Origin of the sequence: Veillonella tobetsuensis (assembly GCF_001078375.1) — a bacterium.
In the GTDB taxonomy this organism is placed as follows: Bacteria; Bacillota; Negativicutes; order Veillonellales; family Veillonellaceae; genus Veillonella; species Veillonella tobetsuensis.
In genome coordinates this window covers 1-57,671 of record NZ_BBXI01000013.1, presented here as the reverse complement: position 1 = coordinate 57,671, position 57,671 = coordinate 1, and the positions used below count along the sequence as shown (strand labels likewise).

The 57,671-nt window shown below is 36.8% G+C and carries 54 protein-coding genes, 1 other RNA gene, 1 pseudogene and 1 other annotated feature (1 of these 57 running past the window's edge); of the genes and pseudogenes, 55 read left to right on the top strand and 1 reads right to left on the bottom strand.

What is annotated here, in order from left to right; all coding sequences use genetic code 11:
- From VEI_RS05260 to VEI_RS05230, 7 genes are all read left to right on the top strand, one after another.
- Nucleotides 1-154: the 3' end of a diaminopimelate decarboxylase family protein gene (locus tag VEI_RS05260; RefSeq protein ID WP_059362836.1), read on the top strand. Its footprint begins 1,103 nt before the window's first position; 154 of the gene's 1,257 nt are visible here — the last part of the coding sequence; the start codon falls outside the window, past its left edge; its stop codon occupies nucleotides 152-154.
- Between the two features lie 277 nt (nucleotides 155-431).
- A complete protein-coding gene (gene sufC / locus VEI_RS05255) occupies nucleotides 432-1,175 on the top strand; it encodes a Fe-S cluster assembly ATPase SufC (protein WP_059362833.1) in 744 nt (247 codons plus the stop codon).
- A gap of 8 nt (nucleotides 1,176-1,183) precedes the next feature.
- Complete coding sequence (gene sufB / locus VEI_RS05250; RefSeq protein ID WP_059362830.1) at nucleotides 1,184-2,593, top strand: Fe-S cluster assembly protein SufB; 1,410 nt, start codon at nucleotides 1,184-1,186, stop codon at nucleotides 2,591-2,593.
- Between the two features lie 9 nt (nucleotides 2,594-2,602).
- A complete protein-coding gene (locus VEI_RS05245; RefSeq protein ID WP_059362827.1) occupies nucleotides 2,603-3,649 on the top strand; it encodes a SufD family Fe-S cluster assembly protein in 1,047 nt (348 codons plus the stop codon).
- Between the two features lie 12 nt (nucleotides 3,650-3,661).
- Nucleotides 3,662-4,891 (top strand): SufS family cysteine desulfurase, encoded by a 1,230-nt coding sequence (locus VEI_RS05240; RefSeq protein WP_059362824.1) that lies wholly within the window; start codon nucleotides 3,662-3,664, stop codon nucleotides 4,889-4,891.
- An 11-nt stretch (nucleotides 4,892-4,902) separates the two neighbouring features.
- A complete protein-coding gene (gene sufU / locus VEI_RS05235; protein WP_059362820.1) occupies nucleotides 4,903-5,328 on the top strand; it encodes a Fe-S cluster assembly sulfur transfer protein SufU in 426 nt (141 codons plus the stop codon).
- 2 nt (nucleotides 5,329-5,330) lie between these two features.
- Nucleotides 5,331-6,014 carry an HAD hydrolase-like protein gene (locus VEI_RS05230; protein WP_059362817.1) on the top strand — a complete coding sequence of 228 codons (684 nt, stop codon included), beginning with the start codon at nucleotides 5,331-5,333 and terminating at the stop codon, nucleotides 6,012-6,014.
- Nucleotides 6,015-6,130: 116 nt separating this feature from the next.
- On the opposite strand, the gene VEI_RS05225 is transcribed toward VEI_RS05230, so the two are convergent.
- On the bottom strand, nucleotides 6,131-6,637 hold the full coding sequence (locus VEI_RS05225; protein WP_059362809.1) for an S-adenosylmethionine decarboxylase family protein: 507 nt from the start codon (nucleotides 6,635-6,637) through the stop codon (nucleotides 6,131-6,133).
- 253 nt (nucleotides 6,638-6,890) lie between these two features.
- Between VEI_RS05225 and VEI_RS05220 the strand changes: the two genes are divergently transcribed.
- The 48 genes and pseudogenes from VEI_RS05220 (at nucleotide 6,891) to VEI_RS04985 (ending at nucleotide 57,507) form a co-directional block, all read left to right on the top strand.
- A complete protein-coding gene (locus VEI_RS05220) occupies nucleotides 6,891-7,370 on the top strand; it encodes a CtsR family transcriptional regulator (RefSeq protein WP_059362804.1) in 480 nt (159 codons plus the stop codon).
- Nucleotides 7,371-7,689: 319 nt separating this feature from the next.
- The gene (gene radA, locus VEI_RS05215) at nucleotides 7,690-9,066 is read left to right on the top strand and encodes a DNA repair protein RadA (RefSeq protein ID WP_059362801.1); all 1,377 of its coding nucleotides are present in this window, start codon (nucleotides 7,690-7,692) and stop codon (nucleotides 9,064-9,066) included.
- Between the two features lie 76 nt (nucleotides 9,067-9,142).
- Entirely contained in the window at nucleotides 9,143-10,291 is a 1,149-nt protein-coding gene (locus VEI_RS05210; RefSeq protein ID WP_059362798.1) for a PIN/TRAM domain-containing protein, read from the top strand.
- The gene (gene ispD / locus VEI_RS05205) at nucleotides 10,284-11,456 is read left to right on the top strand and encodes a 2-C-methyl-D-erythritol 4-phosphate cytidylyltransferase (RefSeq protein WP_059362795.1); all 1,173 of its coding nucleotides are present in this window, start codon (nucleotides 10,284-10,286) and stop codon (nucleotides 11,454-11,456) included. The genes VEI_RS05210 and ispD overlap by 8 nt, the downstream gene beginning before the upstream one ends.
- Before the next feature lie 2 nt (nucleotides 11,457-11,458).
- A complete protein-coding gene (gltX, locus tag VEI_RS05200; protein WP_059362793.1) occupies nucleotides 11,459-12,919 on the top strand; it encodes a glutamate--tRNA ligase in 1,461 nt (486 codons plus the stop codon).
- A gap of 361 nt (nucleotides 12,920-13,280) precedes the next feature.
- Nucleotides 13,281-13,486: a binding site (T-box leader), on the top strand.
- A 50-nt stretch (nucleotides 13,487-13,536) separates the two neighbouring features.
- Entirely contained in the window at nucleotides 13,537-14,985 is a 1,449-nt protein-coding gene (gene cysS / locus VEI_RS05195) for a cysteine--tRNA ligase (protein WP_059362790.1), read from the top strand.
- Nucleotides 14,975-15,460, top strand: a complete 486-nt coding sequence (locus VEI_RS05190; protein ID WP_059362788.1) for a Mini-ribonuclease 3 — start codon at nucleotides 14,975-14,977, stop codon at nucleotides 15,458-15,460. The genes cysS and VEI_RS05190 overlap by 11 nt, the downstream gene beginning before the upstream one ends.
- Nucleotides 15,453-16,190: a 23S rRNA (guanosine(2251)-2'-O)-methyltransferase RlmB gene (rlmB, locus tag VEI_RS05185; RefSeq protein ID WP_059362785.1), complete on the top strand. Its 738-nt coding sequence runs from the start codon at nucleotides 15,453-15,455 to the stop codon at nucleotides 16,188-16,190. The genes VEI_RS05190 and rlmB overlap by 8 nt, the downstream gene beginning before the upstream one ends.
- Nucleotides 16,191-16,199: 9 nt before the next feature.
- Nucleotides 16,200-16,736 (top strand): NYN domain-containing protein, encoded by a 537-nt coding sequence (locus tag VEI_RS05180; RefSeq protein ID WP_059362779.1) that lies wholly within the window; start codon nucleotides 16,200-16,202, stop codon nucleotides 16,734-16,736.
- A 128-nt stretch (nucleotides 16,737-16,864) separates the two neighbouring features.
- Complete coding sequence (gene sigH / locus VEI_RS05175) at nucleotides 16,865-17,533, top strand: RNA polymerase sporulation sigma factor SigH (RefSeq protein ID WP_059362776.1); 669 nt, start codon at nucleotides 16,865-16,867, stop codon at nucleotides 17,531-17,533.
- A gap of 5 nt (nucleotides 17,534-17,538) precedes the next feature.
- The gene (secG, locus tag VEI_RS05170; protein ID WP_059362925.1) at nucleotides 17,539-17,775 is read left to right on the top strand and encodes a preprotein translocase subunit SecG; all 237 of its coding nucleotides are present in this window, start codon (nucleotides 17,539-17,541) and stop codon (nucleotides 17,773-17,775) included.
- Nucleotides 17,776-17,852: 77 nt separating this feature from the next.
- Nucleotides 17,853-20,183 carry a ribonuclease R gene (gene rnr, locus VEI_RS05165; RefSeq protein WP_059362774.1) on the top strand — a complete coding sequence of 777 codons (2,331 nt, stop codon included), beginning with the start codon at nucleotides 17,853-17,855 and terminating at the stop codon, nucleotides 20,181-20,183.
- A 31-nt stretch (nucleotides 20,184-20,214) separates the two neighbouring features.
- On the top strand, nucleotides 20,215-20,685 hold the full coding sequence (gene smpB, locus VEI_RS05160; RefSeq protein WP_059362771.1) for an SsrA-binding protein SmpB: 471 nt from the start codon (nucleotides 20,215-20,217) through the stop codon (nucleotides 20,683-20,685).
- Nucleotides 20,686-20,706: 21 nt separating this feature from the next.
- Nucleotides 20,707-21,087, top strand: coding sequence for a glucosaminidase domain-containing protein (locus VEI_RS05155; RefSeq protein ID WP_059362768.1), 381 nt, complete (start codon nucleotides 20,707-20,709; stop codon nucleotides 21,085-21,087).
- Nucleotides 21,088-21,243: 156 nt separating this feature from the next.
- Complete coding sequence (locus VEI_RS05150) at nucleotides 21,244-21,738, top strand: hypothetical protein (protein ID WP_059362764.1); 495 nt, start codon at nucleotides 21,244-21,246, stop codon at nucleotides 21,736-21,738.
- A complete protein-coding gene (locus VEI_RS05145) occupies nucleotides 21,735-22,463 on the top strand; it encodes a 6-carboxyhexanoate--CoA ligase (protein WP_059362761.1) in 729 nt (242 codons plus the stop codon). Before VEI_RS05150 ends, VEI_RS05145 begins: the two co-directional genes overlap by 4 nt.
- Before the next feature lies 1 nt (nucleotide 22,464).
- Nucleotides 22,465-23,625 (top strand): 8-amino-7-oxononanoate synthase, encoded by a 1,161-nt coding sequence (gene bioF / locus VEI_RS05140; RefSeq protein ID WP_059362758.1) that lies wholly within the window; start codon nucleotides 22,465-22,467, stop codon nucleotides 23,623-23,625.
- A 54-nt stretch (nucleotides 23,626-23,679) separates the two neighbouring features.
- Nucleotides 23,680-24,021, top strand: a transfer-messenger RNA (tmRNA) gene (gene ssrA / locus VEI_RS05135).
- A 275-nt stretch (nucleotides 24,022-24,296) separates the two neighbouring features.
- On the top strand, nucleotides 24,297-25,430 hold the full coding sequence (locus VEI_RS05130; protein WP_059362756.1) for an efflux RND transporter periplasmic adaptor subunit: 1,134 nt from the start codon (nucleotides 24,297-24,299) through the stop codon (nucleotides 25,428-25,430).
- 10 nt (nucleotides 25,431-25,440) lie between these two features.
- The gene (locus VEI_RS05125) at nucleotides 25,441-28,650 is read left to right on the top strand and encodes an efflux RND transporter permease subunit (protein WP_059362753.1); all 3,210 of its coding nucleotides are present in this window, start codon (nucleotides 25,441-25,443) and stop codon (nucleotides 28,648-28,650) included.
- Between the two features lie 150 nt (nucleotides 28,651-28,800).
- Nucleotides 28,801-29,742, top strand: a complete 942-nt coding sequence (locus tag VEI_RS05120; protein WP_059362750.1) for a manganese-dependent inorganic pyrophosphatase — start codon at nucleotides 28,801-28,803, stop codon at nucleotides 29,740-29,742.
- Nucleotides 29,743-29,848: 106 nt separating this feature from the next.
- Entirely contained in the window at nucleotides 29,849-32,038 is a 2,190-nt protein-coding gene (pcrA, locus tag VEI_RS05115; protein WP_059362746.1) for a DNA helicase PcrA, read from the top strand.
- Between the two features lie 40 nt (nucleotides 32,039-32,078).
- Nucleotides 32,079-34,079 carry an NAD-dependent DNA ligase LigA gene (gene ligA / locus VEI_RS05110; RefSeq protein WP_059362743.1) on the top strand — a complete coding sequence of 667 codons (2,001 nt, stop codon included), beginning with the start codon at nucleotides 32,079-32,081 and terminating at the stop codon, nucleotides 34,077-34,079.
- A gap of 64 nt (nucleotides 34,080-34,143) precedes the next feature.
- Nucleotides 34,144-34,434, top strand: a complete 291-nt coding sequence (gatC, locus tag VEI_RS05105) for an Asp-tRNA(Asn)/Glu-tRNA(Gln) amidotransferase subunit GatC (RefSeq protein WP_059362740.1) — start codon at nucleotides 34,144-34,146, stop codon at nucleotides 34,432-34,434.
- 11 nt (nucleotides 34,435-34,445) lie between these two features.
- Nucleotides 34,446-35,906 carry an Asp-tRNA(Asn)/Glu-tRNA(Gln) amidotransferase subunit GatA gene (gatA, locus tag VEI_RS05100; protein WP_059362737.1) on the top strand — a complete coding sequence of 487 codons (1,461 nt, stop codon included), beginning with the start codon at nucleotides 34,446-34,448 and terminating at the stop codon, nucleotides 35,904-35,906.
- Nucleotides 35,903-37,351, top strand: a complete 1,449-nt coding sequence (gene gatB, locus VEI_RS05095; RefSeq protein ID WP_059362734.1) for an Asp-tRNA(Asn)/Glu-tRNA(Gln) amidotransferase subunit GatB — start codon at nucleotides 35,903-35,905, stop codon at nucleotides 37,349-37,351. The genes gatA and gatB overlap by 4 nt, the downstream gene beginning before the upstream one ends.
- Before the next feature lie 154 nt (nucleotides 37,352-37,505).
- Nucleotides 37,506-37,871, top strand: a complete 366-nt coding sequence (locus VEI_RS05090) for a DUF4229 domain-containing protein (protein WP_059362731.1) — start codon at nucleotides 37,506-37,508, stop codon at nucleotides 37,869-37,871.
- Nucleotides 37,872-37,935: 64 nt separating this feature from the next.
- A complete protein-coding gene (locus VEI_RS05085; RefSeq protein ID WP_059362729.1) occupies nucleotides 37,936-39,681 on the top strand; it encodes a B12-binding domain-containing radical SAM protein in 1,746 nt (581 codons plus the stop codon).
- A gap of 14 nt (nucleotides 39,682-39,695) precedes the next feature.
- Entirely contained in the window at nucleotides 39,696-40,673 is a 978-nt protein-coding gene (locus VEI_RS05080) for a TIGR01212 family radical SAM protein (protein ID WP_059362726.1), read from the top strand.
- Nucleotides 40,670-41,638, top strand: a complete 969-nt coding sequence (locus tag VEI_RS05075; RefSeq protein WP_059362723.1) for a PhoH family protein — start codon at nucleotides 40,670-40,672, stop codon at nucleotides 41,636-41,638. Before VEI_RS05080 ends, VEI_RS05075 begins: the two co-directional genes overlap by 4 nt.
- Before the next feature lie 5 nt (nucleotides 41,639-41,643).
- Entirely contained in the window at nucleotides 41,644-42,120 is a 477-nt protein-coding gene (gene ybeY / locus VEI_RS05070; protein ID WP_059362720.1) for an rRNA maturation RNase YbeY, read from the top strand.
- Nucleotides 42,113-43,009, top strand: coding sequence for a GTPase Era (era, locus tag VEI_RS05065; RefSeq protein WP_059362717.1), 897 nt, complete (start codon nucleotides 42,113-42,115; stop codon nucleotides 43,007-43,009). The genes ybeY and era overlap by 8 nt, the downstream gene beginning before the upstream one ends.
- A gap of 54 nt (nucleotides 43,010-43,063) precedes the next feature.
- On the top strand, nucleotides 43,064-44,398 hold the full coding sequence (locus tag VEI_RS05060; RefSeq protein WP_059362714.1) for a hemolysin family protein: 1,335 nt from the start codon (nucleotides 43,064-43,066) through the stop codon (nucleotides 44,396-44,398).
- Complete coding sequence (recO, locus tag VEI_RS05055) at nucleotides 44,385-45,086, top strand: DNA repair protein RecO (RefSeq protein ID WP_059362711.1); 702 nt, start codon at nucleotides 44,385-44,387, stop codon at nucleotides 45,084-45,086. The genes VEI_RS05060 and recO overlap by 14 nt, the downstream gene beginning before the upstream one ends.
- 325 nt (nucleotides 45,087-45,411) lie before the next feature.
- Nucleotides 45,412-46,158 (top strand): ATP-dependent sacrificial sulfur transferase LarE, encoded by a 747-nt coding sequence (larE, locus tag VEI_RS05050; protein ID WP_059362707.1) that lies wholly within the window; start codon nucleotides 45,412-45,414, stop codon nucleotides 46,156-46,158.
- A complete protein-coding gene (larB, locus tag VEI_RS05045) occupies nucleotides 46,155-46,910 on the top strand; it encodes a nickel pincer cofactor biosynthesis protein LarB (protein WP_059362704.1) in 756 nt (251 codons plus the stop codon). The genes larE and larB overlap by 4 nt, the downstream gene beginning before the upstream one ends.
- On the top strand, nucleotides 46,907-48,196 hold the full coding sequence (gene larC / locus VEI_RS05040) for a nickel pincer cofactor biosynthesis protein LarC (protein WP_059362702.1): 1,290 nt from the start codon (nucleotides 46,907-46,909) through the stop codon (nucleotides 48,194-48,196). The genes larB and larC overlap by 4 nt, the downstream gene beginning before the upstream one ends.
- A 55-nt stretch (nucleotides 48,197-48,251) precedes the next feature.
- Complete coding sequence (gene larA / locus VEI_RS05035; RefSeq protein ID WP_059362699.1) at nucleotides 48,252-49,529, top strand: nickel-dependent lactate racemase; 1,278 nt, start codon at nucleotides 48,252-48,254, stop codon at nucleotides 49,527-49,529.
- A 225-nt stretch (nucleotides 49,530-49,754) separates the two neighbouring features.
- Nucleotides 49,755-50,339, top strand: a complete 585-nt coding sequence (locus VEI_RS05030; protein WP_059362695.1) for a hypothetical protein — start codon at nucleotides 49,755-49,757, stop codon at nucleotides 50,337-50,339.
- Nucleotides 50,340-50,435: 96 nt separating this feature from the next.
- Entirely contained in the window at nucleotides 50,436-50,786 is a 351-nt protein-coding gene (locus VEI_RS05025; protein WP_174874282.1) for a hypothetical protein, read from the top strand.
- Between the two features lie 385 nt (nucleotides 50,787-51,171).
- Nucleotides 51,172-51,630: a hypothetical protein gene (locus tag VEI_RS05020; RefSeq protein WP_223209326.1), complete on the top strand. Its 459-nt coding sequence runs from the start codon at nucleotides 51,172-51,174 to the stop codon at nucleotides 51,628-51,630.
- A 47-nt stretch (nucleotides 51,631-51,677) separates the two neighbouring features.
- The gene (locus VEI_RS05015) at nucleotides 51,678-52,130 is read left to right on the top strand and encodes a hypothetical protein (protein WP_059362689.1); all 453 of its coding nucleotides are present in this window, start codon (nucleotides 51,678-51,680) and stop codon (nucleotides 52,128-52,130) included.
- A gap of 195 nt (nucleotides 52,131-52,325) precedes the next feature.
- Nucleotides 52,326-52,907 (top strand): hypothetical protein, encoded by a 582-nt coding sequence (locus VEI_RS05010; RefSeq protein WP_059362686.1) that lies wholly within the window; start codon nucleotides 52,326-52,328, stop codon nucleotides 52,905-52,907.
- Between the two features lie 198 nt (nucleotides 52,908-53,105).
- A complete protein-coding gene (locus VEI_RS05005; RefSeq protein ID WP_059362683.1) occupies nucleotides 53,106-53,492 on the top strand; it encodes a hypothetical protein in 387 nt (128 codons plus the stop codon).
- 296 nt (nucleotides 53,493-53,788) lie between these two features.
- A complete protein-coding gene (locus tag VEI_RS05000; protein WP_059362680.1) occupies nucleotides 53,789-54,592 on the top strand; it encodes a DUF3100 domain-containing protein in 804 nt (267 codons plus the stop codon).
- Entirely contained in the window at nucleotides 54,585-55,046 is a 462-nt protein-coding gene (locus tag VEI_RS04995) for a hypothetical protein (protein ID WP_059362677.1), read from the top strand. Before VEI_RS05000 ends, VEI_RS04995 begins: the two co-directional genes overlap by 8 nt.
- Before the next feature lie 96 nt (nucleotides 55,047-55,142).
- The gene (locus VEI_RS04990; protein WP_082161458.1) at nucleotides 55,143-56,462 is read left to right on the top strand and encodes an amidohydrolase; all 1,320 of its coding nucleotides are present in this window, start codon (nucleotides 55,143-55,145) and stop codon (nucleotides 56,460-56,462) included.
- A 115-nt stretch (nucleotides 56,463-56,577) separates the two neighbouring features.
- Nucleotides 56,578-57,507, top strand: a pseudogene (locus VEI_RS04985) (DDE-type integrase/transposase/recombinase).
- Nucleotides 57,508-57,671: the final 164 nt, after the last annotated feature.

Here is a 57,671-nt window from a genome sequence, read left to right as displayed (position 1 = left end):
TACGGGCGCACATGGTCATTCCATGGGCTTCAATTATAATGGTAAATTACGATCAGCAGAGTTGCTATTACACAAAGATGGTTCTGTGACTCAAATTCGTCGTGCTGAAACATATGATGATTTGTTTAGTACCTTAGATTTTTCTAATCTGTAATTTAATATTGAGAATTAAAATAGATGAGAATGAATACCAATAAAAATGTATCAATATATGTAATACTTGATATTCTTTTAATTCCTGTATATTTTAGTAGGAATATCTTGCTATCATTTAGAGAAGAATGTATAATGAGTGTAGATTGTTATGCACATACTTGCTAAAGTGGCGAGATAATACGGCGGTGTCAGCTTTGTGCGTACCGCCGTTTTTCTATGTGAATATAAAGTTTTAATCTTAAATCAGTATTGCTGATACGAAGGAGTGAAATATTTTGGCTGAATTACTTCAGATAAAAGATTTAGAGGTGTCCGTAGAAGATAAAAAAATCCTTAAGGGCATTGATTTGACAATAAATAAAGGTGAAGTTCACGTTGTAATGGGTACAAATGGTGCTGGTAAGTCTACATTGGCAAATGCTATCATGGGTAACCCATTGTATACAGTTGATAAAGGTTCTATTGTATTTGACGGAAATGATATTACGGAAGATGCTGTAAATGATCGTGCAAAAGCGGGTATTTTCATGTCTTTCCAACATCCAATTTCTGTACCTGGTATTACAGTAGAAAACTTTATTCGTACGGCTAAATCCACTATTACAGGTGAAAATGTACGTGCCTTAGCTTTCAAAAAAGAATTGAAAGAAAAAATGGATGAATTATCCTTTGATACATCTTACGCACAACGTTATGTAAATGAAGGTTTCTCCGGTGGTGAACGCAAGAAAAATGAAATTCTTCAAATGGCCATTTTGAATCCTAAATTGGCAATTCTTGACGAAACTGACTCTGGTCTTGATGTCGATGCAGTTCGTATCGTTTCCGAAGGTGTTAATCGATTCCACAATGAAGACAACGCAGTATTAATCATTACTCACCACAATCAAATTTTACAAAAATTAAAACCTGATTTTGTACATGTTTTGATTAACGGTAAAATCGTTAAGACTGGTGATGCTTCTTTGGTTCGTGAAATTGAAGAAAAAGGTTACGACGCATACAAAGCATTAGCATAGGAGGCAACATGGAAGAAAGAAAGAAAACCCAAGTTGCGGATATGGACCGTGGCGTCTATGATATAAAGAATAATTTTGAATATTCCTATATTGCTGATGCTGGTTTAACAGAAGAAATTATCCGTGAAATTTGGGCTAATAAAAATGAACCTGAATGGATGCTTGACTTCCGTTTGAAATCCTTAGAGATTTATAATCGCATGGAAATTCCTAATTGGATTCCAGATATTTCTGGCTTAGATATGGAAAATATTTATACCTATGTTAAGCCAAAAGTAGATATGAAAGAAAATTGGGACGAAGTTCCTGAGGATATTAAGAGTACTTTTGATCGTCTTGGTATTCCTGAAGCAGAGAAAACATCTCTTGCTGGTGTAGGCGCTCAATACGACTCTGAAGTTGTATATCACAGTATACAAGAAGACCTTGTAAAACAAGGTGTTATTTATACAGATATCGAAACAGCTCTTCATGAGCATGAAGAAATTGTAAAAAAATATTGGATGACATTGATTCCACCTACTGATCACAAATGGGCTGCTCTTCATGGCGCCGTATGGTCTGGTGGTTCCTTTGTATATGTTCCGGCAGGTGTACAAGTGGATATTCCTTTGCAATCCTATTTCCGTTTGAATGCACCAGGTGCTGGCCAGTTCGAACACACTATGATCATTGTAGAAGAAGGTGCAAAGGTTCACTTTATCGAAGGTTGTTCTGCTCCTAAATATGATGTATCTAATCTTCATGCAGGCGCAGTTGAATTGTTCGTTAAAGATAATGCTACATTGCGTTATTCTACAATTGAAAACTGGTCTAAGAACATGTATAACCTCAATACAAAACGTTGTGTTGTAGGTAAGGGTGGTACTATCGAGTGGGTATCTGGTTCCTTTGGTTCTCGTGTATCTTGCTTGTATCCAATGAGTATTCTTAATGGTGAGGGCGCTCATGCTGAATTTACAGGCGTAACTTTCGCTGGGGAAGGTCAGTTCCTTGATACGGGCTGTAAGGTGGTTCATAATGCACCATATACAACAAGTAATGTAAATTCTAAATCTATCTCCAAATCTGGTGGTGCTGCTATTTACCGTGGCCTTTTGAAAATTGGTCCTAAAGCAGAACATGCAAAAGCGACTGTATCTTGTGAATCTTTGATGTTAGATGAGATTTCTCAATCCGATACAATTCCAGCTATCATTGTAGAAAATGATAATGTCGATTTAGGTCATGAAGCTAAAATTGGTCGCATTTCCGATGAAGCTATTTTCTACCTTATGACGCGTGGTATTAGTGAAGAAGAAGCTCGTGCTATGCTTGTTCGCGGCTTCGTAGAACCAATTTCTAAAGAATTGCCATTGGAATACGCAGTAGAAATGAATAATCTAATCAATCTTGAATTAGAAGGTTCTATCGGTTAAGGAGGTACTATGAGCGAATTATTATTTAATGAACTTCCTAGACCTACCTTTAGATGGTTGCGTGTAAACCATACTCCAGCAAGTCTTTTGGGAGAATCTGAAGAAACTAAATCTGTATTGGTAAAAGGTAATGATGCGATTATAAGTGAATTACCAACTGGTACAGCTTTGATAAATCCAAATTATAAAGGTGCAAATGATGTTGCATTAACACAATTAGTGAATAGTGCAGAAGGTTATGCTGTACATGTACCTGCTAATGCTAATGAAATAGTAGGTATTCGTATTGATGCAGGCGCACGTATTGCAAGTCGTTTCCAATTTATCGTAGAAGAAGGGGCAAACCTTGAGGTTCAATTCTTCTTAGATGGCGGTTTAGCAAATACAACAAATGTTCAATATTTCAATGAATATGATGTAAAAGCGAATGCTAAGGTTGTTGTTAAAAAAGTAAATCTTTTAGACGATACGATTCAACATATCGAACATCGCTATACTAAACTTGAAGATAATGCAGATGTTGAATATATCAATGTTGAAATTGGTGGTAAAGAAAACTTCTTGCATTATGAGCATGATTTACAAGGTCAATCTAGTAAAATCGTACATGATATTGCTTATTTAGGTAATAAAGAGCAAAAATTCGATATTGCTATGCTTATGAGTCATGGTGGTAAAAAATCCTTCAGTGATATCCATACTTTAGGTGCTTTGAGCGATACTGCAAAAAAATCCTTCCGTGGTACATTGGACTTCCTTCGTGGTGCTGTTGCCTCAGAAGGTGCTGAAGAAGACACATGTTTATTGTTAGATCCTACTGTAAAATCTATTTCTTTACCTTTATTATTATGTAAAGAAGATAATGTAGTGGGGAATCATGCCGCTAGTGCAGGACAAATTGATCAAAATAAATTGTTCTATCTCATGAGCCGTGGCTTTAGTGAGGTAGAAGCTAAACATATCATCGTAGAATCTATGATTCGTCCAATTATTGATAGAATTGGTGATGAAGTGATTGAGAAAGCCGCATTGACTGCAGTGCGTAATAAAATTTAAAGAGGAATTAGTATGAGACCTATTACAGAAGCATATAAAGATTTTCCTATTTTACAGAAGGAGCATAATGGGCATCGCTTGGTGTATTTAGATAGTGGTGCTACTACACAAATTCCTCAAATGGTAATCAGTCGCCTTACAGATCATATGCTTCATCATAATGGTAATCCGCATCGTGGATCTCATATTCTCGCTATTGAAGCATCTGAAGCTTATGAAAATGCTCGTGATCGCGTTGTGGAATTTATCAATGCTCGTGAACGAGAAGAGGTTATATTTACCCGTAATACAACTGAATCTATGAATCTCATTGCTCATAGTTATGGTGCTAATTTTCTTTCAGAAGGCGATAAAATCGTTATAACTGTTGCAGAACATCATGCAAACCTTGTTACATGGCAATATGTGGCTGAGAAAACAGGTGCTACCCTTGAGTATATGTACTTAGATGATTCTGGCCATTTGAAAGATGGTGAGATTGATAAAATAGATGAAAGCACTAAAATTGTGGCCTTTGCTCATGTGAGTAATGTACTTGGTATGGAATTTCCTGTGAAAGACCTAATTGCTAAGGCTCACTCAGTAGGTGCTGTTGTCGTTCTTGATGGTGCTCAATCTACGCCTCATATGAAGGTAGATGTACAGGCATTAGATTGTGATTTCTTTGTATTCTCCGGTCATAAAATGTGTGCATCACAAGGTATTGGTGTACTATATGGTAAACGTGCATTATTGGAAAAAATGCCACCATTCTTACTTGGTGGCGATATGATTGAATATGTAAAAGAACAATCTACTACATTTAATGAATTGCCATATAAATTTGAAGCTGGTACACCAAATGCTCATGGTGCAGTGTCCTTACATGCAGCGATTGATTATTTAGAATCTTTTGGTATGGATGCTATCGAGGCTCATGAAGAAAGTTTAGTATCTTATGTATTACCTAAGATGCTTGAAATTCCACATGTACAAGTACTAGGTAGTTCTAATCCAAGAGAGAAACATGGTGTTATTGCTTTCACCATTGATGACGTACATCCTCATGATGTGGCAACTATCTTGGATTCTAAAGGTATTTGTGTGCGTTCTGGTCATCACTGTGCACAACCATTGGGGGCATTCTTTAAGGTGGCTGCTTCAACACGCCTTAGCATGTACTTGTACACCCGTAAAGAAGATTTAGATGCATTCTTAGAAGTATTAAAGACTGTCCGTTCAGTAATGGGCTTTAAAGATTAGGAGACATTCATATGGAAATGGATCAATTGTATACGGAACTTATTTTGGAACATAACCAAGATAAACGTAATAAACGTGAATTAAGTGAGTTTACCGCTTCCGAGCACGGACACAATCCAAGTTGTGGTGATGATTTAACACTACAAATTGATGTGAAAGACGGTATCATTAAAGATGCTGCCTATACTGGTTCTGGCTGTGCAATCAGTCAAGCATCTGCATCTATGATGATTGATATTATCAAAGGTAAACCCGTAGAAGAAGCGTTGCGTTTAGTAGAATTATTCTTAGGTATGATTAAAAAAGACGTAACTGATGAATCTGAACTTGAAGATTTAGAAGATGCTATGGCTTTACAAAATATCTCTAATATGCCGGCTCGGGTAAAATGTGCAGTATTGGCATGGCATACATTAAAAGAGGCATTGAAGAAATAATTATGAATAAGACTATAATTTTTGATCTTGATGGTACTCTAACTGATTCTAAAGAAGGCATTTTAAAAAGTCTTGAGTTCGCTTTAGAAGCTTTTGGTTATGATATACCACCATATGAAACACAATTATTATTTCTTGGACCACCTATTGTAGATTCCTTACAACAATATTGTGGGATGACTATAGAGCAAGCTGAAGAAGTATATAAGAAATTCGGTGAACGATACGGCACTATTGGTAAGTTTGAAAATCAATTATATCCAAATATTATTGATTTGTTAGCAAAGGTGAAAAATGAGCATTATACAGTTGCTTTGGCTACGGCTAAACCAGAAATATATGCTCGAGAAATTTTAGACCATTTCTCTATTACGCCATATTTTGATGTAATAGTTGGTGCTAATCATAAAGAAGGATTGATTCATAAGAAAGAGATTCTTCAAAAAGCGATTGACTTATGCGGTAATCCATTAACAGATGATACAGGGCGTCGTCTTGTATATATGGTAGGAGATAGAAAATACGATGTGGTATCAGGTAATGAATTAGGTTGTATTTCTATTGGTGTCACATATGGTTATGGTACAGAAAAAGAATTAATCGAAGCCAATGCAGAGTATCTATGTGAAGATACCGATGATATCGTTATGACTTTAGATTTAGAGGAAATGCTTATTCGTAGATAGTCTATATCTTACATAGTCATACTATATAAAGATTCATAAATAAAAAGCTAGAGAGTTTTCTCTAGCTTTTTTCATAGTAAAAGGTCTTGTTCATTTTGAACCAGGCCTTTTGTATATTATTTTTTTAATCCGCTTTTTTTAGCTAATGATTTAATTACCTTAGCACTTTGTTTTTTTAGTTTACCACCTGTTTGTTTTAATTGGATACGTGTGCGGAATACACGACCTAATGTAGTGATCTTTGTTTTACGACGAGGTTTCATATCACGTTCGTTGCCAAAGTCACCACGTTGTACGGTAGTAGCTTTTACCTTTTCAGAGCCAAAGGCCTGGCGTAAGGATTTCATAAATTTTGTAAGTGGAAGAGCACGATTGAAGGAGAATAAATCAACTGCTACATAGCCTAATTCTGAATAAGCATGCAATGTAAAATGAAATTGCTTTGCAATGGCTAATACGATAATTTCGTCATCCATAACTTGATAGTCTATTTCGTTTAATTCTACATCAGCTAATTCAAATGCAGCCGCTACGCTTTCCTGTACAGTTGCAGCGGAAGAGAGAGATTCTTCATTGCAAGAATATAAATCTAGTAATAATTGATGACCTAATGCATCTGCCATTGTAGCACCTTCTTTCGTATACATCATAATATATCTTAACTATTATACATTGAATTTATATATTAGTCCATTCATAGACGGATTTATGTATTCTTATAGATAGAATTAAATAAGTACTAGAGATAGTTATTTAGCGATTAGTCAAATAAAAGACTCAATATATTTGGCTTATTGTTTGACAATGGTCAAATAGTCAAATATAATAAACTTATATTGAAAGAACAAAAAGACAAAGAGATAAAGAGGTGTTATTATGAGCGTTGTAGCTGATAAAATAGAAAAATTTATTCTTAATAAATTAAGAGAAGAACAAGAAAATTTAATTTTAAAACGAAATGAGTTGGCCGATGAGTTAGATTGTGCACCGTCACAGATTAGCTATGTATTGAGTACACGTTTTTCCAATGAACGTGGATTTGACGTTGAGTCAAGACGTGGCTTAGGTGGCTATATTTTAATTCGTAAATTAGAGCCAGAGACATCTGATATGGTACCTGCTGTTACGACATATCGTATTTATGAAGGACCTAATCGAGTAGAGCGTTTGATTGATTTACGTGATGTTGATCAATCTTTATTCCAACTTTTACAAGACAATAAAATGACAAAGCGTGAGGCCCAAATGATGCATAATGCATTTGCTAGTATTATTGAACATGTAGATTATGAATCTAGAAATGATGCCATAAGAAACCTATACGCTTCCATGATAGAGACATTACGGAAGGAGTGATGTAATATGAAATCAAACAATTACGGCATCAACTAGAAACGGCTATAGGCAATGAGAACTTATAGGAAGTAGCTCAATTAAAAGATAGAATCAAAGCACTAGAACGGTTCTACAATCAAAGCAGATATTGAAGGTGATCAAATTATTGTATCAACTTTTAAATAAAAGAGAATAAATATCGTTTTCTGATAGACTGTTATATAAAATATAATGTCAAAATGGTATACTATTAGTGATAATAGTTGACCGTAGTATAAATTATGCACATAAGGTCATGAGTGAATTATCATTCATGACCTTTTTTACTCATGGGGGTTGTATGGCAAAGGTTAAAACCGTTTTCTTTTGTAATAATTGTGGTGCAGAATCTGCTAAGTGGATGGGCAAATGCCCTCAATGCGGTGAATGGAACACACTTGTGGAAGAAGTGGTAAAGGAAACAAAACATAGTCGTACGCCGACAGTACGTGGTGTAGGAAAAAATACAACAAAACCTGTAGCTTTACCGGATATTGAGATGTCTGCTGTGTCAAGAATTCCAACAACGTACAAGGAAATTGATCGAGTTCTTGGTGGAGGTATTGTTCCTGGTGCTTTAATGCTATTAGGTGGAGATCCTGGTATTGGTAAATCTACATTACTCTTACAAGTATCACAAACTGTGGCCGATACAGTTGGTACTGTATTGTATGCGTCTGGTGAAGAATCGCAACTACAGTTAAAGTTGCGAGCTGAGAGATTACATATCAATAGCAATCGTCTACATGTTATAGCTGATACCGACTTAGACCATATTCTTGAGGTCGCATTAGAACAAAGTCCATCTTTATTGGTTATAGATTCAATTCAGACAATGTATACTGCTGATATTGAAGCTGCACCAGGTAGTGTTAGCCAGGTTAGGGAATGTACATCTCGTTTATTGCGATTTTGTAAGGAACAGAATATACCGACTATTATCATTGGACATGTGACAAAGGAAGGCAATATAGCTGGTCCTCGTATGCTCGAACATATGGTAGACGTTGTACTTTATTTTGAAGGCGAACGTTCTTATCAGTTCCGCATTTTACGGGCGATTAAGAATCGTTTTGGATCAACTTCAGAAACAGGGATTTTTACGATGATTGAAGATGGTTTAACAGAGCTTGCTAATCCATCGGCAGCTTTATTAGCAGAGCGTTCTGATGATGAAAGTGGTAGCGCCGTCATGATTTATCTAGAAGGTGTACGGCCAATTTTGGTAGAGGTTCAAAGTTTAGTAGCTACTACTGCTTTTGGAATGCCAAGACGTACCGCTATAGGTTATGATTTAAACCGTTTAATTGTCTTATTAGCCGTATTGGAGAAACGATGTGGTTTTACACTTGGCAATAAGGATGTATACGTCAACGTTATAGGTGGTTTGAAGGTTAATGAGCCAGCCTGTGATTTATCGATGGCGGTAGCTATTGTTTCTAATCTTAAAAATCGTGTGGTTCCTCATGATATGATTATTCTTGGTGAGGTGGGCTTGACTGGTAATGTACGAAGCATTCCTCGTATTGAGCAACGGATTAATGAAGCGAAGAAATTAGGTTTTACAAAGTTTATAATTCCAGATGGAAATTATAAACAAATTAAACATAATGATGATTCTATTCAAGTTCGTGGCGTTACGTCTATTGCACAGGCTATGCAGCTCGTATTTTCATAATAGTACATCACTCTATAATTCATAGAAGGCTAATTCATACAATATAAACTCTTATAGTATTAAAGGAGGTGTTGCCATGATTTATGGCATTTTACGGTATGTTATTGCCATCCTTATTGGGACGGCTGCATACGTAGGCATGGACAATTTAGCCCCTATTATTGATCCCTATTTAGTAACGCACTTTGCAAGTTTTGGTGATATGTCGCTAACAGTAGCGCGAATTGCTGTAGTTGTGGTGGGTACAATTTTAGGTATTATAATCGGCTATTTTGTGTCGTCTTTTATTTTAAAACAAGGTTTAGTTATTGCGAGACGATTGGAACGTGTATTGACCCATATTCCTAATCAAGAGTTAATTGCAGGCACCATTGGTTTATTATTTGGTCTTATTATTGCTAATTTAATTGGTGTAGCATTTAATCAAGTTCCTATTATAGGTCCGTATATTTCCATCATTTTGAGTGCCATTTTTGGTTATAGCGGTGTGCGATTAATGGCCCGAAAAGGACCTGAAATGTACTTGAATTATATGAGACAATGGAAACGTGGCGAATTAAGCACAAAAAAATCAAAAGGCTTTAAGGTGTTTGGTTCCAATAAGGCAAGCGATAATAATGGAAGCTCTAAACTGCTTGATACATCTGTTATCATCGATGGGAGAATCAAGGACTTATGTGCTACAGGCTTCATTGAAGGTCCATTAGTGGTACCTCTATTTGTATTAAATGAATTGCAAATTATTTCTGACTCTGCAGATGCAATGAAACGAAATCGGGGACGTCGTGGTTTAGATATTTTGAAAGAGATGCAAGATGCCAAGGTGGTAACTATTGAAATTGTAGAGGATGATTACGATGACTTACAAGAGGTTGACTCAAAACTCATGCGTTTAGCCTTAGAAAAACAATGGAAACTAATGACTAACGATTTTAATCTAAACAAAGTTGCCCGTGTACAAGGAATTAAGGTTTTAAATCTAAATGAATTAGCTAATGTATTAAAGCCAGTCCTCATTGCCGGTGAATGGATTCGCGTTCAAGTGATGAAAGAAGGTAAAGAAGTACAACAAGGAGTGGCATACTTAGATGATGGTACTATGATCGTTGTTGAAGATGGTCGCCCTTATGTGGGACAAGAGGTAGAGGTTATGGTTACATCTATTTTGCAAACAAGTGCAGGACGCATGATCTTCGCACGTGTTGATGGAGGTAAGCATGAGTAAGGTTAGTTGTATCGTTCTTGCTGCTGGAGCTGGTCGTCGCATGGGACATGAGGAGAATAAAATATTTATTAAACTCGGTTCTAAATCAATTATTCAGTGGACGTTAAGTCATATTAATCAAGTCAAGGATATTGATGAAGTAATACTTGTTGTTGCTGATGGTGAAGCATCCTACATGAATCAACATATTGAATCATTACAACTTTCAAAATCGATACAAATAATTAAGGGGGGCAAAGAACGGCAAGATTCTGTATATGCAGGTTTACAGGCTGTTAGTGATGATACAGATATCATTCTCGTTCATGATGGGGCCCGTCCTTTAGCAAAGCCTGAGTTGTTTCAATCTGTAATTGAAGGTGCTCGCATTCATGGTGCAGTAACTATTGGTGTACCATCTACAGATACTATTAAGCGTGTTGATATCGATGGACAGGTTTTAGAAACCTTGAATCGCAATGAGTTGATGAATATTCAAACGCCACAAGGTTTTCTAAAAGATATATTCAAAGAGGCTCAGGAAACGGCTAAGCGTGATGCTTATTTGGGAACGGATGATGTGTCCTTAGTTGAGTATATTGGCAAAGATGTGTATATTTTGGATGGTGATTATGAGAACATCAAGGTTACCACACCAAACGATATAGCGGTAGCTAAACGATATTTAGGCATTAAGGAGCAACGTATGCGTGTAGGTTATGGTTATGATATCCACCAACTAAAGGAAGGGCGTCCTTGCATTTTGGGCGGTGTTCATATTGAATCACCCATTGGTCCAGACGGTCATTCCGATGCAGATGTATTGATTCATGCGTTGATGGATGCCTTACTTGGTGCTGCTGGTTTAAAGGATATCGGCTATTATTTTCCACCAGAAGATGATGCTTATAAAGGGATTTCTAGCATGATTTTATTAAAACATGTTAATTCCCTGTTGAAAGAACAAGGCTTAGAAGCCTATAATATAGATATTATGGTTATTTCTGAAACACCAAAATTAAAACCTCACATCGATACGATGAAGGCGAATTTACAGGCCGTTTTAGATATCCCATTAGATCGCATTAGTATTAAAGCTACTACCAATGAAATGCTGGGCGCTATCGGGCGTCGTGAAGGTATTGCAGCACAGGCGGTAGTTTCCGTATATGAAGGAGAGGTTTAATTATGAAGGTACGTTTTGCACCAAGTCCAACAGGTCCATTTCATATTGGCGGGGCTCGATCCGCTCTATTTAACTGGCTATTAGCACGTAAGGAAGAAGGCACATTTGTATTGCGCATTGAAGATACTGATTTGGCACGTTCCACACGTGAAAGTGAAGAAAATATCAAAGCTTCTTTACAATGGCTTGGTATGAATTGGGATGAAGGTGTTGATGTAGGTGGTGAAAATGGCCCGTATCGTCAAACAGAACGTCTTGATTTATATAAAGAAGTAACACAACGTTTACTTGATGAAGATAAAGCTTATGAATGTTTCTGCTCCGCTGAAGAACTAGATGAAGTTCGTCAAGCCCAAATGGAACGCGGTGAAACTCCTAAATACAATGGTCATTGCTGCCATTTATCAGAAGAAGAAAAAGAAAAATACCGTGCAGAAGGTAGAAAACCGACAATTCGCCTTCGTGTACCATTGAATAAAACCTATGCATTCGATGATATGGTTCGTGGTCATGTGTCCTTCGAATCCAATGGTGTAGGTGATTTCGTTATCGTTAAATCTGATGGTATTCCTGTATATAACTTTGCCGTTGTTATGGACGATCACATGATGAAAATCACTCATGTAATTCGTGCAGAAGAACATTTATCTAACACACCACGCCAAATGGCCATCTACGAAGCCCTTGGCTGGGATGTGCCGGTTTTTGGTCACATTTCCTTGATTCTCGGTAAAGATTACAAGAAAATGTCCAAGCGTCATGGTGCTACATCTGTTGAACAATATAAACAATTGGGCTATTTACCAGAAGCACTTGTAAACTTCTTAGCACTTCTTGGATGGGCTCCAGAAGGGGAAGAGGAATTCTTCACACAAGATGAATTGATTCAAGCGTTCTCCATGGATCGTGTAGCAAAAAATCCAGCCGTATTTGATATCGATAAATTGAATCATATCAACTTCCATTACATGAAGAATTTGAGCGATGAAGAATTATTCCATCTTTGCTTACCTCATTTAAAAGAGGTTGGCCTTGCTCCAGATAGCATGAACCAACAAGATATCGATCGATTGACATTGCTATGCACTACATTCCGTGATCATATTAGCTATGGTGCTCAAATTAAGGACCATGTTGGTATGTTCATGGGTGAAACAGTATTCCTTGAAGAAGGTCATGAAGAAGAATTGCGTGCTGTATTGAACGAAGAAACTGCATCAACTGTTCTTAATGCGTTCCGCAATGCATTGGCTGAACTTGATGAGATTACACCAGAGGTCGTAAAAACAACTATTAAGGCCGTTATGAAAGAAACTGCTTTAAAGGGTAAATTTGTATTCATGCCAATTCGCGTGGCTTTAACAGGCCAAATGCATGGCCCAGATTTGAATAATATTGTTACCTTACTAGGTAAAGAGAAATGCTTACATAACTTAGACAATGTAAGTGCGCTAACTAAATAATCATTATATTATATCTATTCAAAGGCTCTCACGATTTTGTTGTGAGAGCCTTTCTTGTATATATTCTATAGAACTTTACAGGTTCTATCTTCGCAGGCATTTGCAGAAAACATGATAATCAAGACAAATTAGAGTATGCTTAATTACCAATATTTCTAATCTGTCTACACTCGATATATTTGATAATTGCTATCAAACATATCGAGTGATAAAATCTCTATTCTCATAACTTAATATATGTTTCATACAGTTGCTATATGGGCGTATATATGGGGGAGAAGAATAGGGATTTTTCTTGTAATTATTGACATTCTTTAGCATTATTGGTAAAATTATTTCATATCTAAATAGAGGTTATACATTAACAGCAGAGATTGAAAGAAGTACTCTACGACTAACTTTTTAGCGAGAACCGATGGTGAAAGGGTTTAAGGATAGGTAGACGAAATGCATTCATGAGCTGGCATTCCGATTATAGGTAGGTTTGTCCGGTCACGCGCCGTTATGCGTTGAGTGGGTATTTTTGTGATACCTAACAGAGTGGAACCGCGGACCATCGTCTCTGTATGAGATGAGAGGTCTTTTTTATTTTATAGGACATGGAGGCATCGGTAACGATGAGAGAAATTACAGTTTATAATACAATGACGCGCCAAAAAGAGGTGTTTACTCCAGTAACGCCAGGTGAAGCGAAGATGTATGTATGTGGTGTAACACCATATAATCATCCTCACATTGGCAATGCTCGTCCTTTCGTAACTTGGGACGTAATCCGTCGCTACATGAAGCATGTGGGATATAAAGTGACTTATGTACAAAATTTTACCGATGTAGATGATAAAATTATCAATACATCTAATGGTGAAGGCGTAGCGTGGGACGTAATTGCTAATCGCTATATTGATAGCTACTTTGAAGTCATGGATGCACTTGGTGTGGAGCGTGCTGACGTATATCCACGTGTATCTACACATATTCCTGATATCATTAAAATGATTGCAACCCTTATTGAAAAGGGCTATGCCTATGAGTTAGATGGCGATGTGTATTTTAGCGTAGAAAAATTCGAGCATTATGGTGAATTGTCTGGTCGTACCTTAGATGATATGGAAGCAGGCGCTCGTATTGAAGTCGATGGCCGTAAAAAGAATCCTATGGACTTTGCGCTTTGGAAATCTGCCAAACCAGGCGAACCATTCTGGGAAAGTCCTTGGGGCAATGGTCGTCCGGGTTGGCATATTGAATGTTCCGCTATGAGCCAAAAATATTTAGGAGAAGAGTTTGATTTCCATGGCGGTGGCAGTGACTTAATATTTCCTCATCATGAAAATGAAATTGCTCAATCCGAAGGTTGTTCTGGACATCATCCATCTGTAAAATACTGGTTACATAATGGTTTCATTACTATTAATTCCGAAAAAATGTCTAAATCTTTGAATAATTTCTTCTTAGTGAAAGACATTTTAGAACAATATAGTCCAGATGCATTGCGTTATTTCTTGTTAAGCACACATTATCGTAGCCCATTGGATTTCTCTGATGAACGATTAGAAGAAGCTAATAAATCCTTAGAACGTCTTAATACAGCTATTGAAAATTTATTATACCTTGAAAAATGTGAGCCTGGTTCTTGTGAAGATGCAGAACGTTTATTAGAACAGGCTAAAGTATATGAAGAAGAATTTGAAGTTGCAATGAGTGATGATTTCAACACTGCACTAGCCACATCTAGCATGTTTGGCTTGGCTAAAGAAATCAACATTTACTACCAGAGCGTAAGTAGCAATAATGGTGTTGTTTGCCAAGATGCTATTGCAGAAGTAAAACGCATTTTTAAATTCATGACCGAGGTCGTTGGCGTATTACAAAAATCCTGGGAAGGAAACACGGGCGCTGATGCAGCTGAATACGAACAATTGATGGATGTTATTCTATCTGTACGTCAAGCGTGCCGAGAACAAAAACAATGGGCATTGGCAGATTGTATTCGTGATCGTTTAGCGAAAATTGGCATTACTATTGAGGATTCTCCAACAGGAGCACGGTGGAAAAAGCGTGAAATTTAAACAATTTCAATTCTTGAAACAAGAAGCCATTAAAAAATTAATACTTTTGGATACAGAGCATAGCTCTTTTGTACCTAAATCAGCATCTGAAGTGATAGCTTCAGATGCTGTCATGTTGGCATATATTGGTGATGCTGTTTATTCCATGTATATTAGACAACGTGTGGTAGAAATGAGTATTTCTAAGGTACAGGTTTTACATACTCTAGTTACCGAGTTTATTTGCGCAAAATCACAGTCTAAGGCATTTGAACAATTGGAATCGATTCTTACAGAAGATGAACAAACTATTGCTAGGCGAGCTCGCAATAGTAATGTGAATGTACCTAAAAGCAGCTCCGTTCGAGAATACCGAAATAGTACAGCCTTTGAAGCAGTCCTTGGGTTCTTATATGAATCAGGTCAGCAAGACCGCCTTAACGAGTTAATGCAAGAGGCCTATTCTATTACATTAAGAGGACTTTCACATGGATAATTATATTGTAGGCAGAAATGCCGTAAAAGAAGCATTAAAAGCAGGACGCTCAATACAACGGATTTTAGTTAGTGAAGATAAGGTTAAAACGGGTTTGTCAGATATTGTAGGCCTTGCAAAATCGAAGGGGGTTGAGATACGCCCTACGCCTATTAAGCAAATGAATCGCTATGAAACAGACGTACCACATCAAGGTGTAATTGCCTTTGTAAATGCGGTAGAGTTTAAAGAACTTGGCGAAGTGCTACAAGAATCTAATCAAGAGCCCCCATTACTAATTCTGACAGATGGTGTAGAAGATCCCCATAACATGGGGGCTATTATTCGTACCGCTGAATGCGTGGGGGCTACAGCCGTATTGATTCCAAAACGCCATAATGCACCTATCAATGCTACAGTCGCTAAAACATCAGCTGGTGCAGTAGAGCAAATTCCACTCGTCCAAGTGGGCAATGTAGCTCAAACGATTAAACAGTTGCAAAAACAAGGCTTTTGGGTTCTTGGGGCGCATATGGAAGGTGACCGTACCTTATATGAAGCTGATTTAACAATACCTACAGTTCTTGTTATCGGAAATGAAGGTAAGGGAATTAGTCGCGTTGTAAAGGAAGCTTGTGATTTCCTAGTTACTATTCCTATGTATGGTAATTTGAACTCCTTAAATGCATCTGTAGCGGCAGCTATTCTTATGTATGAAGCAGTTCGTCAACGGACTATAAAGGCAAAATAGAGGTGCCCTATGTTAAAGGATATATTAATCGTTGATGGATATAATGTCATCTTCGCATGGCAAAGTTTAAAAAATTTGGCTAATGAATCCTTGGAACACGCACGTATGGAATTGCGTAATCTGTTACTAAACTATGGCAAATTTAAAGGTTATGAAGTCATTCTTGTTTTTGATGGTAAATATACTAAATCAATAGCGAGCATTGAAGAGATAACAAAAGGGTTTATAGAAGTTTATACTGATGATGGTGAAACGGCAGATTCCTTTATTGAACGAGAGGTATTTTTGCGTAAGGGCAAGTATACAAATGTGTATGTTGTAACATCTGATGGTGCCGAACAGAATCAAATATTAGGTTCTGGTGGCCTTAGGATACCTGCAAGAGAGTTGCAAAATGATGTGCGTCTTGCTAAACAAGAGGAACGATTACAATATACTCATAAGCATCACCGTGATCAAATGGTACTTAGAAGAAATGAAGTATATGACCATTTAGCTCCCGATGTGGCTGAAAAATTAGAAGCCATACGTAGAGGTACTAAATAAGTAGTACAGATAGACATAACGCAGTGATGAGAATTAGTTTCTAATTCATAAATATTGCAGAACATATATAATTCAAGTATAATAACATATATTGGTATTTCTACAATATGTGATTGTATGGAGGACCTATGAACAATATTCATATGCGCCAGTCCGATTACAATTTCAAGGAAATGACCGATGAGCAAGTTGTGGTCATAGCTCAACAAGAGCAAAATGAGTTTGCAATCGACTATATAGTCAATAAATATAAAAATTTTGTACGTGCCAAAGCGCGTACCTATTTTCTCGTAGGCGCCGATCGAGATGATATTATTCAAGAAGGCATGATTGGTCTGTATAAGGCTACTCGTGATTTTAGACATGATAAATTAGCCTCTTTCCGTGCCTTTGCAGAGTTATGTATTACAAGGCAAATTATTACGGCTATCAAATCTGCAACGCGTCAAAAGCACGCACCACTAAATTCTTATATTTCTTTAAATAAGCCTGTGTACACAGAAGAATCCGAACGGACCTTGTTAGAAATGCTTTCATCAGCACGCAATACAAATCCTGAGGATTTAATCATCAGTCAAGAGGAATTAGATGATATAGAGAAAAACATTGGTCATATTTTAAGTGATTTAGAGTGGCAAGTGTTAGAAGGTTATTTAGACGGTAAATCATATCAAGAAATGGCAAAAGGTACTGAGCGCAGTATCAAATCTATTGATAATGCTTTACAAAGGGTTAAACGTAAATTAGAGAAGTTTTTAGAGCATCGTGTATTAGATGTTTCTACACAGGAAGGATGACTATTGTGACAAATTTTTTAATGGTTTTAGAAATCATTGTGTCTGTATTATTGATTGTGGTTGTTATTGCTCAATCCAGTAAAAGTTCTGGTATGGGTGGTGCTGTATCTGGTACGGCTGATTCTTCATTCGGCGGTAAAGCACGTGGTTTAGACGGGTTTTTAGCTCGTTGCACAATCTTTTTAGGTATTATCTTTGCTGTGTTGAGCTTAGTTCTAGGGGCAATGATTAACCAATACTAATTTGAAAGCCTGCCTAGCAGGCTTTTCTTTTTTTAGTATGAAATTTATACGAAATAATATATAAAGGAGGTGTTTGTATGAAGGAAAAGGTGTTAGCTTTTTATAAATCTATTTATCCCCATACATATCATATAGAGGATGCGGCTATGGATTGTCATATTAAGGGCGGTCGTGAATTTGATGCCTTTATGGATGCGGCTAAAGCGCTATTAAAAGAAGGCCGTCTAAGCTTTATCCGTAGAGATGTGTATGCGTTTAATAACGATACAGAAATCATTGAAGGCATTTACAAGGGGTATAGAAAATCTTTTGGCTTTGTTATAACGGCACCTAATGAAGAAGATGTATATATAGCTGAACAAAATAAGGGAACTGCTATGCACAATGATAAGGTTAGGGTACGCATTGTTGCATCTAGTGATTCACACCATAAACGTGAAGGCGTAGTGACTGAAGTCATAGAACGAGCTAATGAAACCGTTGTAGGCACCTATGATAGACAACAGTCTTTTGGGTTTGTTATACCTGATGATGAACGTTTAGGAACAGATATTTACGTTGACTTACATAATACCTTAGATGCTCGTAGTGGTGCTAAGGTGCTTGTAAAAATTATCAAATGGCCAGAAGGCGATAAGAAACCAGAAGGTGCCATTACAGAAGTATTGGGCTATAAAGGTGACGTAGGCCTTGATATTAACTGTATTATGGCTAACTATAGTTTGCCATTTTCTTTTCCAGACGAGGTTGTGAAAGCGAGTCAACATATCAACACAACCATTACAGATGATCCTAAACGTTGGGATTTACGCGACGTGCCAATGGTTACCATCGATGGAGAAGATGCAAAGGACCTTGATGATGCCGTAAGTGGTCGTAAACTCGATAATGGTAACTATGAACTAGGTGTACATATTGCCGATGTAAGCCATTATGTAGTGTCACAAAAGGCTATCGATAGAGAGGCCTATAAACGCGGTACATCTGTCTATCTAGTAGACAGAGTTATCCCCATGTTACCAGAGGTACTATCCAATGGTATCTGTAGCTTAAACGCTGGCGAAGATCGGTATGCCATGACCTGTATGATGGAAATTGATACAAATGGTAAGGTTGTTAATTATCGGATTCAACCATCTATCATCCATGTGAATCGCCGTTGCAGTTATAAAGAGATTTATAAAGCATTAACCGAAGATATTATTCCTGATGACTTGGCACCTCTTATGCCGATGATTCACAATTTATCCGACATCGCAAAAACTTTAAATGATATGCGCCGTCGTCGTGGTGCACTGGATTTTGATTTCCCTGAATATAAGGTGCTTTTAGATACAGAAGGCACACCATTGCGCATTGTACGTCGCGACCGGACATTAGCAGAACGACTTATTGAAGAATGTATGCTTATAGCTAATGAAACGGTAGCTACTCATCTAAAGAATACAAACCGTACGAGTGTATATCGTATCCATGAAACACCGAGCGAAGAAAAGATGAGTATGTATCAAAAGGTACTCAATTATTTAGGTCAAGATATTCGATTGCGACTCGATGAATTGGAACCTCGTGTGTTCCAACAAATTCTCGATGCTGTTAAGGGAACTGATGTTGAACAAGTAGCACAAATCATGACATTGCGTTCCATGCAACAAGCTAAATATAGCATAGATAATGCAGGTCATTTTGGGTTGGCTTCGAAATGCTACACACACTTTACATCGCCTATTAGAAGATATCCAGATCTCATGGTACATCGCTTATTAAAAGCTGATATGGGATGGCCTGATGGATATGCAAACCGCGATACTAAAACAGAATTTTTAGAACGTGCTGCTGTGCATTCTTCAGAACGTGAACAAGTGGCTGTAGCTGCTGAGCGCGACACAGTCGATTTAAAGAAAACCCAATACATGGTTCCATTTATTGGCGAAGTATTTGAAGGCAAGATTTCTAGCATTACGTCCTTTGGAATGTTCGTAGAACTAGATAATGGTATAGATGGACTTGTCCATATGAACATGATGACTGATGATTACTATTTTTACGATGAAGAGCATTTCTTGCTCGTCGGTAAACGTACTGGTCAAATCTATCATTTGGGTGATACCGTAACGGTTACACTGGTGAAAGCCGATGTAGAAAAGCGTCAAATCGACTTTGTTCTAGGCGAAGTAGACAATCTCATGAGAATTCAGGAAATAATGAAAAATTCTGAAGGCTATGTAGGTGCTAGGGAAAAGAAACCATTTGGGCGTTCTGGTATTTCAAAGCAATTAAAACGAAGAGGCAAGGGCCAAAGTAAATCTTCAAAAACTAGAGATAAACGTTCTAACACATCTGGTCCGAAAAAATCTAAAAAGGGTCGTAAAGATTCTAAGAAGAAAGTAAAAAAACGTAAACGATAAGAATATATGTTAAAAGTATTGTGAGGTGACTATGGCAAAGAAAGATGCTCCATCATTAATTGCTGATAACCGCAAGGCACGTCATGATTTTAATATTCATGAAACCTATGAGGCTGGTATCGCATTGACAGGAACAGAAATCAAATCGATTCGACAAGGTAAATTGAACCTTAAAGATAGCTTTATTCGTATTGATAAGGGGGAAATGCTTCTCTATGGGGTTCATATCAGCCCATATGAGCAAGGGAATCGCTTCAATCACGAACCTGAACGAACTCGTAAGCTATTAATGCATAAAGCAGAAATTAAAAAATTATTCCAACAAGTGAAAGAAAAGGGATTCTCTCTAATTCCTTTGAACTTTCATTTTAGTCGTGGATATGTAAAGGTAACCGTAGGCCTTGTGACAGGTAAAAAGTTATACGATAAACGCCAAGATATGGCGGAACGAGATGCAAAACGAGATATTGCTAAACGTTTGAAAGAACAACAAAAATACTGATATATAATAGGAGGATGTTTAGTGGAAGTTAATCAATACTTTTATAGTTTGGCAAAAATATCAGCTCAAAAAGCAGCTGAAAACGGAGTGCATGTAGATCCTAAATTTATATATACTCAATGGTATATTGAAACTGGTGGATTTACATCTCAACTACAAGCCACTCACCATAATTTAGGCGGTGTTACAGCATCAGATGGTAGTTGGAGACATTTTACTGATTTTGTTGATTTTGCCAATTATTTTGGTAATTATCTAACCTATTATAGAGAGGATGGCATGACGAATGCTACATCTCTGTATTCGTATATCAATGCATTGTACAATGGCGGATATTTTACAGCAGATTTTAATTCCTATTATGGATCTGTATTACAGGTTTTTAATACAATCAATTTTTAACTATTTTATGGGACTGTTTTCAGTCCCTGTTTTTTATGGTTATTGTAAACTTATTGATTTAAATGAAGGTTGATAAATGTCACATAATTTCATATAATGTAAACAAATATATAGTTTTTATAGTTAACAATGCATGTGTATGATGAGGTGTAGCAAATGAGTCAAATTCGGCAAATCACAGAAATCGGTATTCTAACAGCGATGATAACAATTTTGGGTGCTATCAAAATTCCTAATCTTGTGCCTGGCATTGAGTTCCAGCTATCGGCACCTTTAGCTGTTGCTATTTGTGCGGCATTTGGGTTTAAAAAGTACATCATCAGCGGTTGTTTATCCAGCCTTATCGGATTAGCATTGGGGACACAAAATTTTCTAAGTGTTGCTATTGCTATGCAATTTAGATTAGTTGTGGGTTTCTTATTGTGGATTTGCAAAAATCATATGCTTGGCGTTATTTTAAGTGGTCCTATTGCTTCGACGGTAGCTCGATTAACTCTATCCGTCTATGTTGGTAAAGGAGCTCTTGCCATGGTTATGCTTGCTGTACCTGGTATGATTTTTACTGCTATCATGGCACCTATCATGACGGCCGTATTTAAAAAGGTTGTGTCAATGGCTATATATAGTGCACCACGAAAGGTCGTGCGATGATGGGGTTATACAGTATTCGTATGCGTGGTGCAGAAGGTGGTCCGCATGAAGAAGGAGGCCGCCATATATCAGGTGCTGAACGCATAGTAGAAGAAAGTGATTTAGAATCTGTAGCGGCCTCTTTAATTCATCGTGCATTGCAGCATAGTAAAGGCAAGTCAGATTTTATAAATATTCGTATAGATGCGGTTCACGATGAAGATATTGCTTACGTTGATTGTATCGCTATTGATGAACATCAGACTGAGTCTGTAAAAGAATCGCATGAATTAGCAAAAGAGTTATTACAGTCTGTTGTGACTAATAAGGCCGTAGAACAGGCTTTCACGGAACTTGGACAATTACCAGGTAATATGCGTGGCGCTATTTTGCTGGATGCTAATACAGGTGTGCGGTTAGACCAAGACAATATGCGCGGTGTTCGCGTAAGTCATATGGATGCATGTGGCACTGAAATAAGACCTATGAATGTACATATGCGTGAAGCTCTCGTACTGGCCACTAAGGTACAATCTTGTCCAGGGATTGTGGGCGAGCTTTGTTGGTCCGACGATCCAGATTATACAGTAGGATATGTAGCTTGTAATGGTGTATATCATCGCATTCCTAATATGAAGGATATGGGGAACCCTATTGGAGGTCGTGTATTTTTTGTTGATATAAACAGGCCTATTCATGAAATTGTTGATTATTTAGAGAATATAACAGTATTGGTACGGTGGTAACGTGGATTATTATCAAAACTTTAGGGCCCAGTTAGAAGCGAAAGAAAAAGAACAGAATAAAAGAAGTATTAAGGTCTATGAGCCGATAGATGCTGTACGCGTTAAACGTAATAATCAAGAATTTATTATGATGGCGTCTAATAATTATTTAGGTCTTACCCATGATTTGCGTGTTCAACAAGCCGCTAAATATGCGGTTGAACAATATGGAACTGGTTCTGGTGGAGCCCGACTTACATCTGGTACATTCCCTTTGTTTAACGAACTGGAACTAGGTATTGCAGATTTTAAACATACAGAGCAAGCACTTGTATTTAACACTGGTTATATGGCTAATGTAGGGACGATTACGGCGCTGATGAATAAAAATAGCATCATCATTAGCGATGAATTGAACCATGCCAGTATCATTGATGGGTGTCGCCTTAGTGGGGCTCGTATTGAACGGTATAATCACAAAGATATAGAGCATGCAGAGCATATTCTTAAGAATTATAAATCCTCTCATAAAATGATTATTACCGACGGTGTATTTAGTATGGATGGAGATATTGCACCATTGGATAAACTATATGAGTTAGGAAAAGAATACAATGCTCTACTTATGGTTGATGATGCTCATTCTACAGGTGTATTAGGCAATGGCAGAGGTACAGCACATCATTTTGGACTTACCGATGTAGATGTACAACTTGGTACATTGAGTAAGGCGTTAGGTTCTGTTGGTGGTTATGTTGCGGGGCGCAAGGAATTAATTGAATATCTAGTTAATTACAGTCGAAGCTTTATATTCTCTACAGCATTATCACCTGCTGATATCGGAGCCGCCTTAGAAGCACTTACTATTGTTAAAAATGAACCACTAGTAGTGGAACAATTAAATGAAAACACCGCATATATGGCCAATAAATTACAGTCAATGGGAATTGAATGTGATGATGAAACCCCAATATTTCCAATTATTGTGGGGGATAATGAGAGGGCTTTATCACTAGCATATGAATTAGAGTTACGAGGTATCATTATTACCGCTATACGTCCACCGACTGTTCCCGTTGGTGAAAGTAGACTCCGCATGACCGTCACAGCCGCTCATAGTCAAGAGCAACTTGATTATGTAGCCAATACTCTTAGGGATTTACTAGTTGATATGAATATATGATAGGGTTGACATGAAGATGTAATAGGGGTATGATAATTAGACCAACAAACCCATGGGGATGTAAAGGTTTCGACAGGGGCGAGTGTGGTATAGATAGCGAGTCGGCGTTCCATTGGGCCGTTAAACGGTGGGAAAACATTTAAACGCAGAAGAAAATTTTGCATTAGCTGCATAAGCTACGTCCTTCATACTTGTGCCTACCAAGTGTGAATGGACGTCAAACCGTAGGCTGGCTTAATTTAGTCGTTCATATGAATTAGGCGAGACAACATGAACTGGAGTACTCTAGTTTGTCTGTGTGCGAAAGGTACTTGAGATGTAAATCATAGACTGCGCTCGGAGAAGTCTATATGGCAACGCTTTTGGACAGGAGTTCGACTCTCCTCATCTCCACCATATCAGATGTGTATATACCGACGAATATGTATCATATTAATTGATTCATATTCTCGGTATTTTTTTGTTTTGTTCACAAATTCTTACTTATGTAAGAATCTATAGAGTGAAATTGCACACAATTAAACGAGTAAAAACATAGATGAAATCTAGGTTTTATCAAGGTTTATAGTATATAGAAATCTTGACTATCGACTTGGAATCAAGTACAATAAATTGAGATATTTATGAATTTGGATATTATAGATTTTGTGTTATGAAAAGGAGAACATGTAATGAAGTCTCGTTATTCACGCATGTTAGCAGTATTGGCGGTATCCGCATTACTGGTAGCAGGCTGTGGTAGTCAACAACAGCAAGCATCAGATGTTGCCGTAAACTCTTATAAAGTGGTTTCGCAAAATGCACAAGTGGACCAAACATTTACAGGTACAGTTGTAGCAGAGAACTCTGTAGCTGTTCATGCCCGTGTAACTGGTTATGTTGTTGAAAAATTTGTTAAGGGTGGGGACCAAGTTGTAGCGGGACAACCGCTATTTAGAATTGATTCTCGTCAATATGAGTCTAGTGTAGCAACAGCAGAAGCAAATGTGGCACAAGCAAATGCAAATTATCAAAATGCTGAGCTAGATTTGAATCGTTATGAAGTATTGGCAAATCAAGATGCGATTGCGCGTCAACGTGTTGATACACAACGCTCAGCGACTGAGCAAGCTAAGGCAGCATATGAAGCGCAACAAGCAGCATTGAAAATTGCACAAGATAACTTGGGTGATACTATCATCTATGCTCCATACTCTGGTACATTACGCATGGATGATGTCGATTTAGGTACATTTGTTAATGCTGGGTCCACTACATTGGTGACTATAGATTCTATCGATCCTATTTTTGTTGAATTCAGCATGACAGAACAAGAGTACTTAGACTTCATGAATACTCGTTCTGGTGATGAAAGTAGTGGTACTAACCTAAAACTACTCCTTGCTAATGGTGAGGAATATAAAAGTGGTGTAGGTGCTGTTGTACAAGCTGCAAGATCATTAGATAGTTCTACTGGTAAACTCGTATTGAAAGCTTCCTTCCCTAATCCAGATCATCTATTATTACCAAATATGTTTGCTACTATTGTTTCTCCTGGTGAAAAACTATCAAATGCAATTTTAATACCAACAAAATCAATCTTACAAATTATGGATAAAAACTTTGTTTACGTAATTGGTCAAGACGGTACAGTATCTCAAAAGGCTGTTGAACTTGGTGGTACGACTGGGGCTTTCACAATTGTTAAATCTGGTCTTGCTGATGGCGATCAAATCGTTGTAGATGGTTTGACTAAGGTTAAAAATGGTGCAAAGGTACAGGCTACAGAATTAAGTAAATCTCAAATTGAAACAGCTAAACAATAGGAGGTAAGACGTGTCGAAATTTTTCATTAATCGACCTATCTTTGCCATTGTTATAGCCATCATGATTACTTTGGCTGGCCTTATTTCAATGGTTAACCTTCCGATAGCTCGATATCCACAAATTTCTCCGCCATCAGTACAAGTTAGCACTGCGTACACAGGTGCTACTGCTCAAGTCGTAAATGATACTGTGGCTAGTGTTATTGAAACACAAATTGTTGGGGTTCAGGATTTAGACTTTATGACGTCTACAAGTTCCAGTAATGGTACCTATTCCTTGTCACTCCAATTTAATCAAGGCAGCGATGCCGATATGGATACGGTTAATACACAAAACCGTGTACAAGCAGCACTTGCACAATTGCCATCCGAGGTTCAACAAGTTGGTGTAACAACTACGAAATCATCCGGTGATATGGCATATATTTTCTCCTTGAACTCTCCTAATGGTACATTTGATAGTACATTCCTTAAAAACTATGGTACTAACTATTTGATGGATGCCATTAAAGGGGTAAAAGGCGTTGGTTCTGTTCAAGAGTTTGGTTCCGACTACGCAATGCGCATATGGTTGGATCCTAGTAAGATGCAAAAATTAGGTGTTACTCTTTCAGAGGTAACAGCTGCTATTAAGAGTCAAAACGTACAAGCTGCAGCTGGTACAGTTGGTAAGAACCCTACAAATGGGGAACAAGCATTTCAATATCCGATTAAAATTGATGGTCGTCTTGTAACAGAGCAACAATTTGGCAATATTGTTATCAAAAATTCTAATGGTACCGTATTACATTTAAAGGACATTGCTCGTATTGATGTAGGGGCTAAGGGTTATGATTTTACTCCAAAAGCTTCCTATCGAGATAATAATGCTCCATCTGGTGAAATCCTATTTGTTGAACATCGACCAACTGCTGGTTTTGCCGTTTCTTTACAAAATGATGCGAATGCGTTAGAAACGATTGCAAATGTTCAAAAAATCTTAGCAGAACAATCTAAATCGTTCCCACAAGATTTGGAATATCATGAAGTTGTAGATAATACTAAATTCGTACGTGCTTCTATTAATGAAGTAGAGCATACATTCTTTGAAGCATTAGTACTTGTTCTTATCGTTGTGTACGTATTCTTACAATCTTGGCGATCTACATTGATTCCGATGATTGCGGTTCCTGTATCTCTACTCGGTACATTTGGTGCGTTTATATTGTTGGACTTCTCTATCAATACATTGACTCTATTTGCCATGGTACTGGCCATCGGCCTTGTCGTGGATGATGCTATTGTAGTAGTAGAAGCTGTAGAGTATGAATTAAAATATAATGGCTTATCTCCAAAAGAGGCAGCTATAAAAGCCATGGAAAATGTACAAGGTCCAGTTATCGGTATTGCTTTTGTATTATCTGCCGTATTTATTCCAGTTGCCTTTATGGGGGGGATGACAGGTATTTTATATAAGCAATTTGCCTTGACCATCGCAGTTTCCGTAGCTATTTCAGCTATCGTGGCTTTGGTGTTAACACCTGCACTTTGTGCGACGATGTTAAAACCACATGTACAAAAAGAACGCGAAGACTTCGTTCATCGTCAACTTAATAAATTCAATCATGGTCTTGAACGATTTAGTGATTGGTATGGTAAGGTACTAGCTCGATTAAGCCATCGTTTGAGCTTAACTATTCTTACATTACTTGTTTTTGCGGCTGGTACAGGCATTGTATTCCATTTCTTACCTACAAGTTTCGTGCCGGCGGAGGATAGTGGATATTTCTTAATTGCAGTAAACGAACCACCAGGTGCAACGTCTGCTCGTACTGTAGAAACTCTTGATAAAATCAAAGATTTCTTAGAACAGACACCGGGTATTAAAGATAATGTAGAGCAAGTATTTACCGTTTCTGGTTTTGACCTTTTAGGTGGCGGTCAAAAATCAAGTGCAGGGGCTTCCTTTGCAGTATTGAAAGATTGGGATCAACGTAAGTCTTCTGATCAATCTGTTAATGCCATGGTTGGTGCTGTATTTGGCTTTGCTGCTAAAAATGTACCAGAAGCGAGTGTAGTAGCATTGAATCCTCCATCTATTCCTGGTCTTGGTAATACTGGTGGTTTTACAATGTATATCATCAATAAATCTGGTGATAGTGCAGAGGTAATGGCTGAACGGGCACAAGCTTTCATTGCAGAAGCTCGTACTAACCCAGCTATCCGAACAGTGTATACTACATTTGATACTGCTACACCTTCTTTGCAGTTCCAAATTAATCGAGAAAAAGCAGCTAAAGACGGTGTTGCTTTGCCTGATATTTTTACTGCTTTGCAAGGCTTCTATGGTAGTATCCAAGTTAACGATTATACATCATATGGTAAAAACTATAAGGTTATTGTTCAAGCAGATGACGCATTCCGTCAAAATGCAGATAACTTGAATATGCTAGCAGTTCGTAATAGCAAGGGACAAATGGTTTCCGTTGCTAACTATATTACGAAAGAAAAAACTGGTACACCATCATCTATTACGCGTTTCGATAATGCCATGGCTGTCCAAATTGGTGGTTCTGCCGCTAATGGTTACTCCTCTGGTGATGCCATCCAAGCATTGAAAGATGCAGCTGCTAAAACATTGCCACAAGGGTATACATATGATTGGGGCGGCCAAACACGTGAAGAGTTAAAAGCCGGCTCTCAAACACTCCTAATTCTAGGTCTTGGTTTGACATTTGTATTCTTAATTCTTGCTGCATTGTATGAATCCTGGAAGGTTCCATTTGCCGTACTATTCTCTGTACCATCTGGTATGATTGGTGCTGCATTAGTACCATTCTTGTTGAATTTTACCGGTCGATTCCAATTAGCAAATGATATTTACATGCAAATCGGTTTATTAACCTTGGTAGGTTTGGCGGCGAAGAACGCTATTCTGATTATCGAGTATGCGAAGATTCGTGTAGATGAACGCGGTATGGATATCGTCGATGCGGCTATCGAAGCAGCTAAGATTCGTTTGCGTCCAATTTTGATGACATCCTTTGCCTTCATCTTTGGTGTATTGCCATTGGCAATTTCCACTGGTGCCGGTTCTGGTGCTCGTACATCAATGGGTATCACAGTAGTAGCAGGTATGACAACAGCTACGTTCTTTGGTATCTTTATCATTCCAATGCTATTCATCATCATAGAAAAACTTGGCCCTGGATTCTTTACGAAAGGTAAAAAGAATCACTAAATCCAAATTTCATAACACAAATAAAACACGCTTATAGCATAGCTTATAGGCGTGTTTTTTTAGATGTTTTGTGGTATAATATGATAGTTAAAATGATTTAATTATCGCATGGGCGATATTGTGAAATATTTATATAAAAGAGGTATAAACATGAGTGAAGTAAAAACATTTGTGGCTGGTCATAAAAGTCCTGATACTGATTCTATTTGTTCTGCTATTTCATATGCTAATTTATTAACACAAATGGGTACAGCTGCTACTCCTGTATGTGCTGGTGATGCTAACAAAGAAACTAAATATGTTTTGGCTTACTTTGGTTTTGAACATCCACAAATCGTAACTAATTGGGAAGATTTTGCTCCTAATGGTGGCGATTTATATCTGACTGACCACAATGAATCAAAACAAATTATTGATGGCTACAAATCTATGAACATGTGTGGTGTTATCGATCATCATCGTATAGGTGATTTTGAAACTGATGGTCCTGTATTTATTCGCATGGAACCAGTTGGCTGTACAAATACAATTTTGACGAAACTTTACATTGAAAATAATCAAGAGATTCCTAAAAATATTGCAGGTTTAATGTTGTCTGCCATTATTTCTGACACTGTATTATTCCGCTCGCCAACATGCACGGAAACAGATAAAGAAATGGCTCATAAATTGGCTGCTATTGCTGGCGTAGATATTGAATCTTATGGTTTAGAAATGTTGAAAGCTGGCGCAGATATTTCTGATTTAACAAATGATGAAATTGTTCGTACTGATATGAAGGAATTCTCCGAAGCAGGTCAAACGATTTCTATCGGTCAAATTTCCGTTATGGATACAACTGATGTATTGGCTAAACAAGCTGAATTAGTAGCAGCTCTAGAAGCTCTTCGTACTGCTAATGGCTATGCGGCATCCTATATTATGGTTACCAATATTCTTGATGAAAGCACAACATTGATCTATAGCGGTGATGTAGAATCCGTTGTAGTTAACGCATTTGGTAAAGATGTAAAAGATAATGCTGTATTCTTACCAAATACAATGTCCCGTAAGAAACAAATTGTACCTCCAATTTTAGGAGCTATGAAATAATAAAGGATATCGACATATATAATAAAAACGTTGCTCTTGCAACGTTTTTATTATATATGATGACAATTTATAATTACTCATTTTATGTTATAGATAAGGAGATACCATGCAATCATTGTTAGATGGCTTGAATCGGGAGCAACAGCAAGCTGTACAACATACAGAAGGACCACTATTGATTTTAGCCGGTGCTGGGTCAGGGAAAACAAAGGTATTAACTGTACGTATAGCATATTTATTAGCGCAAGGTGTAAATCCCTATGAAATCTTAGCCATTACATTCACCAATAAAGCGGCTAAAGAAATGAAAAGTCGTGTTGAAGGACTTGTGGGGGATGTTGCTAATCGTATTTGGCTAAGTACATTCCATAGTTTCTGTGCTAAATTTTTACGCTTTGAATTAGATAATTTTTTAGGATACAATAGCAACTTTACAATTTATGATACATCAGATTCACAGGTTGTTATAAAGGCAGCTTTAAAGGCTCTTAATTTGGATGATAAATATTATCCCGTGGGAGCTATGATTAGCGCTATTTCAGATGCAAAGAATAAATTGATGTTTGCTTCTGATTTTAGAAAACAAGCGCGAGACTTTTACCAACAAAAGGTAGCTGATGTTTATGAATACTATGAAAAAGAGTTACGTAAAAATAATGCGTTAGACTTTGATGACTTATTATTAGTAGCTGTAAAATTACTACAATCTAATGCAACAGTATTAGATAAATATAGCAAGCGTTTTAGATATGTCATGATTGACGAATATCAAGATACGAACCATGCTCAATATTTATTGGCATATTTATTATCGTCACATTGGAAAAACATCGCCGTTGTAGGTGATGCTGACCAAAGTATTTATGCATGGCGTGGTGCAGATATTCAAAATATCCTCGATTTTGAAAAGGATTATCCAAATTGTACATCCATTAGATTAGAGCAGAATTATCGTTCTACTAAAATTATCTTGGATGCGGCTAATGCCGTTATCGATAATAATGAAGGCCGTCCTGAAAAGAACCTTTGGACTGATAAAACAGAAGGGGCTAAAATTCAACATTTTACAGCTCAATCTGAACATGAAGAAGCGGCTTTCATAGGTGATACTATCGTAAAAAAACACGATATCCACGGTGTACGTTATGGTGATATGGCCATTTTATATCGCACTAATGCCCAGTCCCGTGTACTAGAAGAAGCGTTGATTAAGCGTGCTTTGCCATATACTATGGTAGGGGGCACAAAGTTCTACGATAGAAAAGAAATTAAAGATGTGCTAGCTTATTTGCGCGTATTATATAATCCTTTTGATGATTTGAGTCTATTGCGCATTATTAATGTACCAAAGCGTAGTATCGGTGCTACAACGGTTTCTAAATTACAGGACTATGCTCGTGAAAATGGTACATCCTTATTTATGACCTTAACTCAATTGCATCTCGTAGATAGTATTAAGGGTAAAACTAAGGAAAAGTTAGAAGAGTTTGGTATTCTTATTTTTACTCTTGTTGCGGAAATGGATGATAAATCCGTTTTAGATATCTTAGAAGCTATTCTTGATAGAACAGGATACTTATATCAGTTAGAGGAAAGTACAGACCCACAAGATCAAGCTCGTGCGGAGAATATAGGTGAGTTACTATCCGTGGCTAAGGACTTTCAAGATACGAATCCAACTGGTACAGTCGAAGATTTCTTGGAACAAGTGGCTCTTGTTAATGATGTAGATTCTTTTGAACAAGAGGATTCTAAGGTTACATTGATGACATTGCATGCCGCTAAAGGCCTTGAGTTTCCTATTGTATTCCTTGGTGGCTTAGAAGAGGGCTTGTTCCCTCATAGCCGTACCTTGATGAACCCTGAGGAAATCGAAGAGGAACGACGTCTAGCCTACGTTGGCATTACGCGTGCTGAACAGGAATTATATATTTCTAATGCTACAACACGTACTGTATTTGGTCGTACTAGCAGTTATTTACCATCCCGCTTTATAGATGAAATCCCAGCTGAACTTGTTGATGGTTTGCGGGCAAAACGGAAAGTTCCGGATGATATTAAACAAACTGTACCAAGACATATGTCTGTTACAAGTCGTCCTGTAACAAAACCAATCATTCGTAATGAGGTTATAGCTGATTGGAAGGTTGGAGATACGGCCATTCACAGTAAATGGGGGAATGGTAAGGTCGTAAACGTATCCGGTGAAGGGGCTGGTATGAAATTGACCATCGAATTCCCAACGCAAGGTGTACGTGTAGTTATGGCTAAGTTTGCACCTGTGAAAAAAGGTTAGCATAAAATCAATCGTTTAAATGATTAAATAGAGGATAATTATGAGTCCTAAAGATAGAATAGAACAATTACAAAAAGAATTGACTCATGCGCAGTATTTATATTATGTAAAAGATAATCCGACGATGAGCGATTTTGAATATGATCAAAAATATCGTGAGCTCGTTGATTTAGAAACGGCGCATCCTGAGTATATTGTACCATCGTCTCCAACTCAACGAGTTGGCATTAAGGCGGACGGTCCCTTTGAAAAGGTCGTTCATGGCAGACCCATGCTTAGCTTATCCAATGTATTTAGTGCAGATGAAGTGCGCGCCTTTGATCAACGGGTAACGAAGGAATTGGGACATCAAACAAAGGCCTATGTGGTGGAGTTGAAAATTGATGGTTTAGCTGTTAATTTGCACTATGAGAAAGGTATCTTTGTTCGTGCTGTCACACGTGGTGATGGCAAGGTGGGGGAAGATGTAACAGCCAATGTGCGCACCATAAAATCCATCCCACTTTATCTTGAAAATGCACCAGAGTTTATTGAAATTCGTGGTGAAGCATATATGCCACATAGCGAATTTAAACGTATCAACGAAGAACGAGACGAAGAAGGATTACCGACCTTTGTCAATCCTCGCAATGCAGCGGCAGGTTCTTTGCGTCAACAAGACCCTGCTATTACAGCAAGTCGTAATCTTGCGTTCTTTGCGTATGCTATCGGTTCTGAAAGTGGCGCACATATTCACACACAAGAGGAATTATTGCATACATTAGAAAATTTCCATTTTTCTGTAAACCCTCATTATCGCGTTTGTAAGACTGTAGATGACGTGATTGAGGCTATTAATTATTGGGGCGAAAAACGTCATGAATTACCATACGATACGGATGGTATGGTTATTAAGGTCAATGATTTTGCAGATCAAGATGTATTGGGGACCACTGCAAAAGATCCTAAATGGGCTACGGCTTATAAATACCCTCCAGAAGAGGTAGAGACTATTATCAACGATATCACTATTAATGTTGGTAGAACAGGTGTATTAACACCTACAGGTGAATTACAAGCTGTATTCGTTTCTGGCACTAATGTGAGTCGCGTCACATTACATAACCAAGATTTCATTACTGAAAAAGACATTCGCATTGGTGACCACGTGGTTATTCATAAGGCTGCAGAAATCATTCCAGAGGTGATTCGCGTATTACCAGAAAAACGAACTGGTAATGAGGTTCCTTTTGCCATTCCTAATCAATGTCCTGTATGTGAATCTCCTGCGGTGCGCCGTGAAGGTGAGGCTGCTATTCGCTGCACCAATAAACATTGTCCAGCTATTGAAAAGGAACAAATTATTCACTTTGCTTCTCGTGATGCTATGAATATAGACGGCCTTGGTCCAAGCATTGTAGAAAATTTAATCAATGAGAAATTAATCTCTAATGTAGTTGATTTATATCATTTAACTACGGAATCGATTATGGCGATGGACCGGATGGGCAAAAAATCGGCAGATAATCTTGTAAAAGCTATCGCTGATTCTAAAACTCGTGGCTTAGACAGAGTGTTATTTGGCCTTGGTATCCGTCTTATAGGTTCAAAAGCGGCTAGCACGATTGCCAACGTAGTTAAGTCTATGGATAGATTCCTGACTATTACTAAAGATGAATTAGTAGCGGTAGAAGAAATTGGTCCAACTATGGCAGATAGCATTATCGAATATCGTGAGGATCCTCAACATATTGAAATTATCAATGGCTTGATTACAGCTGGTTTAAAAATGAACGTAGATGTACAAGAGGCAGCTGGTAATGAAATGGATGGGGAAATCGTCGTTCTTACAGGTAAACTCGAATCTATGGGCCGCAGTGAAGCTGGTAAAATACTAGAATCACATGGCGCTAAGGTAACGGGTTCAGTTTCTAAAAAGACAACGCTTGTCGTTGCTGGTGAAGATAGTGGTAGCAAACTGACAAAGGCGAACGAACTTGGTATTCGCGTTATCAATGAAGAAGAATTTTTAGAATTACTTAAAGATTTAGGTGAAAACTAATCCTATATTTTGAAAATATATGTCATATGCTTTATAATTAAAAGATATGAAAGGATGTGGACCGATGAAAATCAGCCAAGAGGAAATTAAAAAAATCGCTTTACTGTCCCGATTAGAAGTAAAAGAAGATAGAATGGCTAGTGTTGAGAAGGAACTATCAGATATCTTAACGTATGTAGCAGAATTAAATGAATTAGAATTAGACGATGTAGAAGTAATGGCTCATGCTGTTCCTTTGCATAATGTATTTAGAGAAGATGAGACTAAACCTTCTTTAGATCATGATTTAGCATTGTCTAATGCACCTGAAGAAGAAGATGGGTACTTTAAGGTACCACGCGTTGTACAAGAATAGGAGGTTTCACTGTGGCAACCATTCATGAATTACACACTAAATTAGTAAATAAAGAAATCAGTGCTGTAGAATTAACAAATGCAGTAATTAGTCACAAAGCAAAAGTGGAGCCAGTAGTACATGCGTATTTGTCTGATTCCCACGAGTTAGCATTAGCATCTGCTAAAGCAGTAGATGAAGCCATTGCTAAAGGGGAAACTATTTCTCCATTAGCAGGTATTCCAGGTGCGATTAAAGATAATATTTGTATCAAGGATCACCCTACAACTTGTGCATCTAAAATGTTAGAGAACTTTATTCCCCCATATAATGCATCTGTTATTGAAAAACTCAATGCTAATCATTATGTTAGTTTGGGCAAACTCAATATGGATGAATTTGCCATGGGTGGCTCTACAGAAAACTCTGCATTAGCAAAAACGGCTAATCCTTGGAATTTGGAATGCGTACCAGGTGGTTCTTCTGGTGGTAGTGCGGCGGCTGTTTCTAGCGGCTCTGCTATTTGGGCATTAGGCTCTGATACAGGTGGTTCTATTCGTCAACCAGCATCTTTCTGCGGCGTAGTAGGTATGAAACCAACCTATGGCAATGTATCTCGTTATGGTTTAATCGCTTTCGCATCTTCTTTGGACCAAATTGGCCCTGTTACGCGAGATGTAACTGATGCTGCATTGGTATTAAATGCCATTGCTGGTCATGATTCAAAAGATTCTACATCTATCCCAGGTCAACGTGTAGATTACACAAAGGCTCTTGTAAACGATGTTAAGAATTTAAAAATTGGCGTTCCTAAAGAGTTCTTTGGCGATGGTCTTAATGCAGATGTTCGTAAAGCTATGGATGAGGCTATTGAAACATATAAAAAATTAGGTGCTGAAATTGTTGAGGTCTCTTTGCCTAGTACAAAATATGCATTATCTGCGTACTATATTATTGCATTGGCAGAAGCTAGCTCTAACTTAGCTCGTTATGACGGTGTAAGCTATGGTTTACGTGTATCAGCAGATAACTTAGTAGAAATGTCTACTAAATCTCGCACAGAAGGATTTGGTCCAGAAGTACAACGTCGTATCTTGCTCGGTACTTATGTATTGAGCGCAGGTTACTATGATGCGTATTATTTGAAAGCTCTTAAAGTACGTCGCGTTATCAAAAATGAATTTGATGAAGCATTCTCCAAGGTTGATTTGTTATTAGCTCCAACAGCTCCTAATACAGCATATAAATTTGGCGAAAAAATCAATGATCCATTGGCTATGTACTTAGAAGATATTTGTACTGTTCCAGCTAATTTAGCAGGTATTCCAGGTATCAGTATTCCTGCTGGTATGAGCAGCAATAATTTGCCAATCGGCTTGCAATTATTAGGTCCTGCAATGGGTGAAGAAACATTGTTACGTGCAGCTTTCACATTCGAACAAGCTAGACCTGATTGTCAATTAGTTGCACCCACAGGGGAGGTTTCTTTATGAGCAGTAAATACGAAACAGTCATTGGTTTAGAGGTTCATACAGAACTCAAAACCAAGTCTAAAATATTCTGTGGTTGTACTACTGAATTCGGTGGCGACCAAAATACACATGTATGCCCAGTTTGCCTTGGCTTGCCTGGCGCTATGCCTGTACTTAATAAAAAAGTGGTAGAATTTGCTATTAAAGTAGGTTTAGCTTTGAATTGTGATATTTTACATTTCAATAAATTTGACCGTAAAAATTACTACTATCCAGATTTGCCTAAAAACTATCAAACCTCTCAATATGATTTGCCAATCTGCTTGAATGGGCATTTGGATATTGAAGTTAATGGTGAAACAAAACGCATTGGTATTACGCGTATTCACATGGAAGAAGATGCTGGTAAATTAGTTCATAGTGGTAACACTATTTCCGATTCTAATTCCTCCAATGTAGACTATAACCGTACAGGCGTACCTCTTTTGGAAATCGTATCTGAACCAGACATTCGTTCTGGTGCGGAAGCAAAAGCGTATGTAGAAAAACTACGTTCTATTTTGCAATACTTAGAGGTTTCTGATGGTCGTATGGAAGAAGGTTCCTTGCGTTGTGACTGTAATGTATCCGTTCGTCTTCGCGGTACTACTGAATTCGGTACACGTACAGAAACTAAGAACGTTAACTCTTTAACTGGTATTCAAAAGGCTATCGAATATGAAGCATTGCGTCAAGCTAAGCTTATCGAAGCAGGCGGTAAAGTAGATCAAGAAACTCGTACTTGGGATGATGCTCAAGGCATTACACTAGGCATGCGTAAAAAGGATGAAGAAAACGATTATCGTTACTTCCCAGAACCTGATTTGGTACCAATCGTTATTACCGACGAAGAAATTGAAGCGGCTCGTAATGCACTTCCTGAATTACAAGATGCTAAAATTGCACGCTTTGTATCTGAATATGATTTATCTCGTGAGGACGCTACTATCCTTACAGTGGCTAAGGTGACTGCTAATTACTTAGACGAGGCTGTGAACGCTGGTGCAGATCCTAAGACTGTATCTAACTGGATGCTTGGTGATTTGTCTAAGATGATTAATGAAAATAACTTAACCTTTGCTCAATCTAAGGTGAGCCCAGAAAACTTAGCTGGCATGATTGCCCTTATCGAGAAAGGTACTATTTCTGGTAAAATTGCGAAAAAGGTTATCGTATCCATGTGGGAAACTGGTAAGGATGCAGATACTATCGTAAAAGAAGAAGGCCTTGTTCAAATTACTGATACTGGTGCTATCGAAGAAATCGTTAAACAAGTTATTGCTAATAATCCACAACCAGTAGAAGACTTCAAGGGCGGTAATGGCAAAGCTATAGGTTTCTTAGTAGGTCAAGTGATGAAAGAATCTAAAGGGCGTGCAAACCCAGGCTTGGTTAATGAATTATTACAAAAATTCTTGAAAGACTAAGGTTTATTAAATCCTTTTGTTTCAAAGTTTAATATAATCATTGTCATATCCTCTATGGTGTATAATAACCATAGAGGATATTTTGTTTTTGTTAGGCTTATGGTATAATAAATTGTATAAAATTGATTAACAGTTTTGTGATAAGGAATATATCATGAATAACCAAGATACAATGAATGAAAATAAAGAACAAGAAACTAAGACACGTGTCCTAAGCGATACAGAGCGCCGAGATTTTGATGGGGTTACCATTGATGAAGAAGGGGATACTGTACATGTTGAATTTACACCTACTCAAAAAGAAGAAGACCGAAGTGGGTACGAGCAATTTCAAGACTATGGACCTCGTGTGAAGGTATATCATTTTGGCGGTTCTAGTTGGCTAAGCCGTATCATTATGATTATTGTATTAGCTGCAATCTTAGCAGCTATCGTATTCTTTGGTGGCATCATCTTGTCCATCGTTGGCGTGGTCATCCTAGTAGGGGCTATTATCTCCTTTATCTTAGGCTTGTTTTAATGGTATAATATATCTATTATGACAAGACGGTGGCAAGTCCATTCGATGATGCTAAAGGGGTACTATGAACGTAGTTCTATCAACATTAAACTCAAAATTTATACATTCTTCACTAGCCTTGAGATATCTCAAGGCTTATGGTGAAGCCCATGGACAGGCATACGATATAGTGGAATATACTATTAATATGCCTGTTTTGCATATTCTTAGCGATATTACAGAGCATGATATCGATGTCCTAGGTTTTGCCTGCTACATTTGGAATATAGAAATGACCTTGCATGTGGTAGACATGGTGAAAGCTGTACGACCAGATATTAAAATTGTATTGGGCGGACCAGAGGTTTCTTTCACAGCCGATGAATTATTAGAACGATGTCCGAATATCGATTATATTGTACAAGGTGAGGGCGAGGAAGCATTCCATGCTCTTGTAATGGCATTACAACTTGGTAATGATGGGTTAAACCCTGTGATTCCCGGTGTGAGGGGACGTAGGAATGGGAGTATTTTAGGCTCGGCAGAGGCCGTAGAGGTACGTGATTTATCTACCATACCATTCCCTTATACAGAGGAAGATATGGACGATTTAGAGCATAAGATCATTTACTATGAATCCTCTCGTGGTTGTCCTTTTTCCTGTCAGTACTGTTTGTCGGGCAATAAGAATACAGTGCGTTTTTTTCCGCAAGAGCGTACTTTACAGGAGTTACAATGGTTCATTGACCATGGTGTAAAACAGGTCAAATTTGTAGATCGTACCTTTAACTGTGCACCTCATCATCATAGACCACTTATGGAGTTCATGAGAGACAGCGATACAGATATGAATTTCCACTTAGAGATGGAACCAGAGCTTATGACGGACTGGGAAACCAACATTCTTTGTGAAACGCCGCCTGGACGCATTCAAATCGAGGTAGGTGTACAAAGTACGCATAAGAAAACATTAGATGCTATCAATCGCTATAATGATTGGCCATACATTCAAAAATCTATACGTCCTATTATTCAAGCAGGACGTACGCATGTTCACATGGATCTTATCGTAGGATTGCCGCACGAGGATTTTAATCGATTTGGACAATCCTTTAACGATTTATTTAGCTTACAACCTCATGCATTACAAATTGGATTCTTAAAATTGCTAAAAGGATCTGGTGTACGACGGATGCGTGAATACAAGTATGTAGCAGATCCATTGGCTCCATATGAGGTTCTAAGCACGCATGTACTACCTTATGATGATGTACGATTCTTGAAATATCTTGAAGATGTATTTGAGCGTTTTTATAATAGTGAACGATTTAGAACAACATTTGCCTATATCGGACAACAATTGATTCACGGTGAAACGGATGCATTTAGTTATTTCTGTGATATGACGAGAGCATGGCTTAAGGAAGGTAATCATAAGGTTAATCTTAAGGATATAGACCAAATTGAATTCTTATATCGTTTCTTCCTTGCAAAAGGTGATACTATAGCTGCAGAGTTATTGCAATACGATACATTGGTAAGCTATCGCGGTAAGGTGCGCAGCGACGCAGTAGGATTGCCTAAACAAACAAAGGAATTGCTACAAGTAGGCGAAGCGTTTTGGCGCAATGAAGAGATTGCGTCTACATTTATTCCCAATTATACGTTTAAAGAATGGCGTAAAATTCGTCAGCAATATGTGGAAATGACCATGAGCCGTGAAACAGCAACCTATTTAGGAATTCAACATATACCAGAAGGGGATTTCACAGTGATTATAGATGTGAATCAAGAGGTGGCCCCATTCATTCGCCCTGAAAACATACAATGATATAAAGGAGTGTTATGTCAGATACAACGAGACCGAAACGGTACCGGATGGTGTCAAAATTTTATAAAGAAACATATGGTGAAAAGGTATATAAATTACCTGTTGCATTACCTTTAACTTGCCCTAATCGAGATGGGTCAGCTGGTGTTGGAGGATGTACATTCTGTGGAGAAATCGGTGCCGGTTATGAAAATAGACCTGCATGGATGACGGTGCGCATGCAATTAGAAGAAGATATTACACACATCGGACCTAAATATAAGGCAAAAAAATTTATTCCTTATTATCAAAACTTTAGTAATACCTATTTACCTCTTGAGGATTTCAAATCCTATATGGAACAAGGTTGTATTGATGAAGCCGTAGGGATTGCAATCGCTACGAGACCTGATTGTATTTCCAATGAATATTTAGATGTTTTGCAGGATATACAACAGCGATTTCATAAGGATATCTACATTGAATTAGGATTGCAAACCGTTAATTATCATACACTTGAGAAGATCAATCGGGGTCATGATTTGGCGCAGTTTATCGATGCGGTGCTCCGCATTAAGCGCTATGGATTTAATGTGACCACACATATGATTGTCAATTTGCCATGGGATACGATGGAGGATACCATTGAAGGGGCCAAGATTTTATCGTCTCTTGGTGTTGACCAAGTAAAGTTACATGCCCTATATATTGTGAAACATACATTGATGGCTAAATGGTATGAAGAAGGTCAAATTACCTTGATTAGCGCCGAGGAGTATGCGGAGCGCGTCGTTCAGTTTTTACGCCATCTCCATCCAGATATCGTGTTGCAACGATTAGTGGGTCGTGCCCCAGAGGATAATACATTATTCACCAATTGGTCAATGGGCTGGTGGCGTGTACAGGATTTAATCGACGATATGATGGATGAACTAGATGCACATCAAGGCGATTTATGTGATTATTTAAATGGTAAAGCAGTACGTAAATTTATAGATGGGGGACAAGTATGAGTGAACGGGTATTTATCTTTCCTACCTATGACTTAGCACAATCTATACTAGGTCAACACAATAGATATTTACAAATGATGAATGAAGTCATTCCTGCGGATGTTGTATCCCGTGGTGATACAGTTGTCATAAAAGGAGACGAGCTTCAAGTAGAGGCGTTGTATCGGACATTAGAGGAACTGGTATTCCTCTATAAAGAAGGCAGTACGATTACAGAATCTCAAGTTCGCATTGCGGCTAAGATGGTGATGAATGGCAAAGGGGATGCCCTTCACTCTATGTTCGAGGATACTTTGTCCGTAACGATGCGTGGTAAAAGCATTACGCCAAAGACGGAAGGTCAAAAGCAATATGTAGATAGTATTCGCAAGAATACTATCACCTTTGGCATTGGACCTGCCGGTACAGGTAAAACCTTCTTAGCTGTTGCATTAGCCGCATTTTACTTGAAGAACCGCAATGTAGATAAGATTATTTTGACGCGACCTGCCGTAGAGGCTGGTGAACGACTAGGGTTCTTACCTGGCGAATTACAAGATAAGGTAGATCCATATTTGCGTCCGCTTTATGATGCGTTGCACGAAATGTTTGGTATTGAACAAGTACAACGCTTTATGGAACGGGGCACAATCGAGGTGGCACCATTAGCGTACATGCGCGGTCGTACATTAGAAAATGCCTTCGTCATCTTGGATGAAGCACAGAATACGACGGCAGAGCAAATGAAGATGTTCTTAACTCGTTTAGGTAATAACTCTAAAATGGTCGTCAATGGTGATAAAACACAAATTGACTTACCACCGCGCGTAACATCTGGCCTTAATGAAGCCGAAAAGGTATTAAAACGCGTTTCTGGTATTCATATGGTGTACTTTACAGAGCAAGATGTGGTGCGTCATGATTTGGTAGGTCGCATTGTAAAAGCTTATGATGCGTACCATCAAAAGCTTTCAAAGGAAGAATAAAAATTATGCATATACAAATTAGCTATGATGATGGCATAGAGCAAGATTCTAAAATCGAAGAGATTATACAAAAGGTTTGCGACGAGGTAAGTCGTGGATATGGTCTGGAAGATGATGAGTTGAGCATTTTATTATGTGATAATAAGAGAATTCACGAGCTCAATAAGGAATATCGCGGTATTGATAGACCAACTGATGTACTGTCCTTTGCCCTCAATGAAGGTGATGACTATGAGGGTGGTGAAGAGGAGCATCATTTACTGGGCGATATGATTATTTCCCTAGAACGAACTCATGAACAAGCCATCGAATACGGACATAGTTTTGAACGTGAGCTCGCCTATTTAACAACACATAGTTGTTTACATATTTTAGGTTATGACCACATGACCGATGAAGATAAAAAAGAAATGCGCACAGAAGAAGAATTTGTGCTTTCTAATTTAGGGTATGTACGAGAGGATCAACCATATAATGAATAAGTCAGAACATTTTAAATCTGGATTTGTTGCCGTTGTAGGGCGCCCGAATGTTGGTAAATCAACAATGATTAATGCCTTGATTGGCGACAAGATTGCCATCGTGTCCGATAAGGCACAAACAACACGAAATCGTATTATCTGTGTGTATACGGATGAAGAAAAACAAATTGTCTTTATGGATACACCAGGTGTTCATAAACCAAAACATAAATTGGGTGAATTCATGGTAGATGCAGCCATTGAATCTTTAAAAGAAACAGAAGCAGTTTTATTTGTGGTGGCTGGTAATGAAAAACGTGGTCCTGGGGATAATTTTATTATCGAGCAATTAAAGCGCGTGAAGGTACCAGTGTTCTTAGTAGTTAATAAAATTGATACACTGCAAAAAGAACAGCTATTAGAAGCCATTGTATCGTATCAAGATGCGTATCCATTTGCTGGCGTGATTCCCATCTCTGCAAAGAATAAGGACAATCTAGAGGAACTTCTTAATGTACTTAGTAAAAACTTACCAGAAGGCCCTCAATACTTCCCAGAAGATATGATTACGGACCAACCAGAACGTTTAATTATCTCCGATATCGTTCGTGAGAAAATCCTCTTATCTACCCGTGATGAAATTCCTCATGCTATCGCTGTCGATGTGGATGAAATGAAAACACGAGATGATGGCACTACTTATATTCGCGCTACTATTTACTGTGAACGTGATTCTCAGAAGGGGATTATTATCGGTAAAAAAGGTGCCTTGTTAAAACAACTTGGTGCCGAGGCTCGTGCGGATATTCAAAAACTATTAGCCACAAAAGTATATCTCGATTTGTGGGTGAAGGTTAAGAAGGATTGGCGTAATAAATCTGGGATGCTTTCAGAGTTGGGCTATAAATAATTAAGAAAGATATTTACAATATTTGGGGTTTGTATTTTGTAGAAAGGATTAGAGATGGATTCAGTTGATGGCCTGTTGCCTATAGTGCTAGGTATCATATTTATATTTTTAATTAACTTTTTAGTGGTAGCAAAATTTTCCTTTGCTCGTTTACGTAAGGAACATGTGGAGGATATGACAATTTTGTTAGAGAAAGATAGACAATTTTTGTTGAAACTCTATCAAAATCCAGAGTATTTTCTTAATACTACACAATTTTTAATTTTGTTTTTTATTCTCGCGTTAGCAGGAACAGGGACATATATATTTAATAGCATGGTATCTGAAATCATGGCGGTATTTAATTTCCATGGTACTTGGATACATAATGTACTGAACCTACTATTGCTCTTAATTATTAGTCTTATCGTTTTAATATTTGGTGAAATTGTACCCAAAGCATTGGGGTTATCATTTCCAACGCGATATGTTAATGCCCATAGCCGCATTGTTGTTGGTGTTGGTCGCATTGTATATCCCTTTGTTTGGTTAGCCGGTAAGATTTCTAATGGTATTCTTAAATTCTATGAAACAAAATATTTAACAGAGCTTGACCTCGTATATACAGAGGAAGAACTTCGTATGATGATTTCTCGTAGTCATGAGGAAGGTCAACTTAATCAAGTAGAGTCAGAGTTGATTGATAATGTATTTAACTTCGTGGAACGTATGGCAAAAGAGGTAATGGTACCACGTCAGGATGTAGAATGTATCTTTGTAGAGGATGGCTTTGAAGAGGCCATGAAGGTAGTGCGTTCAACGTCTCATACTAGATATCCATTGTGCCTAGAAGATAAGGATCACATCATAGGCCTTGTACATATTAAAGACTTAATGGAACGTCCTAATCAAGCGATGAAAGATTTGCGCAACATCAAACGGGATATCTTAACTGTGCCTGAAGTAATGAAATTATCTACATTGCTCCAATATATGAGGACTCGTCGAATCTATCAAGCTATCGTTGTAGATGAATATGGCGGTATGGTAGGCCTTGTTGGTCTTGAGGATATCATCGAAGAACTAGTAGGGGATATTCAAGACGAACATGAATCTCATTTACCTGCTACGATGAGCTATTCAGATGGTTCTTTTGAATTTGATGGTAAGGTTCTTGTTGATGAAGTCTCTGAAATGATGGATGTAAACATCGAGGATTCCGATTCGGATACAATTGGTGGTTATATTTTCGGTTTATTAGAACGGACTCCAATTGTGGGCGATACGGTAGATGCTTATGGTTATATCTTTGAAGTTATTAAAATGCAAGGATATCGTATTTCTCGCTTGCGCGTTACGCCATTGCCCAAGCCAGAAGCTGTAGAAGATGATGAACATGAACAATCTTAATGGTGGCTTTAATACACCGGCCATAGTGGTGAGCCGAAAAAAATATAAGCTCTATTCTGTGTTTACCTTTATAACACCATCACTAGGTATTATTAGGGCATCTTTACCGCATAAACGTTTACAATCACTGCGTAATGCATCGTATTTGCGTCCCTTTAGTGCTATGTATATCACTATTGTACAAGATGGAGAATTTGTGAAAGTTACGCAAATTGATGGTTCTTATGTGGTAGAATCACTAGATACGAATCTTGATAATATTGCGTATGCAGCAGTAGCCAGTGAACTGATACAAGAACTCTTTGCTTTGTACGATGTTGATCGAAAGGTTTTTGATGTTGTGGTAAATTATTCAAAATCTATTCGAAAAAGAAATGTACGTTTAGGAACGATTATATTAGGTTGGCAAATGCTTTCTCTTGCAGGTACTATGCCACAAGGTGAGGCTTTTGTTTCTAGAGATGGTATAGATGTTTTTTGGGATGAACTGCGTATGGGGACACATATGAATCCATCCATAGCATTGCGTAAAGCTATGCCGAGCATATTAACTTATCAATGGGGGGATACGCAACCTATTGAATTGCCTGGAACAATATGGAAAGAACTAGAACGTCTGTTATTTACCTATGTGGAACAAGAAATTGGAAAGCCCTTGCAGAGTGTAAAATTTTTAATGAGCATATAATAAATGCTAATACATAATATGATATGATGTTTAGGATTTGTTATCACATTTTTTTATAAATTATAAACCACTTATCTTGAATAGGCCTTGAAAACCTATTTATGATAGGTGGTTTTCTTATATAGAAAAATAACAATGTAATACATGAACATTTATCTCATTTATGAGTTAGAAAATATAAATTAAAAGGTATATACTACATACATAAGTAAGTTGTTTAATTGAATTTAAAGGAAGTGTTGATAGAGTCCCTGTTTGAGACTCTATTTTTCTTTTCTTTTACAATACTATAGAGTATAGAGAATTAATAAAGGTTATATAAGTTATGAATTTGGTAGAGTATTTAACGAGTCTTGGTAATATAGCAATAGCCCTATCGGGTGGTGTGGATTCATCCTATTTAGCATATGCTGTCAAACAATCTGGCATTCCATGCAAAGCATATACTGTTAAGTCCCAGTTTGTGCCGCAGTTTGAATTAGACGATGCCAAGAAAATTGCAGAATGTATCGGTATCCCTCTAGAAATCATCGATATAGATGTACTAGATTATGATGATGTAACGAGCAATCCAAGCAATCGTTGTTACTACTGTAAACATCATGTGTTTACAATGATAAGTGAACATGTTAAACGCGATGGATTTTCTGTATTATGCGATGGAACCAACGCCAGTGATGAGGTAGAGGATCGACCTGGTATGAAAGCAATAGCTGAGCTATCTGTTAAGTCGCCACTAAGAGACTGTGGCTTAACAAAATCTATGATTCGCCAGTTGGCCAAACAGGCTAATTTATTTACCTGGGATAAACCATCCTACGCCTGTTTAGCTACGAGATTTCAAGCGGGGCAGCACATAACAGGTCTTGATTTAGAACATATCGAAAAAGCGGAAGGGTATTTATTTTCGTTAGGTTTATCAGATTTTAGAGTTCGTCTGATAGGAAATACTGCTAAAATTCAAGTCCCAGAGAATCAAATAGCTATTGTTATTAAGAATAGGATTGAGATTCTTACATATTTTAAATCTATGTTTGATGATGTTGTATTAGATTTAGAGGTGCGTTCATGAGCGATAATATTAGATCTCTTCTAGAGCAAGTAAAAAATGGTCAGGTAGATGTGGATGCAGCCTTATTAAAGCTAAAGATAAAACCGATAGAGGATTTAGGGTATGCCAACGTTGATTTACATCGTCAATTACGACAAGGTGTGCCAGAGGTTATTTATGGTGCTGGTAAGACTAGTGAACAAATCGTGGGAATTATCTCCTCCATGCAGTCTAATGGGCAAGGTCATATATTGATTACACGATTAGCACCTGATATGGCTGCAGAGATTCAAGAACACCATTCCTTGACATATATCAAGGATGCTCATATCGGCTACGTTGGTGATATGCCTACGAAGAAAACAGAGTCCAGTATAGCTATTGTTACCGGCGGTACAAGTGATTATAAAGTGGCTGAAGAATGTGCAATTACAGCTGAATTTTATGGTAATACTGTCAATCGAATTTATGACGTAGGCGTAGCGGGTATTCATCGTTTGTTACAACATTTAGATACTATTATGTCTGCTAAGGTTATCGTTGTCATTGCCGGCATGGAAGGGGCTTTAGCAAGTGTTGTTGGGGGCCTTGTGGATGTACCTGTTATCGCCGTACCAACTAGTGTTGGTTATGGAACGGCATTTGGTGGTGTTACGGCGTTATTATCGATGCTCAATTCCTGCGCTAGCGGTGTTACGGTTGTCAATATAGACAATGGATTTGGTGCTGCTTATACAGCGAATATGATTAATCATATAGGTGAAAGTAAATGAAACGATTATTTTTAGATTGTCAAATGGGCATTGCAGGAGACATGCTGACCGCGACATTACTCGGTTTAGTAGATAACCCTGAATTGTGGATAGAACGGCTTAATCAAATAGGGATACCTAATGTTACCTATACACTTATTCCGAAAGAAGATAAAGGCTTACAAGGTTATCGGGTAGCGGTTACCATTAATGGTATAGAAGAGTCTGAACATCATATAGGTAGTCTCCATGACCAACATAATACTAATCATCACCATCACGATGCTCATCAGGAACATGGTGAGACAGATACGCATGAAGAACATTCAGATTACCATATACATAGTGAACATCATGTACATGGTCGAGGCTTACAAGGTGTAACTGATATAATTAATAGCTTATCTATTTCCGATACGTGTAAACAGAATGCTATAAACGTATATCAGTTAGTGGCTCAAGCGGAGGCTAAGGTTCATAAATCTACAGTGACACAAATTCATTTCCACGAGCTAGGCATGCTCGATGCTATTGCAGATATTGTGGCCGTTTGTGTACTCTTAGAGGCATTGAAGTTTGATGAGATTATCATCTCTCCTATACATGTAGGAACTGGCACGGTTCACTGTGCTCACGGAGAACTGCTTGTGCCAGCACCAGCAACGATGGAATTGTTATCTGGTATTCCAATGTACGCAGATTATCAAATTAAAGGGGAGTTATGTACACCTACAGGCGCAGCGTTAGCCAAGTATTTTGGCACAGATTTTAGCCATATGCCAGTTATGACACCAACAAAGGTATCTTATGGATTTGGCACGAAACAATTTGAACGACCGAATTGCATTCGCGCTTTTGTTGAAATAAACAATGATTTAGAAGACACAATCATTGAAATGTCTTGTAATCTCGACGATATGACGCCAGAAGAAATCGGCTATGCAGTAGAACAGTTATTACTTTCACCAGCACTAGACGTGTTTACCACACCGATTATGATGAAAAAACAACGACCTGGTACGATGCTGACGGTCCTTTGTAAGGAAGGCGACATGGATAAGGTGCGAGAGTTAATATTTAGACATACTACGAGCCTTGGTATTCGATACCATCGCTGTAATCGATATATTTTGAACCGGTCTACAGGAGACATAGATTGGGAAGGCAATAGAATTGTTTTTAAAACAAGCAGTGGATTTGGTGTAAAGAGACATAAATATGAATATGATTCACTGGCTGCCGTTGCTAAGCAAAATGATATGAGTTTATTAGACCTTAAACGACAATTGCGTAAGAAGGAGGATTGATTTGTCGTAGCGGGTTATTTATAGTTTGTTAGTGTTAAGTTAAGGAGTGATTCCCATGAAAACATTTAATGTACCCTATGCAAAAGGATTTGTAGATATCAATATTCCTGATCAAAATATCGCAGGTGTATTAGAATCTAAAGCCCATTCCTATAAGGCTGAGCTTTCACAAGAGGCATTGGTAGAACATGCACTAGATAATCCTATCGGCAGCCAACGCTTGGAACAATTGGTTAAGGGGAAATCCAACATGGTCATCATCACAAGTGACCATACGCGTCCAGTGCCTAGTAAAATTACGATGCCAATTCTACTTCGCCGTATTCGTGAAGCTAATCCATCCATTGATATTACTATTTTACTAGCTACTGGTTTCCATCGACCTACTACACATGAAGAAATGGTAGATAAATTTGGTCCTGAAATCGTAGCCAATGAAAAGATTGTAAACCATATCTCTGGTGATGCTAGTCAAATGACTAAAATCGGCGTGTTGCCATCTGGTGGGGATTGCATCATCAATAAATTAGCTGTAGAAACGGAGCTATTAATTTCTGAAGGTTTCATTGAACCACATTTCTTTGCTGGTTTCTCTGGCGGTAGAAAAAGCGTATTGCCAGGCATTGCTTCGGAAGTGACTGTAATGGCAAATCACTGTGCTGAATTTATCAATAGCCCATATGCTCGTACAGGTATTATCGAGAACAACCCAATTCATAAGGATATGGTATACGCTGGTCGTACTGCGAAATTAGCATTTATTTTAAATGTTGTCATCGATGCGGAAAAACATATTATCAATGCCTTTGCTGGTGATATGGAACAAGCTCATGAAACTGGCTGTGCTTTTGTATCTGAACTAGCTAGTGTGAAAGCTGTACCAGCAGACATCGTTATCACTACAAATGGTGGTTATCCATTAGACCAAAACGTATATCAAGCTGTAAAAGGCATGACCGCTGCCGAAGCGTCTTGTAAAAAAGATGGTGTTATCATCATGATTGCTGCTTGTAATGATGGTCATGGTGGGGAATCTCTATACGAAAACCTTAAAAATGCCAAAACACCTCGTGAATTACTAGACCGTATTGCTAAGGTCCCTCGTAATGAAACAATTCCAGACCAATGGGAAATGCAAATCTTAGCTCGTATTTTAGATCAATTTACCGTTATCGTTGTAACAGACCAATGCGACCCTAAGATGCTTACAGATATGCATTTGAAACATGCTACAACCTTTGATGAAGCATTGAATAAGGCTTTGGAATTAAAAGGTAAAGATGCAAGCATTACAGTTATTCTTGATGGTGTATCTGTTGTGGTGAAAGCGTAATTTACAATAACATATTGAACTCTTAGAAAAATATTATTTAGAGTCATAAAATGAACCACCTATTAAAGATGATTGGTAATCTTTGGTAGGTGGTTTAAAATTTATTAATATTCTTATATAATGTGATATAAATATAAGATTAATCAATTACAAAATTTACTAGATTAAGAGAGAAGGGAATATGAGCTATATACATGATGAGTATTATATAGGTGATATAAGTTTATGAAAAGTTTGATTAATAGCGAATATCTAAAGAATATATATAATTGTATAGGTAAAAATGTAAATAATGTATTTGTACTTAGAGATAATTCTTTTGATGAAAGTGAAATAGAATATATATCGGATGGCTGTATATATTTAGAATTTGATAATCAAATTATTAAATTTACAAATAAGTCCATCGAGGGTCCAGATTTAGATGATTATCCAAATTTAGATTTTGAAGTCTATAAGAATTTAAATGACAATTATTTATTAAATGAATTTTCTTTATATGCGTTAAATATAAATGGAATTATAAATGATATTAAGATTGTAAATGATGAATTTTCGTCGTGGTGGGATAATGATATTATTTGTGTAGATATAGCTTTGAAGTTTGATATATCTGGTGTCATTTATTATCTAATTTTGTGGGATTCAATTCCTGATACAATAAGTTGGGTTGACAGTAGAAATATTACCTCTGAAAATAATTACAAACTTCGTGATAGAATTAGTGATTTTTGGGTTGGTAAATCTCCTGATTTTAAGTATTTTTATAGAAAAGAAATTTCTATATGCGATAGATTAACTATTTTGTAATTTGAGTGATAAATATAATTGCACCATAAAGACGATATAAAGATATATTAAGTATAGTCTATAACAGTTAACTTAACTAAGATTTTAGAGGGAACTATGAAGGAGAATATCGCTTTATTATTAGCTATTTTATATCTGATTTATAGATATAAGACTTATAGTAAGGTTAATAAAATAATAGAAGACAGAATAGAAAATGTTCATGAGCCATTTTTTAAACGAGTACAGGATATTCTACAATGTTCTGAAGAAGATGCAGAGAAGGTAGGTCTAGCATTAGATAAGTATTTTGTACCTTTAGAAAGTGAATTCTATAAAATTGATGATAATACTTACTCATTTGTTGATGCAGGAGGTCTTAAAGGGACATTCTCAATAGATCAAAACTATGATTTATTGACATTAGTTTATAACGATGTTGATTTACTAGCTTTAGAGCAAATATAAAAATCAATAATTAGAGAAAATGTTTTTATGTATGTTAAATTAATACATTCCTATATAACACTGTATGGAGTAAAGATAGTATTTTTTAATTTGTTCTTTTTACTTGTTAGGTAAAATTAAAATGACTACTATAAAAAAATTATTTTTCTATGCATTTGCATTACTTTCATTGACTTCAATTATATATGGAATGGCGTATGATTATATGAATGGTGCTGAAATCCATTATGATTTCTATGGAGCATTTTTTGTTTGTTGGTTAATATTCTTTGGTATATTGAAAGCAATTTTAGGCATATAAATAGTGTAAGTTCAGAAAAAACTTTACAATATAAAGTAATTAATATAACTTTCGTATTTACATCAGAAGAATTAAGGAGTTTTTATGCCCATTAGAAATATTATAAAGATAACTTGTACAGTAGTTTTATCGTTACTAGTAATTATTCTACTTTTTCTTGGTCTTAGAATTAATTCATACAAGATCTTTATAACATCTCTTGTAGATGGAGAAAAACAAATAGGGCTAAACAAAAATATGACTGGTTTTGCTACAGATTTTCCTTATATATATTCTAATGGTGATTTCGGAATAGTTGTTGTTAACGTATTACCCTATGGTACAGTACGTATCATTCCAAATCATAAAGGCTTTAGTAAAACATTTGAATCTCCAGGAGATGGTAATTTAGAGTCTTTACAAAGAGCATATGGTGATGAACTTATAATTTTAGAGAGCATTGATCAATTTTCAGAAGATGAAAGAAAGATTATATCTGAGATAACTAAGAAGGACTCCAAACCAAGATATGATCGTGATACTTGGGTTACTAGATCCTACTGATTTATGGAACGTAAATTTTATAAATAAGTGAAATTGAATAATAATATATGAAGATTAGAATAGTTAAGTTATTAAATTTAATAAGGTTTAGAATAATTGGAACAATTTTTTTAGCAATTACTATAACAGGTAATGCCATTGAGGCGACTGCACCGAATGTAGACTATAGGTTTATTATCCCTATATTAGTTATGGGTGGAGTGCTATTAATACCATTAATTCGTGGACATCGTATTGTTAGGCGTATATATAGAAGAGGAGTACATCATTATAATTCGAGATTAGTTGTATGTATATTATTTATTTTAGGTTTTCATAATAAATTAGTTGGTATACCTATAACGAAAAAAAGTATTTATGGATGGATAGCTTTTAGTCTTTGGCTTATAGGATCTATTATTACTCTTACATGGATGTATTTTAATAATATTCCTATATGGATGTGGGGTGTTTGTGTGATTCTAGCAACCTATAATTTACTAAAATCTTTATATAGTTAGCTTTATATTTCGTTTACTGTTGAATACATATGTTGAGCAGATTGCTAATATTCAATTTGTTAAAGGTAACATAAGCGAATAAAGAATAGTAAATAATAGGTTAGATAAAATGTTCGGAACGTAGAATCATAAGGAAAGTTGATTAATAAAAAGATATTGAATAGTTAAATAGCGTTAAGAAGTAGAGTTGAAATTATGATTAATCATATAAATAAAAAGAGTTTAGATATACTTGTAGGGATAATGAATCAACAGGTTGATAATATTTTTTCTCAAAAATCATTTTTGTTTACTCCAGATAGAAGTCAAAAAAAATTAGACGAGAATAATGATAATATTATATATATACAAATTCAGAATTCATATATTCAGATTGCTAATGACTATATAGAAACTGAAGAGTATGATGAATATCCTAATTTTGAAGTAAAACGTTGTAATAGAATGAGTGAAGATACAGATTACCATCAAATAGTTTCAAATAATATTAATGGAACCATAGAACAGATTAGTATTGTTAATGATGAATTTACTACATTTTATTCGGATGAAATAAATAGTATAGATATAGCCATAAAAATTACTATTTCTGGTCATGATTACTATATTATTGCTTGGGATGCCATTCAAGGCAATTTAAGTCTTATTGATAAAAGTATAATTTGTAAGGAAGATTTTTGGCTTATTAGAAGTCAGATATCTAAATTCTGGATAAATAAAGATTTAGATTTAAGATACTTTTATAGAAAAGAAATACCCATTACGGATAGATTATAAAAAGATAGTTTAAATGCTATATGCTACTGCAACTGAAGTGACACTACGCGTTACTTCTTCTTGCAGAATGGATGTATGTTTAGATGATAAATTGAAATGTTTAAAGATAATTATGTACGTCTTAGAACTAAAGATCAATAGATAGAAATAATTAGGAATAGTAGGAGCGAAAATTAAGGAGGGGCTGGACTAGATGTTATGACTGGACTAATAATTTTGTCAGCTACTATATTATTTTTATCGTTTGGATATATACATAGTGAAAAAGAAATTTTAGTTAATATATATCGTATAAGAAAGACTAAAAAAGTAAAAATAGTAGAAAGTGTATTTGCTATATTAGGTGTTTTAGCTTATTATATGAATCTTATAAATTACTATTGGATTTCAAATGTATTATTAATAGTTGCTGTTATATGGCAATTTATTGTTATATATGTACGCAATAATAGTGCATTAGATTATCTTCATTACAATGGTGATAACTATATAGCTTTAAAAAAAGAGTTATGGAAGGAATATTTGTATATAATACCTAAGACTATATTTTTTGTAATTATATTACATATGTTACTTATGTATTAAATTCTGATGGTAATAATGACTGGTTTTATTATCAAGTACTTTTATATTAATCATGGGTTTGTGAAAATTTCATTTTTAGGGATTAGGGGCTGCCATAGAATGCGTAAAACCGCATTCTATGGCAGCCTTTTTTGTATCTTAAAAAGTTGATTTGATGTTAAAAATATTGTCATGATAGTTAAAATTATTTATCTTCTCATGTATACATGTATACTTATCAAAAAATATTTATCATTATATAAAAATATATTATAATGGTGTCATATTTATGTTTGTGTTAGGTATAGGAGGTCATTATGCAGCTTTTGGGGAACCTGAGAATTCATTTTTTAGCACTTGTGCTTACCGTAGTCGCAGAATTCATAGGTATTAAAAGACTCGGTCCTGTTGTGTTTTTACCATTGTTGTATGCTTTGATTTTAGGGTTATTAATTTCAATTCCAAAATTCAAAATTCTTACAATAAAACAAATGGAAAATTCTGCCGATTATATTGGTATTGCAGTAATGATCTTAATGGTAAAAGTAGGTCTTGGTATTGGTCCAAACCTTGGTGTTTTAGCAAGCGCTGGCTGGGCTTTATTAGTTCAAGAATTAGGTCACTTCTTAGGTACCATTATCTTTGGTTTACCGGTAGCACTATTAGTAGGTATGCGTCGCGAAGCTGTTGGTGCTTGTTATTCTGTAGACCGTGAACCAAATGTAGCGATTATAATTGATAAATTTGGTTTTAGCTCTCCTGAAGGCCGTGGTGTTATGGGCATGTATATCTGTGGCGTTCTTATAGGTGCCATGTGGTCCTCCGTATTAGCTGGCTTATTATCTAATACAGGTTGGTTTCATCCGTTAGCTCTTGCAATGGGGGCTGGCGTAGGTAGTGCAAGTATGATGGCTGCTGCTACAGCACCAATTGTTGCTGTTTATCCTGCTTATGAACAACAAATTATGGCTCTAGCTGGAGCTGCTAATTTGTTGACTACTGTATTAGGTGTATATTTTGGTTTATTTATTTCCTTGCCAATTATGGAAAAGTCTTACAACTTCTTTACTGGTCGTACACGGGAACAAGATTTAGCAGAGGAGGTAGCGCATCATGAGTAGAAGTGAAAAATTAACACAATTTGTTATAGTTGTTTGTATTTCTGCCATCCTTACTGCTATTGGAAATATAATGGACGGTAAACATGTATTTAGTGATAGTTTGTTAGGCGTAGCAATTTTAGCAGGTATTGCTACAATTGGTGCCGTAATTTCTAGTTTACCTTATGCTAATAAATTTCCTATGGTATTCTGGGTATCTTTAGTTGGGGTTCTAATCTCTTTACCTGGAATGCCAGGACAACCTTGGGTTATCGAAAAAACTAGTCATATTACATTCTTAGCTACTACGACACCGGTACTTGCCTATGCAGGTTTATCATTAGGTAAAGACCTTGGTGCATTCCGCCGTTTATCTTGGCGTATTATTCCTGTTGCACTTGCTGTAACAGCAGGGACATTCATATGTGCAACCGCATTAGCACAAATTGTACTTCATTTAGAAGGTTTAATTTAATATGATACATAGTTTACTGAACAATGTTTAGCATATTTCTGTGTGATTAAAGAATCGACCGTATTTCGATACGGTCGATTTTACAAAGGAGATTATATGAGTCGTATGACAAAAGAAGAATTAAAACAACGCGTATGTGATGCTATTATTGATGCACAACCGCGTTTACGTGAAATCGCTGAGTCTATTATGGATGAGCCAGAACTGGGATATAAAGAAGTAAAAACATCAAAAAAAGTACGTGATATGTTTGATGAACTTGGGATTCCTTATACTTCTAATCATGCACTAACAGGTGTCAAAGGTCGCTTAAAAGGTAGTGACAGTAAATATACGGTTGCCATGATTGGTGAACTAGATGCCATTCTTTGTCCTCGCCACCCTCGTGCTGATGATTTAACGGGTGCGGCTCATTGCTGTGGTCATAACATTCAAATTGCCAATATGTTTGCTGTTGCAATAGGTTTACAATCTATTATGCATGAATTGGCTGGAGATGTAGTTTTATTTGCTGTACCCGCAGAGGAAATGGTTGAGGTCGACTATCGTAATAAATTGCGTGAACAAGGCAAAATTAAATATTTAGGTGGTAAACAACAACTAATTTATGAAGGTGCTTTTGACGATATTGATATAGCTATGCAAATGCATGTGGAAACAGCTAGGTCTTCAGTGGGGGAAATGGGACTTGGCAGCACATCTAATGGCTTTGTTGCCAAGCTAATTGAATATCATGGTAAAGTAGCTCATGCAGCTGCAGCCCCTCATGAGGGAATCAATGCTCTTAATGCAGCTTTACTAGGTGTTATGGGGGTAAACTCTATTCGTGAAACTTTCAAAGAAAGCGATTGTTTTAGATTTCATCCTATCATTAATCAAGGCGGTACATTGGTAAACTGTGTACCTGATTATGTTCAAGTTGAAAGTTTTGTACGAGCTGCTAATATTGATGCCATTGTTGATTGTAATAATCGTGTAAATAGAGCTTTAAAAGCTGGTGGAGATGCTGTAGGTGCTATTTGTGTAATAAAAGATTTGCCAGGTTATTTACCAATGCGTAATGATGAGCATATGAATGAATTATTACGTAATAATTCTAATCAAATATTTGGTGAAGAAAATGTCTATCAAGGAGAACATATGACAGCAAGTACTGACATGGGTGATGTGTCTCATTTGATGCCTGTTATCCATCCATGGGTTGGTTGTATTAATGGTGTACTACATAGTGCAGAATATGAAATCACTGTTCCTGAGGTGGCGTACATAAAAACGGCACAAGCTTTGGCTATGACAATCGTGGACTTACTATATGATGACGCAGCTGGTGCTAAAGATGTATTAGATAAATTTATACCAGTATTAAACAAACAAAGCTATATTGAATTCTTAGATCGTATTGCTAAGAGTGAATAAAATATATTTATGTAAGAGCATAATACATTTGTGACAAGTAAATAAAAAATGAGAAGGAACTCTGTTATAATGAAGTTGCTCAATCCAAACATCATAACAAAAGGAGTTTCTTCTCATGCATTCTATTATAACTGAGGAATTAAGGTTTCGTAAACGAGTATGTGAATATGCTATTAAGCATGGAAATAATGCTGAAGCTGCACGTCGTTATCATACTAGTAGACAACAAGTACAACGTTGGGTAAAGCGTTTCGACGGAACTATTGATTCACTTCGATTGTATAGTCGTAAACCACATTCTCATCCTAATCAACACACTGAGGAAGAACTAGCGCTTATTAAGCGTATGCATTCTAAGTTTAAACATGAAGGGCTATCTCAAGTATATGTTGAGTTAAAGAAGCGTGGTTATAAACGCTCATATGGCTCTATGTGCCGACAAATAAGACGTCATATTAAAGAGAAAAAGGTTATTAAATCTGTTCCAAAAAGCAAGTGGAAACCAGATCTAGTAACATATCCAGGAGAAAAGGCTCAGATTGATATAAAATACGTACCTCGTGAGAGTTTAGACTTTTCAACACAAGGAAAATCTTACTATCAACTTACAGCTATTGATGAGTTTTCTAGAAAGAAAATTCTAAAAATTATAGATGAAAAAAGTGTTACTAATACAAGTCGGTTCTTATTAAATTTAGAAGCCAAAATGGGATTTCCTATTCACACAATACAAACAGATAATGGTCGTGAATTTACAAACTATGGAGCAACAGATTGAGAGTGTTTATTTGATATTGTATTAAAAAGATTAGGGATAGAGCATAAAACGACAAGACCATTTTCTCCGTGGCAGAATGGAAAGGTAGAGCGCAGTCATCGAATTGATGGTGAAAGATTCTATTCTCGTAAGTTTAATAGTATGGAGAGTTTTCTAAAAGCACATAGTCGATATGCTAATAGATATAATAACATTGCACAGAAAGTCTTAAATTTTAAATCACCGAACCAAGTTATAACAGAGTACTTTATGAATCAAAAAGCATAAGTATTTGTCACAAATGTTTGATTACTCTAGAGTAGTAAATCTTTTTTTGCTAAATCTTCTATTGACTTTCAAAAAAAAAAACATAATAAAATATAAAATATGAGTTTATGTTTTGTTTAGAGAGGAAATATATGATTAAGCGAGCGGTACTTTTGTATCTAGGG

Excerpts from the sequence above, each read along its gene's own strand:
- sufB (WP_059362830.1), top strand. The coding sequence starts at position 1,184 with ATGGAAGAAAGAAAGAAAACCCAAGTTGCGGATATGGACCGTGGCGTC.
- VEI_RS05245 (WP_059362827.1), top strand. The coding sequence starts at position 2,603 with ATGAGCGAATTATTATTTAATGAACTTCCTAGACCTACCTTTAGATGG.
- VEI_RS05240 (WP_059362824.1), top strand. The coding sequence starts at position 3,662 with ATGAGACCTATTACAGAAGCATATAAAGATTTTCCTATTTTACAGAAG.
- sufU (WP_059362820.1), top strand. The coding sequence starts at position 4,903 with ATGGAAATGGATCAATTGTATACGGAACTTATTTTGGAACATAACCAA.
- VEI_RS05230 (WP_059362817.1), top strand. The coding sequence starts at position 5,331 with ATGAATAAGACTATAATTTTTGATCTTGATGGTACTCTAACTGATTCT.
- VEI_RS05225 (WP_059362809.1), bottom strand. The coding sequence starts at position 6,637 with ATGGCAGATGCATTAGGTCATCAATTATTACTAGATTTATATTCTTGC.
- VEI_RS05220 (WP_059362804.1), top strand. The coding sequence starts at position 6,891 with ATGAGCGTTGTAGCTGATAAAATAGAAAAATTTATTCTTAATAAATTA.
- radA (WP_059362801.1), top strand. The coding sequence starts at position 7,690 with ATGGCAAAGGTTAAAACCGTTTTCTTTTGTAATAATTGTGGTGCAGAA.
- VEI_RS05210 (WP_059362798.1), top strand. The coding sequence starts at position 9,143 with ATGATTTATGGCATTTTACGGTATGTTATTGCCATCCTTATTGGGACG.
- ispD (WP_059362795.1), top strand. The coding sequence starts at position 10,284 with ATGAGTAAGGTTAGTTGTATCGTTCTTGCTGCTGGAGCTGGTCGTCGC.
- gltX (WP_059362793.1), top strand. The coding sequence starts at position 11,459 with ATGAAGGTACGTTTTGCACCAAGTCCAACAGGTCCATTTCATATTGGC.
- cysS (WP_059362790.1), top strand. The coding sequence starts at position 13,537 with ATGAGAGAAATTACAGTTTATAATACAATGACGCGCCAAAAAGAGGTG.
- rlmB (WP_059362785.1), top strand. The coding sequence starts at position 15,453 with ATGGATAATTATATTGTAGGCAGAAATGCCGTAAAAGAAGCATTAAAA.
- VEI_RS05180 (WP_059362779.1), top strand. The coding sequence starts at position 16,200 with ATGTTAAAGGATATATTAATCGTTGATGGATATAATGTCATCTTCGCA.
- sigH (WP_059362776.1), top strand. The coding sequence starts at position 16,865 with ATGAACAATATTCATATGCGCCAGTCCGATTACAATTTCAAGGAAATG.
- rnr (WP_059362774.1), top strand. The coding sequence starts at position 17,853 with ATGAAGGAAAAGGTGTTAGCTTTTTATAAATCTATTTATCCCCATACA.
- smpB (WP_059362771.1), top strand. The coding sequence starts at position 20,215 with ATGGCAAAGAAAGATGCTCCATCATTAATTGCTGATAACCGCAAGGCA.
- VEI_RS05150 (WP_059362764.1), top strand. The coding sequence starts at position 21,244 with ATGAGTCAAATTCGGCAAATCACAGAAATCGGTATTCTAACAGCGATG.
- VEI_RS05145 (WP_059362761.1), top strand. The coding sequence starts at position 21,735 with ATGATGGGGTTATACAGTATTCGTATGCGTGGTGCAGAAGGTGGTCCG.
- VEI_RS05130 (WP_059362756.1), top strand. The coding sequence starts at position 24,297 with ATGAAGTCTCGTTATTCACGCATGTTAGCAGTATTGGCGGTATCCGCA.
- VEI_RS05120 (WP_059362750.1), top strand. The coding sequence starts at position 28,801 with ATGAGTGAAGTAAAAACATTTGTGGCTGGTCATAAAAGTCCTGATACT.
- pcrA (WP_059362746.1), top strand. The coding sequence starts at position 29,849 with ATGCAATCATTGTTAGATGGCTTGAATCGGGAGCAACAGCAAGCTGTA.
- ligA (WP_059362743.1), top strand. The coding sequence starts at position 32,079 with ATGAGTCCTAAAGATAGAATAGAACAATTACAAAAAGAATTGACTCAT.
- gatC (WP_059362740.1), top strand. The coding sequence starts at position 34,144 with ATGAAAATCAGCCAAGAGGAAATTAAAAAAATCGCTTTACTGTCCCGA.
- gatB (WP_059362734.1), top strand. The coding sequence starts at position 35,903 with ATGAGCAGTAAATACGAAACAGTCATTGGTTTAGAGGTTCATACAGAA.
- VEI_RS05090 (WP_059362731.1), top strand. The coding sequence starts at position 37,506 with ATGAATAACCAAGATACAATGAATGAAAATAAAGAACAAGAAACTAAG.
- VEI_RS05085 (WP_059362729.1), top strand. The coding sequence starts at position 37,936 with ATGAACGTAGTTCTATCAACATTAAACTCAAAATTTATACATTCTTCA.
- VEI_RS05080 (WP_059362726.1), top strand. The coding sequence starts at position 39,696 with ATGTCAGATACAACGAGACCGAAACGGTACCGGATGGTGTCAAAATTT.
- VEI_RS05075 (WP_059362723.1), top strand. The coding sequence starts at position 40,670 with ATGAGTGAACGGGTATTTATCTTTCCTACCTATGACTTAGCACAATCT.
- ybeY (WP_059362720.1), top strand. The coding sequence starts at position 41,644 with ATGCATATACAAATTAGCTATGATGATGGCATAGAGCAAGATTCTAAA.
- era (WP_059362717.1), top strand. The coding sequence starts at position 42,113 with ATGAATAAGTCAGAACATTTTAAATCTGGATTTGTTGCCGTTGTAGGG.
- VEI_RS05060 (WP_059362714.1), top strand. The coding sequence starts at position 43,064 with ATGGATTCAGTTGATGGCCTGTTGCCTATAGTGCTAGGTATCATATTT.
- recO (WP_059362711.1), top strand. The coding sequence starts at position 44,385 with ATGAACAATCTTAATGGTGGCTTTAATACACCGGCCATAGTGGTGAGC.
- larE (WP_059362707.1), top strand. The coding sequence starts at position 45,412 with ATGAATTTGGTAGAGTATTTAACGAGTCTTGGTAATATAGCAATAGCC.
- larB (WP_059362704.1), top strand. The coding sequence starts at position 46,155 with ATGAGCGATAATATTAGATCTCTTCTAGAGCAAGTAAAAAATGGTCAG.
- larC (WP_059362702.1), top strand. The coding sequence starts at position 46,907 with ATGAAACGATTATTTTTAGATTGTCAAATGGGCATTGCAGGAGACATG.
- larA (WP_059362699.1), top strand. The coding sequence starts at position 48,252 with ATGAAAACATTTAATGTACCCTATGCAAAAGGATTTGTAGATATCAAT.
- VEI_RS05030 (WP_059362695.1), top strand. The coding sequence starts at position 49,755 with ATGAAAAGTTTGATTAATAGCGAATATCTAAAGAATATATATAATTGT.
- VEI_RS05025 (WP_174874282.1), top strand. The coding sequence starts at position 50,436 with ATGAAGGAGAATATCGCTTTATTATTAGCTATTTTATATCTGATTTAT.
- VEI_RS05020 (WP_223209326.1), top strand. The coding sequence starts at position 51,172 with ATGCCCATTAGAAATATTATAAAGATAACTTGTACAGTAGTTTTATCG.
- VEI_RS05015 (WP_059362689.1), top strand. The coding sequence starts at position 51,678 with ATGAAGATTAGAATAGTTAAGTTATTAAATTTAATAAGGTTTAGAATA.
- VEI_RS05010 (WP_059362686.1), top strand. The coding sequence starts at position 52,326 with ATGATTAATCATATAAATAAAAAGAGTTTAGATATACTTGTAGGGATA.
- VEI_RS05005 (WP_059362683.1), top strand. The coding sequence starts at position 53,106 with ATGACTGGACTAATAATTTTGTCAGCTACTATATTATTTTTATCGTTT.
- VEI_RS05000 (WP_059362680.1), top strand. The coding sequence starts at position 53,789 with ATGCAGCTTTTGGGGAACCTGAGAATTCATTTTTTAGCACTTGTGCTT.
- VEI_RS04995 (WP_059362677.1), top strand. The coding sequence starts at position 54,585 with ATGAGTAGAAGTGAAAAATTAACACAATTTGTTATAGTTGTTTGTATT.
- VEI_RS04990 (WP_082161458.1), top strand. The coding sequence starts at position 55,143 with ATGAGTCGTATGACAAAAGAAGAATTAAAACAACGCGTATGTGATGCT.